A 56859-nucleotide genomic window follows, 5' to 3' on the forward strand; every position below is an offset into this window, starting at 1 on the left:
CGCCTCCCCTGGGACGATAAAGGTTGGGGCGAGTAAAATGAGCGGCAGCGACGCGCGCGCCCTCTCCCGCTCGCTGCTCGATCTATGCCGGATGCGCAAGCTGACGATCGCGACGGCCGAGTCCTGCACGGGGGGGCTGGTCGCCGGCGCGCTCACCGACATTCCCGGCTCATCCGACGTGATCGACCGCGGCTTCGTCACCTATTCCAATGAGGCCAAGCGCGCGATGCTTGGCGTCAAGCTTTCGACACTCACAACCTTCGGCGCCGTGAGCAAGGAAACCGCGACCGCGATGGCAGTCGGCGCGCTGGAAAAGGCCGGCGTCGATCTCGCGGTATCCATCACCGGCATCGCAGGCCCGGGCGGCGCCACGCCGGGCAAGCCGGTTGGCCTCGTCCATTTCGCGGTCGCCTCGCGCGACGGAAAGATCGTGCACCGCGAGTTCCGCTTCGGCGCCATCGGCCGCACCACGGTGCGTCAGCGCTCCGTGGTGGAAGCGCTGCGCATGTTGATGGAGCTGGCGCGCGGACCGCAGCCGCCGATCAAACCGCGCCAGACGATGAGCCGGCTGCGACCGCGGGTGGCGCGAACGCCCCGGCGCAGCGCCGTCAAGCGGCGCCGGCCGACGCGCACATAAGGCCGGCATCAGGCCTGTGCGGCTAGCGCCTTGGCGCGCGTTTCGCTCAGCGAAGCTGCCGGCGTCAATGCTTCCGGGCTGATCGTGAGCTCGATGATGGCTGGAAGTCCGCTTGCCACGGCTTCATCAAAGGCGCGCGCAAAATCTTCCGTCCGCTCGACGCGGGCGCCGAAGCCGCCGCAGGCGCGCGCCAGCGCGGCAAAATCCGGGTTGGCGAGATCGGTACCGGAAACGCGGCCCGGATATTCCCGCTCCTGATGCATGCGGATCGTGCCGTACATGCCGTTGTTGCAGACGATCACGATCAGCGGCAGCCGGTTCTCGACCGCGGTCATGAACTCCAGCCCGGTCATCTGGAAGCAGCCGTCGCCGGCAAAGCAGATGACCGTTCGTTCCGGATGCTGCAGCTTGGCGGCGACCGCCGCAGGGAGGCCGTAGCCCATCGAGCCCGAGGTCGGCGCGAGCTCGGTGCGATACTGCCGATAGCGCCAGAAGCGGTGCACCCAGACGGCATAATTGCCGGCGCCGTTACAGATGATGGTGTCATGGGGCAAGCGGTCGCTCAAACCGCGCACGACCTGCGAGAGCTGCACATCGCCGGGCGACTTGGTAGGCTCGGTAAAGGCAAGATAGTCGGCATGCGCAGTCTTGACGTAGTCGGCGCGCGATTGATGCTTCGGTGCCAGTCCCTTGATCGCCGCCGCAAAGGATGCGCTGCTCGCGACCATACCGAGCGTCGGCGAATAAACGCGGCCGATCTCTTCCGGATCGGGATAGACGTGGACCAGCGGCTGCTTCGGCTTCGGAATATCGAACATTGTGTAGCCGGCCGTGGTGGCCTCTCCGAGCCTTGCGCCAAGCGCGATCACCAGATCGCTGCTGCGGATCCGCCCAGCGATCTTGGCATCGAGGCCGATGCCGACATGGCCGCCATAGCAGGGATGCAGGTTGTCGAAATAATCCTGGCAGCGGAACGAAACGCCGACCGGCACCTCATGCGCTGAGGCAAACGCCTCGAGGTCGCGGCGGGCCTGCTCGCTCCATCCGCCGCCGCCGACGATCAGGAACGGCTTCTTCGCCGCGGACAGCAGCGCGTGGAATTTTTGCAAACCAGCGTCATCCGGTGCGATCGGAAGCGGGTGATAGGGCGGCGCATCCGGCACGTCGGCGGTGTCGGTGAGCATATCCTCGGGCAATGCCAGCACAACCGGGCCGGGACGGCCCGAAGTCGCGGTGAAGAAGGCGCGCGAGATGAACTCTGGAATCCGCCGCGCGTCGTCGATCTGGGCGACCCACTTCGCCATCGGGCCGAACATCTGGCGATAGTCGATTTCCTGAAACGCTTCGCGCTCCATCATGTCGCGCCCGACCTGCCCCAGCAGCAGGATCAGCGGCGTCGAATCCTGGAACGCGACATGGACGCCGGAAGACGCGTTGGTGGCCCCCGGGCCGCGGGTGGCAAACACGATGCCGGGCTTGCCCGTCAGCTTGCCATAGGCTTCCGCCATCATGGCGGCGCCGCCCTCTTGCCGGGCGTTGATGAACCGCACCCGCTGGCTCTGATACATGCCGTCAAGCGCCGCCAGGAAGCTTTCACCGGGGACGCCGAACACGGTGTCGGCGCCGTGCAAGGCCAGTTGCTCGATCAGAATATGTCCACCGGTTCGAATTTTTGCGTCCATCGGCTCGTTCCCTCCGCTTGCGGGACTACGGATTTGGGACCGGCTTAAAGAATGGCGTCGGCACCAGCAACCGGTATCTTGCGATATCAGATATCCCGCCGATCATTGTTCCGGCTGCTGGTCTTTCCGCCCTACCCGCGCCTCGATGCCGGTCACCGCCTCATACGCCTTGATGACGGCGGTGCAGGACTCGCCGTCATGCCCGAGCAGCGCCGCCTGCCGGTAGGTCTGGTGCACCGCGTCGGCCATGAACCCGGGCAGCCCCGCCTCCTCCAACCAGCGCGCGTAGTAGCGCACGTCCTTGCGCGCGTTCGCCAGCGACATCAGCGGGGTGAAGTCGCCCTCGAGCGTGGCCTGCCCGTAGAGATCGAGCATGCCGCTCTTGCCGCCGGCCGCCGAGATGATGCGGATCAATTGAGAAAGATCGAGTCCGTCTTTCGCAGCGAGCGCAAATCCCTCGCACCACGCCGCTACATTGGCGAAGGCGATGTAATTGTGAATGAGCTTGAGGCGGATGGCGTGGCCCAGCGGACCGATGTGGAAGATGTTTTCGGCATAGAGCTCGAAATAGGGCCTGAGGTCCTCAAGCAGATCACCCTCCCCACCGAACAGCACGTTGACCTTACCGGCGTCGGCATGTTTTGGCGTTCGCGTCATCGGCGCTTCCGCATAGCGCCCGCCGGCCGCGCGCACCATGCGGTCGAGCTTCGCCACCATTTGCGGGCTGCCCGTGGTGTGATCGACGATGACGAATCCCAGCGCAGGACCGGCCAGCAGCCCGTCGCCGCAGGTCATCAACGCCTCGACATCCTCGGCTTCATTGACGCAGATCATGACGATGCGGCAGGTGTCGCGGATTTCCTGAACACTTTTCGCAGCGGTCGCCCCAGACGACTTGGCGACTGCCACGGCAGCAGGGTTAAGGTCGTAGGCGGTGACAGCCACGCCCTTAGCGACGAGGTTCTTCACCAGCCCACGTCCCATTCCGCCAAGGCCGATAAAGCCAACGCGTTCAAATGTCGTCATCTCCGGCCTTCCGTTTGCTTTGACATGCCCGTGGGAATATCTGGCGCCAGCATCGCTCACGCCGCCTAGCTTTTCCGCTCGGCTACCACGCTCACAGGCTGTCTGACAACCTGATTAATTCATTGCATTCCCTGGCTTATTTCGATATGGCTGCTCACGGGCAGGGATCACGATAGCCGGATCCCGGCGGCACAATCTGGGCGGGACCATCCGGTGAAATTCAAATCCCTTGAGCGCGGCCCCTCATTGCCAGAGGAGATTGTCGCCAGCCTGACCAGCGCGCTGCACGCAGGCGAACTTCGGCCCGGCGATCGGCTGCCTTCCGAACAGGCGTTGGCGACCGAGTTCGGCGTTGCACGGACGGTCGTGAGAGAGGCTATCTCGCAGCTCAAATACGACGGCATCGTCCAGAGCCGCGTCGGCGTCGGCGCGTTCATCACGCCGCCGCAAGAACGGACGGCATTTCGCATCAGCCCGGCATGCTTCCAGAAGCGCAAGGAGCTCTTGAAGCTGCTGCGCCTGCGCAACGGCGTCGTTATCGAGGCCGCCGCGGACGCCGCGCAGGCTCGCTCCAAACGCGACGTCGCGCGCATGGAAGCCATTCTCGGACAGATGCGGCAGGCCATCGGCGATCGCGAGCACGGCGCCGAGCGGCATTTCGAGGCCGAACGTCAGCTCATCCACATCATCGCAAAGGTGGCGGACAACGAGCACGCGCTCAACTTCATCGTCATGATCGACGGACAGATTGCCGAAAAGCTGCGTTCCGTCGCCGTCAAGAACACCAAGGCCACCGAGCTCGCTGCGGCCGCGATCGAGGAGCAGGCGGATCTGGTCGAGGCAATCAAGCGCGGCGATCCCGTCGCGGCGCGAGACAAGGCTCGCAAGCATTATGACAACGCCGCCCAGCGCTTGGCCGATCGCGCCGATCTCGCGGACGTCTAGCTGGCTGCCCCGCCCTTCCCGTAGATCGCATCCGCCCGCTTCTCGAAGGCGGCGGCGAAGCGTTGGAACGCGGTATCGAACATCGTTCCCATCAGCATCGCCAGCATCCGGCTCTTGAACTCGTAGGACAGGAAAAATCCGACCTCGCAGTCGGTTTCGGATTTCGGCTCGAACGTCCAGCGGTTTTCCAAATTGCTGAACGGCCCCCTCAGATATTCGACCATGATCTTCAGGTTGGGGCGGTCCAGCGTCACCCGGCTGGTGAAGGATTCCCGCACCAGCTTGAACGACACCGTCATGTCGGCGACGACGACCTCGGTGCCGTCGGCCTTCGAAGTGCGCTGACGGATCCGCAGCGACTGGCACAGCGGCACGAATTCCGGATAGCGCTCGACATCGGCGACCAGCTCGAACATCTGCGATGCCGTGTGATGAACCCGCCGCTTGCTGGAAAAGCGCGGCATCAGTGCACACTCGCCCGGTTCTTCTGCGCGACTTGCTTCAGATAGGCGTCGGCCTGCCCCCGATCGGTGAAGCAGACGAGCGACTGGTCGGCGCGCAACCCCTTGAAATAGTCGAGCAGCTTCGGCCGCTGCACCTGGCGATAGGTCCAGACGTAGCGGAAGAACGCGAAGTCGATCTTTTCGGGACAGCCCTCGGCCATTTCGGGGCGGACCTTGCCATAGCTGACGGCGATCCGCTTCACGATGCCGAACATGCAGCTGCTGCGCGGCAGGTCGAACCAGACCACGGTGTCGCTGGATTCGCGGCGCAATTCGCCGGCGCCGCTGCTGGTGTAGTTGCCGTCCATGATCCAGCGCGGCTGCCGTACCGCCTCGTTCACGCGGGCCCTGAACTCCGCTCTATCGGATTCGACCCAGCCGGGTTTCCAGAACAGCGCGTCCAGCGACACGAAGGGAATGCCCGTGAGGTCGGACAACTGCCGGGCAAATGTCGACTTGCCGGACCCCGACGATCCCATGACGAGAACGCGTTGCATTGGCTCAAATCCGACGCCTAGCAGCCCCGCGCGATGCGGGCCGCCTGCAGCTTGGCAAAATCCTCGCCGGCATGATGCGACGAGCGGGTCAACGGGCTCGCCGACACCATCAGAAAACCCTTGGTGTAGGCGACCTTCTCGTAACCTGCGAATTCATCGGGCGTGACGTAGCGCATCACCGCATGGTGCTTGCGGGTTGGCTGCAGATACTGCCCGATGGTCAGGAAGTCGACGTCCGCCGAACGCAGGTCGTCCATCACCTGCAGCACCTCGTGGCGCTCCTCGCCAAGCCCGACCATGATGCCTGACTTGGTGAAGATGGTTGGATCGATCTCCTTGACCCGCTGCAGCAGCCGGATCGAGTGGAAGTAGCGCGCGCCCGGGCGCACCGTCAGATACCGGGCCGGCACGGTTTCCAGATTGTGGTTGAACACGTCGGGCTTGGCCGCCGCCACCACCTCTAGCGCACCTTCCTTGCGCAGGAAGTCGGGCGTCAGGATCTCGATGGTCGTGGTCGGGCAGCGGGCGCGGATGGCGCGGATGGTTTGCGCGAAATGCTCGGCGCCGCCGTCGGCGAGATCGTCGCGATCGACCGAGGTCACGACCACATGGGTCAGCCCGAGCTTGAAGGTCGCCTCCGCGACATATTCCGGCTCGTTGGCATCGAGCGCGCCGGGCATGCCGGTCTTGACGTTGCAGAACGCGCAGGCCCGCGTGCAGGTGTCCCCCATGATCATGAAGGTGGCGTGCTTCTTGTCCCAGCACTCGCCGATGTTCGGGCAGCCGGCCTCCTCGCACACCGTGACGAGGCCGTTCTCCTTGACGATCTTTCGCGTGTCCGCATAGCCGCGGGTGTTCGGCGCGCGGACCCTGATCCAGTCCGGCTTCGGCGGCGACAGCGCATCGGGCCGGTTCACCTTTTCGGGGTGGCGCGGGCGAACCTGGTTTAAGGAGACGGTATCGACGAGGACAACCATGTTAAGTCCGGAAATGGCGAGAATACCTAGCTAATCCGTGTCGCCCGGGGCTGCAACCCGATTGCGCACGGGCCTGCAATCCGTCTCGCGAAAGGCGGTGGAAACGTGCAACATAATGACGAATTTCATCCCTCCCGCGAACGATTCTCACCTGAAATGGTCCAAAGCCCCAAGCCTGCCGTGCCCGCCGCCCTCCGGCTCGGCAAGCCGCTGAAACGCTCGTTTTTCGGCCGCAGCGTGCATGAGGTCGCGCCCGATCTGATCGGAGCGACGCTATTGGTCGGCGGCGTCGGCGGCGTCATCACGGAAGTCGAGGCCTATCACCATACCGACCCGGCCGCGCATTCCTTCAATGGGCCGACGCCCCGCAACCGCGTGATGTTCGGCCCGCCCGGCTTTGCCTATGTCTACCGCTCCTATGGCATCCATTGGTGCGTCAACTTCGTCTGCGAGGAGGAAGGCTCGGCTAGCGCCGTCCTGATCCGCGCGCTGGAGCCGACTCATGGCCTTCCCGCCATGCGCCGCCGCCGCGGCCTTGAGGAGGCTCGCGCTTTATGCTCGGGCCCGGGCAAGCTCTGCGAGGCGCTCGGCATCACGATCAAACACAATGAGCTCCCGCTCGATCAGCCGCCGTTCGCACTGCATGCGCGCGTAGGCAAGGTGGAGACCGTTGCCGGGGTGCGGATCGGAATCACGAAGGCGGTCGATCTACCGTGGCGCTATGGCTTGAAGGGATCGAGATTCCTGAGCAAGCCGTTCTTGAGGACGTGATCTCGCTTTCGGGCCGTCATTAAGGTAGCGACGCGCACACCGCTGTCATCCTCCGCGCAGGCGGAGGATCCAGTACGCTGCGACTTATCGGGTCAATCACACTACGGCCTCTGGAATACTGCACACCCGCCCCAGTGCGCAATCGCGCACAATGCGGGTGACAACGAGTGAATATGTGCCAGCATTCTCGCGACGCATTTGCGGCCGAGGCTTTGGGACCGCATCGGACGTCGCGAGCAGCGCTACATGTCAACGCCGACCGATCCGCAGGGCTTGAAGGTTTGGAGCGAGCGCCCGCGCAAGCACCCTCATGTTTCTGGCGTAGGCAAGCAAGCCCATGATGATGACCAAAGCTACCACGACCAATCCGGCTACCAGGTTCTGCGCCATGGCTGCCGCTCCAAGTGAACCTCACGAACATGATGACCGCGCAAATCGGGGCGTCAACGCCGGGAACTGGGCCGGCGCCTCACGACAGCGGCCCGCCCGGCTGCTGTCAGATCGTCACGCGGCTGCCGTCGAAGCGCGTAAAGGAAAAGCCGTCGAAGGGTTCGCGCAGCGTCGTGCGCTCGTCCCGCAGCATGCCGATAGCCACCTCCTCGCCGATCGCCATTGAGGCGGACGCGTCGGAGCGCCAGTGGATGCCCGCCCAATTCCGGCCGAAGCCGAAATTCACCGCGAGCTTGTTCAACTCTCCACCGACCGTGAGCGGCGGTCCGTTATAGGGCACGAGCTTCGTCGGGTCAGCCGGATCGGGCTGTACCGGATTAGCGATGACACGGCTCTCGTCGAAAAACGCTTTCAATATGGTAGCCGTGACGGCACCGACACTCGTGGCTCCGCCAGGATAGGTGGAGTGGAAGGGCGCGGCCTCCGGATAGGTTTGTGACAAAAGATAGCTGCCATATTTGGCTTTACTCCGTTCAAGGGCTTCCGATTTCAGGAAGCTATCATGCAACGGGTAGTCGCTCACGCCGTTGGCAAGGCGATGGTGCGCCAGAGCGCCATAGGCTTCCGGTCGCAAAGCCCGGTGCACGAAATATTTCTGCCAGTAGGCCGCGCGGACGGAGTTACTGATACCCGTGGCGAGTAGTGCCTGCACATGGGGCAATCCGAAGGTGGCACCCGCAGGTCCCTGGGTTTTCGATTTCCGATACGGGTTCGATGCGTAGGACACGGGCTCCGCCGGAGGATACATGCCGGAGTACCGCTGGTCACTTCCACGAGCGGGGGTTGCGAGGATCAGCGCTGCCGCCCACCCAAGTGCAGGACCAGCGTGGATATACTCCGCGAGATCTCTTCCTGTCGTGATGTACCGCGGTGTCGCGTCGAACTGCAATTGACGTTTCGGCGCGGTGCCGTTCTGGATCGCCAGCCATTCCTCATATTCGGTCAGGAATTCGTTGGCGGGCAACACGGTGCGAATTTGAGCACTGATCCACTGTGCGGCATAGGGCACGTCCCGAAGCAGGAATTGCGAGATCATCGGTCCATCCAGAACGCCTGGCGGCGTGACCGAGCGGCCCTTCGGGTCAGTCGGGTCGAAATAGAGCGCATTGGCACGGAACAACGTACCGGCTGTGACTAGTCCACCAGACTTCGGGCCGCGGAAATCGGCAAGCTTGTTGATTTCCTCGGTTGCGGCAAGCACGTCGCGATTGGAGGTGTCGTCGCGCAATTCGGTAAGCGGAACGTCACGCAGCAGGGATTGCCAATATACCTCAACCGCCTCGCCACCGCGCTCCGCACTCTCAAGGGCTGGTGCCGGCGGAATTCCAATCTGGGTGGGATTTATGCCGCTAAGACTGACGGCTTGCGTGCCGACGGGATTAACCAGTTTGCGAGTGCCGCCGAGCGGGATTTTCTCGAAATCAGCGGGATTACCCGATTGGCAAGCGGCATAGAGCGCCTGCCATGCAGCTTGTTCCACTTCGCCGCGTTTGTCGTGCGGCAGGCCCCGCGTATCGGAACCGATCTTGCTGGTGTAGCGCGCCTCATCGCCGTTCGTCGGGTGCGGCGCGATGGGAATTTTCTCGTTGTCCCTTGCGCAGACCTCTCGCACTTCAATGGCGCGGCGCTTGAAAGCCGCGTCGAGTGGTCGTGGGTCCGCGTTCACAGGCTGCGCCGTGGCCGGGGCGATTCCGGGCATGTTCGGCGGCGATGCGAGCACGGCGGCGCCAACTGCGACGCCGGCGCCACCGAGCAGCAAGCGGCGAGTGACCGCGGTGGTCGGTGATGGCAAGTCGGCTTCAGTCGAAATGGTGGGATGGTTAGCCATGGAGCTCTCCTCCCTCGCAGGCACATGAATGCACGCGCGATCCGCACAGCCGATATTCGATGCCTCATCTGGGCGGATCAGATCCGCTAACTTCCGACGAAACCCGAATCTTGCACGCGCGCGCCTGGGAGTTCATCCCACAAGGTCGTGTCGCTGATCCGCGACGTGACGGTCGCCGCGGCCCGTGATCCCCGCATGCTCTTCCGTGCTGCCGATGAATTCGAAAGTGCCGCGGAGCCTCCTCAAGGACGTACTTAGCAAAGACCTTGGATCCGTCGGACTCGCGAGCAAAGACCTCCATGCGGGAGTTTCCAATGCGTCTAATAGACGCGCGAGACCGTATCTTACTGGTCAGATGGCGACACGATTAGCCAGTAGCCACATGCGCACGGCGGTATGCGGGGATGGACCGGGCCAGGATCTCGCTCGGATCGCCGTCAGATATCCTGGTTTGCCCGTTACAGCCGCACTCCAGCGCCCTTCGGTCGGCACCGTATTCATACGGATGGAACGCCCGGCCATTTCGCCATTTGAATTGATAAGATTATTGCCCGTTTTGCACTCGACACGAAACCTCCACGCCGGTGCGAAAGATGATGACTTCCGTCACCGCAATTGATTGCGAGAATTCTCAGGCCCGCAATTGCAAATGCAATGAATGCGGCAAGCAAATGCACCATGTGGCTGATTTGCCCAAGACCGCCCGATTCAGGGCTGCCTCGATCTTTCGCTGCGATCAATGCAAATGTATCGCGCGAAGTGATCTCGACGAAGGTTGATGGCCGCCGGCTCGCGCAGTTTACGCCATCACCGTCTTCGTCAGGTCGGCATCTCACATCGGCCGATGGCACACCGCCTCGACCTTGTTGCCGTCGGGATCGCGCAGGAAGGCGCCGTAATAGGCGGCGTGGTAGTGGCGCAGGCCCGGCGGGCCGTCGTCGGTGCCGCCTGCGGCGATGCCGGCACGCCAGAAGGCATCGACCTCCTCACGCGATTTTGCCTTGAAGCACCAGTGGCGGCTGGCCGCCTCGTCCGGCTCCGGGCCGCGGTAGATCGCGATATAGACGCGATCGGGATGCTGCGCGTCCGCCCGCTCGCCGTAGCCGAGCCAGCGGTCGCTACGGCCGACCTTGACGACACCGAGCGCGGCCATGATCGCATCGTAGAAGCGTTCAGCGGCAGCAAACTCGAAAACGGTGATGGAGACGTGGTCGAGCATCGATCAGGTCCTCGATGATGGCTCTCTCAGTCGTCATTGCGAGGAGTGAAGCGACGAAGCAATCCAGTTGGCCGTTATGCCGCGGCATGGATTGCTTCGCTTCGCTTGCAATGACGAGGATGGTTCGGCGCCCCGCTACTGCGACGCCAGCTTCAGCCGCTCCAGCGCTTCCTGGAGCTTGGCCTTGCGCGCGACCGCCGCCTCGCGCTTTTCCTTTTCTTCCTCGACGATCTCTTCGGGCGCGTTGGCGACGAACTTCTCGTTGCCGAGCTTGGCGTCGACACGCTTGATGTCGGCGTCGGCCTTGACGATTTCCTTGTCCAGCCGGGTTTTCTCCGCGGCGAGATCGATCACGCCCTTCAGCGGCAACGCCACGACTTCGCCCCGCACCAGTAGCTGCACTGCGCCTTCCGGCGGACGGTCGGCGAAGTCGATCGCGGCGAACCGCGCCAGCCGCTTGATGATGTCGCTCCAGCGGTGGGCGCGCTCTTTGGTCTCGGCCGAAGCGCCCGCCAGCACCACCGGGATCATCGTCGCCGGCGGAATGTTCATTTCCGATTTCACCGAGCGGATGGCGGTGACGAGATCAACCACCCAGCCGATCTCGGCCTCCGCGGCGGGATCGCTAAAATCACCGGCATCGACCGCGGCCATGACCGGCGCGATCAGGGGATCGCCGGGCGCGGCTGTCGCCATCGCCGCGATCTGCTCGACCGTGACCGCGCTCGCCTTGCGCGGCCATTCGGCCAAAACCAGGAGGCCGTCGCGCGCGGCCGTTACCGCCCAGAGCTCCTCGGTGATGAACGGCATGAACGGATGCAGCAATTTGAGGATCTCGTCGCGTGCCCAGGCGATCATGGCGCGCGTCTCGGTCTTCGCCGTCCCCTCCTCGCCCATCAGCACGGGTTTGGCGAGTTCAACATACCAGTCGCAATAGACGTTCCAGACGAAGCGGTAGATTGCATTGGCCGCATCGTTGAAGCGATAGCCCTCGATCGCCTCGGTCACCTCGCGTGTGGCGCGCGAGGTTTCGTGCGCAATCCAGCGGTTCAACGTTTCCTTGGCCGCCGCCGGATCGAAGCCGACCGGTTGCGTGCAGCCGTTCATCTCGGCGAAACGGCAGGCATTCCAGAGCTTGGTCGCAAAATTGCGATTGGTCTCGACGAGCTGCGGCGACAGCTTGATGTCGTGGCTGTGGGCCGCGCCGCGCGCCAGGGCAAAGCGCAGCGCATCCGCGCCGTATTCGTCGATCACGCCGAGCGGATCGATGACGTTGCCTTTCGACTTCGACATCTTGGCGCCCTTCTCGTCGCGAACCAGGCGGTGGATGTAGACCGTCGAGAACGGTGCCTCCTTCATAAAGTGCAGGCCCATCATCATCATGCGGGCGACCCAGAAGAAGATGATGTCCCAGCCGGTGACGAGCACGTTGGTCGGATAATAGCGCTTCACTTCGGCCGTATCCTCCGGCCAGCCGAGCGTCGAGAACGGCCAGAGCGCGGACGAGAACCAGGTGTCGAGCACGTCCTCGTCGCGGGTGATGAAGCCTTCGCGCTTAGACGGATCGCGGGCCATCTCGGCCCCCTGCTCCGGCGTGATCACTTCCTGCTCGACATAATAGCCGAGCGCGTTGCCGACGGCCTCCTCCTCGGTTTCGGCGACGAACACCTTGCCGTCGGGACCGTACCAGGCCGGGATCTGGTGACCCCACCAGAGCTGGCGCGAGATGCACCAGGGCTGGATGTTCTCCATCCACTCGAAATAGGTCTTTTCCCAGTTCTTCGGCACGAAGCCCGTCGTGCCCGAACGCACCGCCGTGATCGCCGGCTGCGCCATGGTTTTCGCATCGACGTACCACTGGTCGGTCAGGTAAGGCTCGATCACCGTGCCTGAGCGGTCGCCGTGCGGCACCATGTGCGTGTTCGGCTCGATCTTCTCCAGGAAGCCGAAATCCTCCAGCCGCGCCACGATCGTCTTGCGCGCGGCGAAGCGGTCGACATTGTGCAGCTCCTCCGCCAGCATCAACGCGCCTTCGGGCAATCCGCGCAGATAGTCCTCATTGTCGACGAGCGCCATGGAGCCTTCGCGATCGAACACGTTGATCTGCGGCAGGTTGTGGCGCTTGCCGACCTCGAAGTCGTTGAAGTCATGCGCCGGCGTGATCTTCACCGCGCCCGAGCCCTTTTCCGGGTCGGCGTAGTCGTCGCCGATAACAGGGATGCGGCGGCCGACCAGCGGCAGGATGACGTGCTGGCCGATCAGGTGCCCGATCCGCTCGTTCTCCGGATGGATCGCAACGGCTGTATCGCCGAGCATCGTCTCGGGCCGCGTGGTCGCCACGACGACGAACGTCGAGGGATCGTCGGGGCTGAAGGTCTTGCCTTCGATTGGATAGCGCAGATACCACAGGCTGCCCTTGACCTCGACCTGCTGCACTTCGAGATCGGAGATCGCCGTGAGCAGCTTGGTGTCCCAGTTCACCAGCCGCTTGTCCTTGTAGATCAGTCCCTCGCGGTGCAGCTCGACGAACACCTTCACGACCGCGCGCGACAGCCCCTCGTCCATCGTGAAGCGCTCGCGCGACCAGTCGCAGGAGGCGCCGAGGCGCTTGAGTTGATTGACGATGGCGCCGCCGCTCTCCGCCTTCCACTGCCAGACGCGCTCGAGGAATTTGGCGCGGCCGAGGTCGCGCCGGCCCGGCTCCTGCCGCTCCATCAACTGCCGCTCGACCACCATCTGGGTGGCGATGCCGGCATGGTCGGTACCGGGCTGCCACAGCACGTCGCGGCCGCGCATGCGCTCGAAGCGGCACAGCACGTCCTGCAACGTATTGTTCAGCGCGTGGCCCATATGCAGCGAGCCCGTCACGTTCGGCGGCGGGATCACGATGGTGAAGGGCGCGGCGTCTTTGCGCTCAGGACGGCCGGCCTTGAACGCGCCGCTCTCCTCCCAGATCAGGGACATGCGGCTTTCGATATCGGCGGGCTGGTAGTTTTTCTCGATCATGACGGTGCAGTTGGAGTGCTGGGCGTTCTCGAGCAACCCGTCGCCGGCCCACCCAAAGAATACGCATTCAAAACAACGTGGTAGCGCCCGGTTCTAGCGAGATCGGCGCCGGACGGCCCCTAGAAAGCCGCCGCAGCGCCTCAAGTCAACCTGACAAGTCAACTCCGAAGACGGCAGGACGCCGTGATAACGGCCAGTTGAGCCGCTGAAGCCAGCGTTGGAGCCGTCGCTGGGACGCGGGAACTAGCGCCCGCGCGAGACGCGCTCGATTTCGGCCTTGACGATGCGCTCGACCAGTCCCGGCAAATTGTCGTCCAGCCAGGATTTGAGCATCGGCCGCAGCATTTCCTTGACCAAATCCTCAAGCGTCCGCGCATTGTTGCTGAGGACGGTATTGGCCAGCGAATTGAAGGCTGATTCCACGGCGGATACGGTTGTACGCGACAAGATCGGTTGCTGGGGCGGGCTGTCGTAGGAAGACTCGTGGGCCGGTTGCCGGTTTCTGGATTCGCTGAATTCGATATCGTCGGCGGGCTCGATCCTGCTGAACGACGCGGCCGGTGGTGGCGGCGGCGCCGGATCGGGCAGCGCCATCTCGTCGGTAAGTTCGAACACGTCGGGCTCGGGCGGCGGCGCCGGCCGGACCTCGGGCTCCGGCGTCGCCGCATCGAGACTCGCCAGCATGGCGTCGATGTCGTCCTGGCTATTGCTGACGGCCGGAGCCGGCGCGGGTGGCGGCGGTGCAGGAGCAGGTTTGGGCGCAGACGCCGGCTTCGGCGGGGGCGCGATGGCGGACGGCGGAATGTCCTTCATCACGGGCTTTGGCGACGGCGCCGCAGCTTCCGGCTTGGCAGCCGCAGGCTTCGCCTCGTCGTCGGCGATGATGCGACGGATCGACGCCAAAATCTCCTCCATCGAGGGTTCTTGGACCTTCGCAGGTTGCGTCATCTCCGACTCCACATCGAAACCATTTTACACCAAAGCCACGAAGGAATTGCCGGTTCCGAATATGCAGGCCGGGATTTTCACCGCACAAGCCTGACTTGTCCCCAGATCAGGTCTGCCCGCTGCACCACGCGGGAGCCCCTATTCCCCTCAAGACGACCCACACACCCCCGAATACGAGGACGCGGCGCGAATCGCCCAGCTCGCCCCGGAAACGGTACGTCATCGCTCTAAATGATTGCAAGCAAAGCGCCCGGCGCTTCAGGCGCCGGGCGACGATATTGGTCTCGTGTTGCGCCTGAGGCGCCGACGTCAGCGGCCGTCGGGCGTGCGAACGCCGGCCCAGCTGTCACGCACCTGATGATAGTGCACGCTCGGGTCGTAGACCGTGGTCGGCAGGTTGAGCACCTGCGGCGATAGCCGGCCGACCTTGTCGAGCACGGAATAGGACGCCACCACGCGATCGTGCTGCGCGGTGACCAGCGCGACGCGTGCGTTGACCAGCGCCTGCTGCGCGTTCAGCACGTCAAGCGTGGTGCGTTGCCCTGCCTTGGCTTCCTCGCGCACGCCGTTCAGCGCGATTTCGGACGCCTGCACTTGCGACTGGGCGGACGCGACCTGCGCCTTGCCGGCGACCAGCTGGCCCCATGCCGTGACGACGTTGGCGCGGGTCTGGTCGCGGGTCTGGTCGAGCACGAGACGCTGCTGAGCCGCCGTTTCCTTGGACTGGCGGATCAGCGAGTATTCGCTGCCGCCCTGGTAGATCGGCACGTTGAGCTGCGTGGTCACGGACGCGCCGAACGAGCGGTACTGGATGAGGCTCTGCTCGTAGGACTGCTGCACCGCCGCCTGCAGCGTGACGGTAGGCAGCAGCGCGCCCTCCGCCACCTTGACCTGCAGGTAGCTGACGTCAATGCCGAACATCGCAGCGGTGACGTTCGGATTCTGTATCAGGCCAAGTTCGACGGCCGCCGGCAGCGTCGCGGGCAGGAAGCGGTCGACCGGCGAGCCCGGTGCCAGATTTTCCGGCTCGTTACCGATGATGCGGCGGAAGTTCGAGCGCGTCGTCGTCAGATTGGCTTCAGCCGTCAGGAGCTGCGTCTTGCCTGCGGCGAGTTGCGCCTCCGACTGCGCAACGTCCGTGCGGGTGACTTCGCCGACATTGAAGCGGTCGCGCGTCTGCTTGAGCGTCTGCTCGAGCACGCGCACGTTGCTCTTCTGCACCTCGACGATCGCCGAATCGCGCAAATAGTCCATGTAGGTGGTGGCGGCGCTGAGCAGCACGGTCGATTCGATTGCCCGCAGAGCCTCGCGCGCGCCGGAAACCTGACCTTCCGCCGCTCTGGTCCGGTTCGCGGTCTGCTGGCCGTTGAACAGCGTCTGCGTGACGGTCGCGCCGACGCTGCGCGGCGGATTGGCACCGTGAATGTTGGTTTTTACGAGATTGGTGGGCGTGCCGCCCTGCGTGCTCAGCGTGTCCGTATACTGGTAGCCCGCGCTCGCCGTCACCGCGACCTTCGGGCGATAGCCCGACAGGGCCTGCGGCACAGCTTCGTCGGTCACGCGCACCTGCGCGCGCTGCGCATTGAGCTGCGGATTGCCTTGATAGGCGCGCACCAGCGCCGCCTCGATCGTATCGGCCAAGGCGGGCATTGCGCCCATAAAAGACAATAGAAGGGCCGAGGCCGCCGCCCCGGTAAATGCCTTCACCCCACGCATCCCAAGCAATCCAATCGTTATTTTGATCGCCCGGCCCATGCACCATGCTCGCACATGATCGTTAACCGAACGTCGCTTCACTCGAAGTGAGTCCCAGCTCACCTTAGTCCGCACGTAGGCCGGACGGAACTACCCCACAAGGTATATTCCGTCGAAACTCTTCACGTGGGGCAAACGGGCCACACTTCTGATTTGGAAAGGGATTTAGCCGGCCGCGGAGGGCAAATATTGGGCGTGGAAGGGGCTGAAACGCTAGAAAACGAAGGCCGGAACAAGTTCCATGCCGGGCAGCAGCGGGGCAGCGGCGTCGAACAGCGCACGATGACCGAAATCGCCGTGCGAAGCAGTCACGATGGTTGCCCGCGCCGGCCGCGATGTCGCAAAAACACCGACCAATCGGCCACCATCGCGCAATTGTCCATAGAGTTGCTCCGGCACGATCCCGGTGGCGCCGTTCAGTACGATGACGTCATAGGGTGCTTTGGCCGAATCGCCGTCGGCCGGCGCCGCGGTTCGGACCACAACGTTTCCACAGCCGTTCTGGGCCAGAAGCGCCTGCGCCTTCGCCGCCAGCGCTGAATCGCTCTCGGTCGCCGTGACCTCGGCCGCGAGCTGCGCGACGATGGCGGCGGCGTAGCCGGTGGCGCAGCCGACCACCAGGACGCGGTCGCTCGCCTTGATCTCGGCGGCCTGCAGCATCTTCGCGAGCACCGCTGGCTTGATCAGGTAGCGCTTGGCCGCGCCGCCCTCGCTGACGTCGAGATCGAGGTCCAGATAGGCCAGCGCCTGCCGGTTTTCGGGAACGAAGGCCTCGCGCGGCACTGCCAGCATGGCATCGAGAATGCGGATATCGGTCACGTCGCTCGGACGCACCTGACCATCGACCATCTTCTGGCGCGCGGTCGCAAAACCGGACATAGGCTAAGACCCCGAAAGCATGCGGCGTGGCCGCCGAAACAGCTGAAAGTTAAGGCCATCTTTGGTACAAGCGGGCGCAAAACGCAACATGCGTACCCTGCCCGCGCGGATGGCCGCCGCCCGCACTGACGAAGCGCCGCCTGCTCGACGCGCCGCCTACTCGATCGTGACGGCGAGGCGCGCCATCAGACGCGCCACCTCATTCAGATGTTGGGCATCGTGCGCCTCAACGGCTTTCGCGAGCCGCAGCAGGCATTCGTCGTCGCTCATGGCGTCAATCGCGCGATCGCTCATGGGAGGAACATCGCCCGGAACGATCGAGGGCACCGTGTGGATCAGGTCGGTCATATTGGCTGGCATCGAATCAGCTCCCCTTGAAGCCCGGCATGACCAAGCTTTTTGGCCGATTGAGTCGAATTGGCGGCTCGGCCCAGGATCGCGGCCGATGCCCCTGTGGATGACGAAATCGGGCGCATCCGGTTCCCGTCGATCCCGTCGGCGCCAAGGCAGAATGATGACAAATCGTTGTGACGCAGGGACTTTCCGGTGCGGCTCCCGGCAGAAACAGAAACGGCGATTTGGTCCTTTGCAAGCCTGAAAGGCTTTGTTATACGCTCCCCGCATCGCGAACCTCCTGGTTCGCCTATTCCTCGGTAGCTCAGCGGTAGAGCATTCGACTGTTAATCGAATGGTCGCTGGTTCGAATCCAGCCCGGGGAGCCAGCGCTTTTTGTTGCGCCGGCGCCGCCGCCCATGCCTCGAAAAGGCGGTCTTCTTTCCCTTTAAATCGCGAACGTATTTAAAGAGCGCCGCGCAGATATCCGGGCGCGTATATAAAGCCTCGCACGTGCATCTGCGCGATCCGGAAGGCTGCTGATCACACCGAAATGATTGCAAGGCGACCTTGCGTCAGTTTTCCCAGCGGAAGGCGGGCGTTCGATGCATGTGCACGCTTCAGTGCAGATACATCTGGTGCAGATATATCGGCTGATGCCGATTGCAGGCCTAAAGCCCGCCCCTCCTTGCAGGCGAGCGCCATTCACCATACAACCAGCAGCGATATTTAATCTGGATAATCAATTATACCGTACTTGACTACCAATATAATATCTGAAAGGGTTCCATTAAATAAAACACGAAGAAATGGGGTGTCCCGCGATGGGTAATATATTTAAATTTTTAGCCGCGGGCGTGCTCGCCGCTTCGGTTCATTCACCGGCAACCGCGGCCGTCGTCAACTTTACTGGCAACGGTGAGTTTTCGAACATCTCGAATTGCGGCGGCGGCAGCCCCGGGTGCTCCATCACCAACAACGGCAACGTGCTCAACATGTCGGGCGCGTCGAATCAACAAAACAAGCCGAGCACGCTGACCATCACTGACATCACCGGCAGCAACATCACGACGAACAAGAACGACTACGTGATCGGCATGATCACCTGGGTGAACCGGGCGACCTACAACACCGACACGAACTTCAACGTCAAATATACTTTCACGTTGAACTTCACCTCGCCGACCAATTCGTCTGATTTTCAGCCGTTCTATCTGAACATCCAGCAAACGACCAACCCGGCGCCTGACAACGTGTTCAACATCAGCCAGTCAACGCTCAACGGTCTCGGCCCGTTCACGCTCAATGGCGTCACCGTTTCCGACATCCATTTCGTCGAATATGGCGATGGATGGTACGACGGGAGCAAATGGACGAACCCCGAAGGCGGAACGTCCAAACTTAAGATCGTGGCGGACTTCACCTTCGCGGCGGCGCCTCCGGTGCCGGAGCCGTCGACCTGGGCGATGATGATCCTGGGCTTTGCCGGCGTCGGCTTCATGGCTTACCGCCGCAAGCGCGGCGGCAGTGCGCTGACCACAGCCTGATCACATCAGTAGAAACAATGCAAAAGCCGCCCCGCACCGGGCGGTTTTTTTCATGAGCGCCATCGTGGCCTAACGCACGGCGATCGCAGCGATGAACAGCACGCAGGCGGCGGCGGACGCGATCGTCCGCACGTGATTCCCCGCCGTCCAGTTCCGCCGGGTAGCGCGCCCACACGCAGGATGCGAAGGAAGCCGCACGCACGCTAAACCTGTTCAAGCGGATGCTACCGATGAATCTGGAGGCACTGGGGATGAGAGAGGCTTACCGCTCGAACACTGCAGCGCAGGCCGGGCTCAGGCTGCCTTTCTGCCGACGCAGGCAAGCGGTAATCGCCCGGACATTTGGGATCTCGCCAGCGCAGAGTCGGTAGACATCGGGCGTGCAGGCTTTGCGCTGTTCAGGGGTGCCTTGCTGGGCATGCACTGAGCCGCCAGCAATCAGAGCAAACAGAAATCCCGGCGCCAGAGCCCGACGGAAGCGATAGAGAAGCATCGCACGTCGCACCAATCTTGCCTTCATCGCCGCTCTCCGAGCATCGTGCCGCCTTGACAAGGCGGCCTTCAATAAGCCGGATACGCGAGCTAAATTTTGCATAATGTGATTTGTCTCACACGGTGTCATGCGACCGCCGGAGTACCGTTCGCGCGGGGACTTCAACACTTTAGTAACCAGGTTTGCCGCGGTCGCCGACTCGTTAAAATTCGAACGATCCGCCTAATCTGGAAACAAAATTGATTTGCCACCATCGCCTCCCGAACCGCGGAGAGCGCGATGAGCGAAGTTGAATACGATTTGCTGCTGGAAGCCGTTCAGACGGCCATTGCGCCAGCTTCGGAGGATGATTTCGTGGTCCAGACCCAGCGCTCTTATCCGTCGCCGCGCGCAGCCAATGACAATAAGGCCCCGTGGCCGCTGGTCCCGTTTCCCGAGGGCTGGTACGCCGTCTGCTGACCCCCCGCCGCGGCCTGCCGTGGTCTCATATAATCGGTCTAAGTCATTGATTATATGGATGGAGGCCACGACCAGAATTGAACTGGTGTACACGGTTTTGCAGACCGTTGCGTAACCACTCCGCCACGTGGCCCCATCGGGCGCACTCATATACGGCCTGCTCCGGATAGGCAACCAACCGCCGCAAATCCGGTCGTGTCCCGGTCAGCAACCTCGCAGGCTGAGGATCGCTGCTTCAACCGGCCGCCGCATCGCCGTTCCGGTTATTCCGCAGCCCAAGCTTCGCCGTCCTGGCGCGGATGCCGCCGACGGTCCGCTTCATTTCCAGCGCGATCGCCCGCGGCGCCTTGCCGCTATCGATCAGGACGCGCAGCAGCGCGTCGTCTTCCGCGGTCCACTCGGCGCCGCTGAGCTGAAAGCGTTCCTCGCGGCCGGTTTTCTTGCGCAGCGGCGCAAACCTCGCCCAGCCCAGCGTCTCCCGGAAAATAATGACAAAGGCGATCCAGAGCACGATCGCCCGCCCCTCGGACAGAGCGGCAGAATTCAGATGCGCCACACTGAACGTCGCCGGCAACGACGCATTCAGGGCGGGCCAGATGTCTGCAGCTATCGCGTTGACCACGTAGACGTACAGTGACACGAAAGGACCCGCGGCCAGGACGCCGATCGCAGCAATCAGCCAAAGCGGCAGTTCTCGACGGGTTCCCTTGCTCAGCAAATGCGTTGCAAAGCCGGTCATCCACCAGGGCACGGTGGCGAGCGCAAGAACATACACAGCCGCGCCGATTCCCATGATCCCCGTATACGGCCCGAGAACGGCCGAAAGCATCGCCAGTATGACCGGAATGCCACCGAAGAACGCGAGATCGATCCAGGCCTGCTTTGACAGGCGCAACTGTGCAACCAATTCCATTTCGTTGCTCCGTTGGCATCTACCGGCATCAGTCATAGTGCGAGAGATGGAACGGAGCAACGTGTGGTCGCAACATCCGCGATCGTGTCGGCTCAGCGCCGCTCTACGGCCTGAAGCCGGGGCCGCCCGACGGCGGGATCGAGCGAGCGGCGCAAATGGTCTTCCAGCTCATCGAGCAGGAAGAAGCTGACATCATCGACCGAGCCGTGCCCCTTTGCGAACGGCTGCTCGAGCAACCGGATCAGGTACAGCACATAGACAAACATGTAGGTGATGAAGCCAAACAGCAGCGCCGCCGCCGGATCGCCCTCCGTCTTCAATAGGAGCAGCAGGAGGATGATCGAGAATACCAGCGTTTGCACGAGCACGTGCACCGAGGGGACGAATTCGACGCGCTGGATGGTGTAGATGCGAAGCAGCCCCCGTCGGATCGCATCCTGATTGGTGCGCAGACGCACGACGAAATTCGCGGCCATGCCCATGCCCTCCAACCCACCGAGGATCGGCGTCAGCTTGCCGAGTTCGTCGAGCACGGGCGAAATATTCTTGTGGCGATAGGCACGGCCCAGGCCTTCACGCAGCTTCGCAACGACGGCAACGAGGATCAGCCGCGGTTCCCTGAGATTGAAGCGCTCGTTGGTGCGCGCGAAACATTCGAGATCGCCGTCGATGGCCTCGATCGCAGTGCGCAGGGCCGTCGGAATTTGCTCGGCTTCCTTGTAGTCCTTGAGAATGCTCGACAGCAGGAAGCCGATGATGAAGATGGCGCCGCCGATGCCTGACGTCACCAGGCCGTTGAGGTCGAGGAACTCCAATCCGAAATAGTGAACGATGGCCTTGGCGCCGCCGAGCAGCAATACGATGATGCCGACCGTGAAGAACAGGCGGAATTTCTTCCGGAGGCTGAGTTCAGCGCCACCAAAAGGAAGGTGCGAGGTAAGCGAAGACGACAAAACGCCAATATCCTTTCGTTGAGTGAACGCAGGGCATGAACGTGTGGGGGAATCGCCGCGCCCCGCCCGCGGTTCCAGATGCACTGCCGCAGATAATCACCAAGCCTGCAAATGGCTCCCCGTTCCGCGTGGCGGCGCGGGCGACATATCGCCACAACGGTGCTTTGCGCGAATGCCTGGCGCGCGGCTGATCGCCGCGGCGAGCGACACGCGGCTACTGCCAGTTCCGGTTACATCCGGAGCATCAGACGGCCAGATTGTTGCCTGCGGCGATTTTCTTTTTCAGGGTCTCACAGACGCTGCGGACTTCGGATGTCATTAGCGAACAATCCTCGATCTGCAGGAAATAGCGCTTGCCTTCCTCACGATAGTTCGCCGCCAATTCCTTGATTTCGCCGACCATGGCGTGAACGCCCGCCACCATCGCCTCGCATTTTTTGGCAGCGTCGGCCAATTCGGCGCCGAGCGCTTCGATTTCCTTCACAGCCGCATCGTATTCGCGGACCACGGCTTCGGCCGAGAGTTTTCCGACTTGATTGACGCCATCCTTGTGCTCGACGTAATCGGGCATCGGGCTTTTCGGCAACGGCCGATCATCGTTTTGAGGGAGCTGGTGGGCGGCGGCGGCTCGCCGGGCGTTGTAGATAAGGCTGCCGATTTCCCCTTCGATATCGTCGGCATCAAGCAACGGAGATTGGGTGAGAATTTCTGCACTTAAACTCATCGACTTTGCTCCAAATAGTTACGCGGAGAACAAAGAACTTAACACCGTCAAGGGGGATGTCATCCTTGTCCACAACGCGCTATGTCGCGGTGCGGACATTGGAACCGATCTGTTGCCGCCTTTGCGGTGACGGGTAACGGTGCAACACCGTGCAATTTTCGGTGTACACGCTTGTCCGGCGCAGCCCCCGTTTGAAGACCGGAATTAGCCGCGCTTGCGCCGGCGCCAATCGCGCTTTTTCGGCTTCGGCGCGAGCGCCGGCGTTTCCGCCTGCACCTCTCGATATCGCGCTAGCATGCGCTCGAAGCTGGCGTTGAGCGCCTCTGCGATCTTGGGGCGCTTTTCAAGGCCGGCGAGCAGCAGGCCGGCGGCCTCGATGGTGGAGAGGCCGTCGCGGCGCGGCTCGCGGCGCAACTGGCCGTAGCGCGATGGACGCTTCGGACCGAGGATTACGCGCTGGCACTTCAGCATCCACGCATTGCGCCACCACAGCGCCTTGGCCTGGCTCCAGGTACCGTCGAGCAGCACGATGCCTTCGATGTCCTCGAGGATGGCGCGCTGATGCGGCTCGATCTCCCCCTTGCGGTCGATCGCGACGATCTCCGCATCGGTATCGAGATCGCTCACCTTGGCCGAACCGAGATAAAGCACCGCCCAGCGCGAGGGATCGTCGACCTTGCGTCCCAGCGCCTTGGACAGGCTCGGCCATGACAAGCCGATTTTGACGACGGCATTCTTGAAATGCATTGCCGTCAGCCGTGCGGTGCCGAGGACCTTATCCTGCTCTTGTGGGTGCACCAGGATCAACAGCGAGATCCTGCTTTCGACCGGGGTGACGCTGTCGCAGATGCAGAGCGGCAGCGGCTTGCCGCAATGCGGGCAGTCCGCGACGGCCTCCATGTCGGCTGCGGCCGGCGGATGGGGTGGTTCTGACATTTGCCCGCTATACGCTTAGTCGCCGGCAATTCCAACTATTCGGCGGGCGCTGCCACCGCGATCGGCCGGGATCGCCGCCGCAGCCGGTCGATCAGGAGATAAATCACCGGCGTCGTGTAGAGGGTCAGGATCTGCGACACGAACAGGCCGCCGATGATGGTGATGCCGAGCGGCCGGCGCAGCTCGGTGCCGGGGCCGGTGGCGATGACCAGCGGAATGCCGGCAAACAGCGCCGCCATCGTCGTCATCAGGATCGGGCGGAAACGGGCACGGCAGGCCTCGGAGATCGCATCCGCCGACGACAGGCCGCGGTTGCGCTCGGCGTCGAGCGCGAAATCGACCATCATGATGCCGTTCTTCTTGACGATGCCGATCAGAAGGATGATGCCGACGAAGGCGATCACGGTCAGCGGCGTATTGGTCACCTGCAGCGCCAGCAGCGCCCCTAACCCGGCCGACGGCAAGGTCGAGATGATCGTGATCGGATGGGCCAGGCTCTCATAGAGCACGCCGAGCACGATATACATCGCGACCAGCGCGCCGAGGATCAACAGCGGCTGTCGTCCGCTGGTCCTGTTGAAGTCGCCAGCATTGCCGTCAAAGCTGCCGCGGATGCCCTCCGGCATGTGCAGCTCCTCGACCGCGCGCTGGATATTCGAGGTCGCGACCTCCAGCGGCACATCGGGCAGAAGGTTGAACGAGACCGTCGTCGAGGGGAAGGATTGCGAGTGATAGACTGCAAGCGGCGACAGCCCGCGCTGGTAGCGCACCACGGCGGATAGCGGTATCTGCGCGTCATTGGCGCCGGCCACGTAAATGCGCTCGAGGTTGGAAGGATCGCTCTGGAACTTCGGATCGATCTCCAGCACGATCATGTACTGGTTGCGCTGGGTATAGATGATCGAGATCTGCCGCTGCGCGAACGCGTTGTTGAGCGCGTTGTCGATATCCTGGACACGCACGCCGAGGCTCGATGCGGTCTTGCGGTCGATCACCAGCGACAATTGCAGCCCGCCGGGATCGCGGTCGCTGGAGATATCGGTGATACCTTCGACCGTCTCCATGCGCTTGGCGACCAGCGGCGCCCATTTCTGCAGGAGATCGAGATTGGCGCTTGATAGCGTGTATTGATAGTCGGAATCGCTCTGCCGTCCGCCGGTTCGGATATCCTGTGCCGCGAACATGAAGAGGCGGATGCCGGCCACCCGGTAGAGATTGCGGCGCAACCGGTCGATCACCTGCGCGGTCGACATCCCTCCCCGCTCCTCGGGCGGCTTCAGGCTGATGAACATGGTGCCGCGGTTGGAACCGCCACCACCCGGCCCGGCGGTGCCGCCGAGCGATGACCCGACGCCGGCGACCGCCGGATCGGCCATGACGATATCGGCCAGTTGTTGCTGCAATCCGAGCATGGCCTGGAACGAGGTGTCGGCCGAGGCGCGCGTCGCGCCGATCACAAAGCCAGAGTCGTCGGTCGGGAAATAGCCCTTCGGCGTCTTGATATAGAGCACCACGGTCAACGCGATGGTGGCAAAGAACACGATCAGGGTCAGGAGCGGAAAACCCAGCACCGCGCGCAACGTCCAGGTGTAGAAAGCGACGATGCGCGACAGCGTGCCCTCGACCAGCCGGTCGAACCAAGTCGCACGGTCCGACGTCGCCTCCTTGATGTAGTGCGCGCAGATCATCGGCGTGATCGTCAGCGACACCACGGTGGAAACCACGATCGCGAAGGTCAGTGTCAGAGAGAATTCGCGGAGTAGCCGGCCGACGATGCCGTCCATGAAGATCAGCGGGGTAAAGGCCGCAACCAGCGACAGGCTGATCGAAAGCACGGTGAAGCCGATCTGCTTGGCGCCCTCCAGCGCCGCCGGATAGGGCGCCATGCCGTGCTCGAGGTTGCGGTACATGTTTTCGATCATGACGATGGCATCGTCGACCACGAAGCCGACCGAGATCGCGAGCGCCATCAGCGACAGATTGTCGATCGAGAAGCCGGCAAGCCACATCCCGGCGCAGGTGCCGGCCAGCGCCAGCGGCACCGAGACGCCGGCCGCAACCGTCGGCGTCACCCGCCGCAGGAAGGCGAAGACGACCACCATCACCAGGAAGGCGGTCGCCAGCAGCGTATACTGCATATCGAGCACGCTGGCGCGGATCGTGCCGGTGCGGTCGACCAGGGTCGAGATTTCCACCCCGCCGGGCAGCCACTGCTTCAGTTCGGGAAGCAGCGCCCTCACCCGGTCGACGGTGTCGATCACGTTGGCGTCGCCCTGCTTGGTGATCTGGATCAGGACCGCCGGCTGCTTGTTGAACCAGGCAATCGAGCGGCTGTTGCGGACGGAATCCTCGATGTCGGCGACGTCGGCGAGGCGGACGAAGTTGCCGGAGGCGCTCTTGACGATGATGTCGCGGAATTCGGCCGCGGTGCGCATCTGCTTGTTGGTCGAGATCGTCTCGCTCTGGCGGCCGCCGTTGAAAATGCCTACGGGCCCGAGCGGATTGGCATTGATGATCGCTAGCCGCACGTCGTCGGTGGCGATCCCCGCATTGGACAGCGCGACCGGATTGAGCGCGATCCGCACCGCCGGCTGGTCGGCGCCGGTGACGTTGACTTCGCCGACCCCGGGCACCTGCGAAATGCGCTGCGCGATCACGGTATCGGCGACGTCGTACATCGCGCTGGTCGTCAGCGTCTTCGAGGTCAATGCCAGCACGAAGACCGGCGCGGCGGCCGGATTGGCCTTGCGGAAGCGCGGCAGCGACGGCAGGTCGCTCGGCAGATCGGCCAGCGACGCATTGATTGCCGCCTGCACGTCGCGCGCGGCGCGGTCGATGTCGCGGCCGATCGAGAACTGCAATTGAATGCTGGTAGAGCCGAGCGAGCTGGTTGAGGTGATCTTGTCGAGCCCCGCGATCTGGCCGAGCCGCCGCTCCAGCGGGGCTGCGACGGTCGACGCCATCACCGAAGGGTCCGCGCCCGGCCGCGTTGCCGATACCCGGATCATCGGGAAATCGACATTGGGCACCGATGAGACCGGCAGGAACACATAGGCGACGATGCCGACCAGGAAGAGCCCGATCGCCAGCAGGGTGGTGCCAACTGGCCTCCGAATGAAGGGCTCCGAGATCGATGCCATCTATTGCATCCCCTCGGTGGCCCCGGCGACCGTCGGTCCGGGAGGTCCCGGGTCCGGCACGGCCTTCTCGATCTTTCGGTTGATCCGGTCGAGCGCCAAGTAGATCACCGGCGTCGTATAGAGCGTCAAGAGCTGGCTCAGCAGCAGGCCGCCGATGATGGAGATGCCGAGCGGGAAACGCAGCTCGGCGCCGGTGCCGCTCTCGACCGCCAGCGGCAGCGCGCCGAACAGCGCGGCCAGCGTCGTCATCATGATCGGGCGAAAGCGCAGCAGGCACGCCTGCACGATCGCTTCCGACGGCGACATGCCCTGATGCCGCTCCGCCTCCAGCGCGAAGTCGATCATCATGATCGCGTTCTTCTTGACGATGCCCATCAAGAGGATGATGCCTATCAGGCCGATCACCGACAGGTCCTGCCCGAACAGCATCAGCGCGAGGATGGCGCCGACGCCCGCTGAAGGCAGCGTCGAGAGGATGGTGATCGGGTGGATGTAGCTCTCGTAGAGCACGCCGAGCACGATGTAGATGGTGACGATCGCCGCCAGGATGAGCCATGGCTGGCCGGCCAGCGATTTGGCGAACTCGGCCGCATCGCCGGCATAGACGCCGACGATGCTGCCGGGCATGCCGATCCGGGTCTCGATCTTCTTGACCGCCTCGACGGCATCGCCGAGCGCCTCGCCGGGCGCGAGGTTGAAGCTGAGCGACACCGCCGGGAACTGTGCCAGATGCGAGATCGCCAGCGGCGCAGTGGTGCGGGTCAATGTCGCCACCGCCGACAGCGGCACCTGGGCGTTCGGCGCTCCGGCCGTGGCGCTTGCTCCACCCGGCAGATAGAGCTTTGACAGGATCGAGGGATCGCGCTGGTACATCGGCATCGCCTCCAGCACCACGCGGTACTGGTTCGCCTGGCCGTAGATGGTCGAGATCTGCCGCTGTGCGAAGGCGTCGTTGAGGGTGTCGTTGACCGCCTGCAGATTGACGCCGAGCTGGCCGGCACGCTGGCGATCGATGTTGAGCGCCGCGCGCAGGCCGCCCTCCTGCGCTTCCGAGGAGACGTCGCGGAACAGCGGGTCCCGGCGCATTTCGGCGACCAGCTTCTGCGCCCACAGCGAGACCTGCGCCGCATCGGTGCCGGTCAGCGTATACTGGTATTGCGAGCGGCTCGACTGGGTCGAGATCTGCACGTCCTGCACCGGCTGGAAATAGATGGTCATGCCGGGAATTTTCGCGATGCGCTGCTTCAGCCGATCGACCACGACGGAAATGTCGTCGCGCCGTTCGCCGCGCGGCCGCAGCGTCATCACCAGACGTCCGACATTGGTGGTCGGATTGACCGAGCCGGCCCCAATCACGGAGACCACGCCGACCACATCAGGATCGGCCTGGATCGCCGCCGCCGCGGTCGCCTGCCGGCTTTGCATCTCGGCAAAGGAGACGTCGGCACCGGCCTCGGTCACCGCCGTGATCGAGGCGGTGTCCTGCAGCGGCAAGAAGCCTTTTGGCGCGATTACGTACATAACGAGCGTCGCGGCAATGGTTGCGAACGTCACCACCAGCGTCGCCCGCTGGCGCTGCAGCACCCAGAGCAGCGTGCGATGGTAGAGGTCGACCATGCGATCGATGAAGCGGCTGACCGCGGCAAGCCCCGGCACCGTCATCTCCTCGCCGACATGCTTGAGCAGCCGCGAGCACATCATCGGCGTCAGTGTCAGCGACACGATCGCCGAGGTCACGACCGCGATCGTCAGCGTCAGCGCAAACTCACGGAACATGCGCCCGACGAGGCCCGACATGAACAATAGGGGGATGAAGACCGCGATCAGCGACACCGTCAGCGAGATCACGGTGAAGCCGATTTCGCTGGCGCCCTTCAGCGACGCCTCCATCACGGACTCGCCGTTCTCCATGTGGCGGACGATGTTCTCGATCATCACGATGGCGTCGTCGACCACGAATCCTGTGCCGATCGTCAGCGCCATCAGCGATAAATTATCGAGGCTGAAGCCGCAGAAATACATGATGCCGAAGCTCGTGATCAGCGACAGCGGCAGCGCCACCCCCGCAATCATGGTCGCACGCAGCGACCGCAGGAACAGCAGTACCACCAGCGTCACCAGCACCACGGACAGGATCAGCGTGAACTGCACGTCGCGCACCGAAGCGCGGATCGTGACCGTGCGGTCGGAGACCACGGTCAGGTTGACGCCGGCCGGGATCGTGCGCTGCACTTTGGGGATTTCCGCGCGGATCTGCCGGACGACCTCGATGACGTTGGCGCCAGGCTGCCGCTGGATGTCGATGATCACGGCCGGCGTGCCCTGATACCAGCCGCCGGTCCGGTCGTTCTCCAACCCGTCGACGATGATGGCGACGTCGCCGATGGTGACGGGCGAGCCGTTGCGGTAGGCGATGATGATCGGCTTGTAGGCCTCGGCCGCCGCGATCTGGTCGTTGGCAGCGATGGTGTAGGCCTGCTGGGCGCCGTCGAGCGATCCCTTCGGCCCTGAGACGTTGGCGCCCGCAATGGCGCTGCGCAGATCCTCCATCGAGATGCCATAGGCCGCAAGCCGCGCCAGGTCGGCCTGCACCCGCACCGCCGGCTTCAGGCCGCCAAGGATCGCGACCCGGCCAACGCCGGAAATCTGGCTGAGCCGCTGGCCCAGGATAGTGTCGGCGATATCGCTCATCGCGCGCAGCGAGATCGTTTCTGAGGTCAGCGCCAGCGTCATGACCGGCGCGTCGGCCGGATTGACCTTGGCGTAGGTGGGCGGGTACGGCAGGTTTTTCGGCAAAATGCCGGCGGCGGCGTTGATCGCGGCCTGCACGTCTTGCGTCGCGCCGTCGATGTCGCGGTTGAGATCGAACTGCAGCGAGATCTGGCTGACGCCGAACGATGAGGTCGACTGCATCGAGGACAGCGACGGAATCTGCCCGAGCTGGCGCTCCAGCGGCGCCGTGATCAGGGACGCCACCACGTCGGGGCTGGCGCCGGGCAACTGCGTCGTCACCTGCACGGTCGGGAAGTCGACCTGCGGCAGCGCCGAGACCGGCAGCGCCCAATAGCCGAGCGCGCCGCCGATCATCAGCGCGATCCCAAGCAGCGAGGTCGCGATCGGCCGGCGGATGAACGGTTCGGAGACGCTCATGCTTGCGTCCTCACTTGCGAATTCATTTACAGGCGTGCGGCGCGTCGATCATGGCTGCGACTTCGCAGCGCCGCCCGACGGCTCGGCTGGTGCCGGGCCGGTCTGTCCCTTCTGGTCGCCCTCGCCGCGCTCGCGTTTGCCGCGGCGTTCGCCGTCCTTGCCCTGGCCCTCTCCGCCCTGACCATCCTTGCCTTGAACGGCCTGGCCGTCCTTGCCTTGACCGCCCTTCGCATCGGGCGAACGGCTGCGCTTGCGCGGCGCAAGATCGGCGGTCGGCGCGCGGTCGTCAGTGCCGATCAACACCTTCGCGCCGTCGGACAGATTGGCGAAGCCCGTCGTTACGACGCGGTCGGAGGTCGAAAGGCCGCTGGCGATCACGGCATCGTTCTCGTTCTGCTGCGTCACCGCGACCGGTTTGGCGGTCGCGACATTATCGGGACCGATCACATAGCTGAAGGTGCCGACAGGGCCGCGCTGCACGGCGGAGGACGGCACGACAATCGCCTTCTCCAGCGTCTCGACCTTCAGCCGCACATTGACGAATTGCCCCGGCCAAAGCTGGAATTTGGCGTTGGGAAATTCGGCCTTCAGCTTCAGCGTGCCAGTGGTCGGATCGACCTGGTTGTCGATGCCCTTGAGCGTGCCCGTGTCGATTACGGTCACGCCGTCATTGCCGAACACGTCGACCGCAAGCGAGCCCTTGGCGGCGGCGGCGTTGACGCGCACGATCTGCTGCTGCGGCAGGCTGAACTGCACCGCGATCGGCTGCAACTGCGTCAGGATGACGAGGCCGGTCGCATCGGCCGCGCGGATGATGTTGCCCTGGTCGACCTGGCGCAGGCCGGCGCGTCCCGTCAGCGGCGCGATGATCTTGGTGTAGCCGAGCATCGCCTTGGCGTTATCGATCGCGGCCTGGTCGGCCTGGATCAGCGCTTCCTGCTGGGCGACCACCGCGCGCTGCGTATCGGCCTGCTGCTTGGAGCCGGCGTTCGAGGTGGCAAGCTGCTGATAGCGCGCCAGGTCGAGCTTCTGGTTGGCCAGCAGGGCTTCATCCTGCGCCTTCTTGGCCACCGCCTGATCGTACTGCGCCTGGTAGATCACAGGATCGATCTCGGCCAGCACGTCGCCCTGCTTGACGTCCTGCCCCTCGACGAAATTCACCTTGATCAGCTTGCCGTCGACCTGCGAGCGCACGGTCACTGTGTTGAGCGCGCGGACCGAGCCGACTGCATCGAGATAGACCGGGACGTCCTGAATGCGCGGCATCGCCGCCAGCACCGGCACCGGCAGATCGGGGCGCGCGCCGGGACCGCCGCGGCCGGTCTGCTTCTGCTGGAATGCGTTCCAGCCGAGATAGCCGAGCCCGCCCAGGATCAGCAGCATGATCGTCAGCGACACCATCCGTCGGCCAATGCCGCGCGCGACGCGCTTGCCCGCCGTCTTCGCGTCGTCCTTTGCTTCCGGCTTAAAGAGCATCGACCGGCCTTTCCATCCTAGGCTCCCAGCCGCCCCCCAGCGCCTGATAGAGACTGACGATCGCGAGCAGCCGGGCCAGTTGGGCCTGCGACAGCGCATCCTCAGCCTGGAACAATGTCAGCTGCGTATTTAGCACAACTACGATGTCGGCGGTTCCGGCCCGGAGCTGCTGCTCGGACAATTCGAATGCCCGCCGTGACGCCGCCACCACCTCGCGCTGCAGCCGCAGCTTCTCCGTGGTCTGGCGGATCGAGAACAAGGCGTTGTCGACGTCGGCAAAGGCCTGCACCACTGTCTTGCGGTAGGTCTGAAGCAGCTCATCCTGCCGCGCCTTGGTCAGTTCGAAATTGCCGAGGATCCTGCCGCCGTCGAAGATTGGCTGGGTCAGGCTGCCGACCATGCTGAAGAAGGCGGCGTGCGGCTGAAACAGCGATGTCAGTGCCGAGCTCTGATAGCCACCCTGCCCGGTCAATTGAATGCTCGGAAAGAACTGTGCGCGGGCGCTGCCGACATTGGCGGTCGCGGAGGCGAGCTGGGCTTCCTGGCGGCGGATATCAGGGCGCTGCGTCAGCAGCTCCGACGGCAGGCCGGGCGTCACGCGCGGCGCAGCGATCTGGTTGAGCGAGCCGCCTTTGATCCGCACCGATTCCGGCGGCCGCGACACCAGCGTCGCCAGCGCATTGATGTTCTGGTCGAGCGTCTGCCGCAGCGGCGGCACCAGCGCGCGCTGGTTGGCGAGCACGCTTTCCTGCTGCGCGACGTCGAGGTCGTTGCCGGTGCCGGCCCTGAAGCGGTCCTTGATGGCGCCCAGGATGCGCTCGGCGCTCGCGATATTTCGCTGCGCGGTGCGAATCCGGTCCTGCGCGGCCAGCACCTGGAAATAGGCGTTGGCGACCGTCGTCAGCGTGGTCAAGGCTACGACGTCGCGGTCGAAGCGGCTGGCATTCGCGGTCTCCTCCGCGGCCTGCGCGGCGTCGCGGTTCTTGCCCCAGAAGTCCAGCTCATAGCTGGCGCTGAACGACGCCGAGTAGTTGACGACCTCGCGTCCGCCATTGGTGAGTCCGCTGGAGCTCGATCCTGAAGTTCGCGAATAGGTCTCCGACCCGTTGGCGTTGAGGGCCGGCAATAATGCCGCACCCGTGATCCGCGCTTGCGCATCGGCCTGCTTGAAACGGGCGGTTGCCGCCGCGATGTCCAGATTGACGGTCTGCGCTTCCTCCATCAGGCCGGTCAGCTCCCGCGACCGGAAGCCGCGCCACCAGTCGAGCGTCGGCGGAGCATCCGCGGCCTTCGAGAGCCTCGCCGCCTTGTAGCCTTCGGGAATGTCGAGCGCGGGATCGGGCAGGTCCTTGGTCAGGATGCAGCCCGCCGAACCGGCGACGCAGCCGAGCACCGCGAAGAAGCGCGCCAGCCGCCTGCCGACCATCAACAGCCCAGGCCAGACCTCGATCGCAGCAGTTGCAAGGGATTGAGTCACACCCGTTCTCCACCGGGCAAATCCCGGCGCGGCGCATAACGAGCGCGTCTCCTGTTGGCCTGCACTACGATCACGGGGTGATGCTTCCGATGAATCCTGCCCGATATTAGCCTTGCGAACAGGGCGCGGACAGCCCCGCGCGGGCCTTCGCCGGCGACCTGTCCGGACAGGCAAAACGGCCGGCAAAGCGCCCGCTTCCCCCTTGTTTTATAGGGTTCGCGCGCCGTCCGGACGCCGCTGCGCAAGCGAATCTTACGAAGATTTCATGGGGTTTTCCGGCGATTTTCCTGGGGGTTTCCTGAAGTTTTTCCCCCGTTCTGACGCCCGGAATCCGCCTGCCGCACAAGCCGAATCGGCACCTGTTGCTGATTTGAAACTCCGGGAACAGCCCCCCGTATCTCGCCACGTGCAACGGAGGGGCCAAAAATGCGGGTCGCGGTGGTCGGGACGGGAATCAGTGGCAATGCCGCGGCCTGGACCTTGTCGAAACATTATCCGGTCACCGTCTACGACCGCGAGCTCAGACCAGGTGGCCACAGCCATACCGTCAGCATCGACTATGACGGCGTCAGGCTTGCCGTCGATATCGGCTTCATCGTCTACAACGAGCTGAATTATCCCGACCTCACCGCGCTGTTCGCCCATCTCGGCGTCGAGACCGTCGAGAGCTGCATGAGTTTTGCGGTGACGGCGGACACCGGTGGCTTCGAATGGAAAGGCGGCGGCAGCAACTGGTTCGAGACCGCGTGCGGCCTGTTCGCGCAGCCGAGCAACCTGTTGTCGCCCTCCTATCTCTGGATGCTGCGCGACATTATCACCTTCAACCAGCAAAGCATGAGGACTATGCCGCGGGCCGGCTGGCCGGGCTTTCGCTCGGCGAATATTTCCGCACGCGCCACTTCGCGCCGCGGCTGCTCACCGATTATCTGGCGCCGATGGGCGCCGCGATCTGGTCGGCGCCGTCAAGCGAGATGATGGACTTTCCGGCGGAAAACTTCGTCGCTTTCTTCGCCAATCATCGCCTGCTGCACTATGAGCGCCCCGCCTGGCGCACCGTGAAGGGCGGCAGCCAGCGCTATGTCGAAAAACTCACGGCATCGTTCCGCGACCGTATCAAGCTCGGCTGCGTCGTCACGGCCATCGAGCGTACGGCGCGCGACGTCATCGTGCATGACAGCCACGGCAAGATCGCTACGTTCGACCACATCGTGATTGCCTCGCACAGCGATCAGGCGCTGGCCATGCTGACGGATGCCGACGAGCATGAGCGCGCGATCCTCGGCGCGATCGGTTATTCGCCGAACACGATCTATCTGCACCGCGACGCCAGCCTGATGCCGAAACGCCGGCGCGCCTGGGCCTCCTGGAATTTTCTGCGCTGGCCGCGCCAAAGAAGCGTCGATCGGAGCGCCAGCAACGACGTCTCCGTGACCTACTGGATGAACGAGCTGCAGGGCATCGATCCGGACAAGCCGCTATTCGTGAGCCTCAATCCGCCGGTGGAGCCCGATCCCGCACTGACCTTCGGCAAGTATATCTGCGAGCATCCGCAATATAATGCCGCGGCCTTCGCCGCCCAGAAGCGGCTGCCTGAAATTCAGGGCCGGCGGCGTACCTGGTTCTGCGGCGCGTGGACCGGCTACGGATTCCACGAGGACGGATTGCGATCAGGCCTGGCGGTCGCCGAGGCACTCGGTGCGGTGGCGCCCTGGCGCGAGGTGCCGTCCGAATTGGCGGAGGCCGCGGCGTAGCCATGCGCCCGCCGCCTCTTCTCTCAGGACCACCCGATGCGCCATCCGAGGCCGCTTCGCTCTACATCGGCGATGTCATGCATGCGCGGCTGAAGCCGGTCGGTCATCGCTTCAGCTATCGCGTCATGAGCCTCCTGATCGATCTGGACCGGCTGGCGGAAGCGGACCGGCAGTCGCCGCTGTTCGCCGTCAACCGCACCGCGCTCTACAGCTTTCATGAGGCCGACCATGGCCCGCGCGACGGATCGTCCTTGCTCGCTTACGCCCAGCGGCGCGCCGCCGATCGCGGCATCGACCTCACGGGCGGGCGAGTGCTGCTGCTCTGCTATCCCCGCCTGCTCGGCTACGCCTTCAATCCGCTCTCGGCCTATTTCTGCTACCGCGCCGATGGCGAGCTGGCATTGCTGATCTATGAAGTCCGCAACACCTTTGGCGAAATCCACTCCTATGTATTGCCGGTAACGCCAGGCGAGATCAGCGCTGCCGGTGTGCGCCAGCAGCAGGACAAGCTGTTCTACGTCTCCCCCTTCGTCGAGATGGCGGTGCGCTACCATTTCCGGATACGGCCACCGGGCGAGCGCGTGCTGCTGCGAATTCTGGAAACCGACCACAGCGGCCCCCTGCTCGCCGCAACCTTCAATGGCAATCGCCGCCCGCTTGACACCAAGGAGTTGTTGCACGCGTTTGTTGCGCTGCCGTTGGTTACCATGAAGGTCATGGCAGCGATCCACTTGGAAGCGCTGCGGCTATGGCTCAAGGGGGTCCGGCTGGTGCCGCGTCAGCGCGCCACGCTCGATACCACCTTGAGAACTGCTGATGGCAACGATTATACTTCGCCGGCGTTGTCCGCCCATGCCAAAGACTGAAGCAGGGCCGATCGGCCATGCGAAGTCCGGTTAATCCGACGTTCGATGGATCGCACATGTCCGAGTTGATTTCGGTCACATCGGAAACCGTAGACGCGACGTTTCCGGAATTGCCTCGCCTGGTCCGGCTGGCGCTGGGCTTCGGTTCAAGGCTGCAACATGGCACGCTCGACGTGACGCTGGCCGATGGCCGCACCGTACGGCTCGGCGGCAATGGGCCAGGTCCTGCCGCAGCGATGAAGATCTACGACTACGGCTTTGCCTCGCGCCTCTTGCGCGGCGGCGACATCGGGATTGCGGAAGCCTATCTGCGCGGTGAATGGGATACGCCTGATCTGACGCAATTCCTCTATCTGTTCTGCGTCAATCAGGACTGGATGCAGACGATGCTCACCGCGAAGCCGCTGACGCGCACGCTGCAATTCGTCAGGCATTGGCTGAACCGCAATACGCGGCGGCAGGCCCGTCGCAACATCTATGCGCATTACGACATCGGCAACGCCTTCTACTCGGCGTGGCTCGATCCCAGCATGACCTATTCCTCGGCCTTGTTCGAGGATGGCATGGCGGATCTCACCGCAGCCCAGCACAACAAATATCGGCGCCTCGCCGAAGCGATCGATCTGCGGCCGGGTCAGAAGCTGCTGGAAATCGGCTGCGGTTGGGGCGGCTTTGCCGAATACGCCGCCAAGACGTTTGGCGCCAAGGTCGTTGGACTGACCATCAGCAAGGAGCAGCGCGATTTTGCGCAGGCGCGCATCTTCAATGCCGGGCTCAGCGACAAGGTCGAGATCAAACTGCAGGACTATCGCGACGAGCGCGACCGCTACGACCGGATCGCGTCGATCGAGATGATCGAGGCGGTCGGCGAGCAGTTCTGGCCGAAATACTTTTCACAGTTGCGCGACCGCCTGCTGCCGGGGGGACTGGCCGGCATCCAGGCCATTACCATCCAGGACAGCCTGTTCCAGACCTATCGCCGCGAGGTCGATTTCATCCAGCGCTATGTATTTCCCGGCGGCATGCTGCCTTCGCCTGAGATCCTGAAAGCACTTGGCGAGCGCTTCGGCGTTCCCGTCATCCGCGAACGCATCTTTGGGCAAGATTATGCCAAGACGCTTGCGATCTGGCGAAGCAATTTCCGCGCAGCCTGGCCGAGGCTGATGCCATCAGGATTCGACGATCGCTTCCGGCGGCTGTGGGAATATTATCTGGCCTATTGTGAGGCAGGATTCCTGTCGGGAAATATCGATGTCCGCCAGGTGGTGTTTGCGAAACCGACCTGACTGCCCTGCCCGAACGCTTACTTGTGCGGCTGCCAGCGGTCCTTTAGGGTCGCCTAGGGATTAGGCAGAACAAACCGGCGATTTCAAAGACATGGCCTTCAACAAAGACGTCATCGAAGCGATCGGCAACACGCCCCTCATCAAGCTGAAGCGCGCATCGGAACTGACCGGCTGCACCATTCTCGGCAAGGCCGAATTCATGAATCCGGGCCAGTCGGTGAAGGATCGCGCCGGCAAATGGATGATCCTGGAAGCGGAGAAGCGCGGCGATCTCAAGCCCGGTGGGCTGGTGGTGGAATCGACCGCCGGCAACACCGGCATCGGTCTCGCCGTCGTCGCCAGCGCGCGCGGCTACCGGACCTTGATCCTGATTCCAGAAACCCAGAGCCAGGAAAAGAAGGACATGCTGCGGCTCTGCGGCGCCGAGCTCGTCGAAGTGCCGGCACTGCCCTATGCCAATCCGAACAACTACCAGCATGTCGGGCGACGGCTAGCGGCGCAGCTTCGCAAGACCGAGCCGAACGGCGTGCTGTTTGCCGACCAGTGGAACAACCTCGACAACGCGAAGGCGCATTACGAGTCCACCGGGCCGGAGATCTGGGAGCAGACCGGCGGCAAGATCGACGGCTTCATCTGCTCGGTCGGCACCGGCGGAACGCTCGCCGGCACCAGCCGCTATCTAAAGGAAAAGCACCCGGGCATCGTCAATGCCTGCGCCGATCCGCATGGGTTTGCGATGTACGAGCTGTTCAAGCACGGCAAGGCCAAGTCGACGCCGGGCGACTCCATCACCGAGGGTATCGGGCTCGGCCGCGTCACGCCCGTCGTCGAGACCGCAAAGGTCGACGACGCTTTCCTCATTTCGGACGAGGAAGCCGTAAACGTGATCTACGAGCTGGTCGAGCACGAGGGGCTGTGCCTCGGCGGTTCGACCGGCGTCAACGTCGCGGGGGCAATACGGCTCGCGAAGCAGCTCGGGCCTGGCAAGACCATCGTCACGATCCTCGCCGATTCCGGCGGCCGCTATCAGTCAAAACTGTTCAATCCGGAATTCATGCGCTCGAAGAACCTGCCGGTGCCGACCTGGCTGGAGAAGCGTACGCAGATCGACGTGCCGTTCGAGAAGGTTTAAGTGGCGAATAGCGAGTAGCGAATGGATTTCCCTATTCGCTATTCGCCACTCCCTATTCGCCCGAAGCTAGTGCCTTAAAATCTGGCTCAGGAACAGCTTGGTCCGCGCGTGCTGCGGGTTGGCGAAGAATTCCTGCGGCGTGTTCGACTCGATCACCTGGCCGGCATCCATGAACACGACGCGGTTGGCGACCTCGCGGGCAAATCCCATTTCGTGGGTGACCACCAGCATGGTCATGCCTTCCTTGGCGAGGTCGACCATGGTGTCGAGCACCTCCTTGACCATTTCGGGATCGAGCGCCGAGGTCGGCTCGTCGAACAGCATCACCTTCGGATTCATCGTCAGCGCGCGGGCGATCGCGACGCGCTGCTGCTGACCGCCTGACATCTGGCCCGGATATTTGTTGGCCTGATGCGGGATCTTGACCCGCTCCAGGAATTTCATCGCGGCCGCCTCGGCATCCTTTTTCGGGATGTTGCGCACCCAGATCGGCGCCAGCGTGCAGTTCTCCAGCACGGTCAGATGCGGGAACAGGTTGAAGCTCTGGAACACCATGCCGACCTCGCGCCGGACCTCGTCGACCCGTTTCAGGTTCGGGCCGAGCTCGATGCCCTCGACCACGATCTGGCCTTCCTGGAATTCCTCCAGCGCGTTGATGCAGCGGATCAGCGTCGACTTGCCCGAGCCCGAGGGGCCGCAGATCACGATGCGCTCGCCCTTCGCGACGTCGAGGTTGATGTCGCGCAGCACGTGAAAGTCGCCGTACCACTTGTTGAGCGCGTTGATGCCGACGATTGAATTTGCGGTCATGGCCATGTACTCAGTTGCGGCGATGGGCGTTCAGCCTGTTCTCGACGAACAGGGAGTAGCGCGACATGCCAAAGCAGAAGACGAAGTAGATGATTCCGGTAAAGGCGAAGCCGGTGAACAGCGTCGTCGGCGTCGACCAGACCGGATCGCTGAAGGAGGCCCGGAGCTGGCCGAGCAAATCGAACAGCGCGACGATCGAGACCAGCGAAGTATCCTTGAACAGCGCGATGAAGCTGTTGACGAGACCCGGAATGACGTGGCGCAGCGCCTGCGGCATCACGATCAGCGCCGTGGTCTTGGCCCAGGACAGGCCGAGCGCGCTCGCCGCCTCCGCCTGTCCGCGCGGGATCGCTGCGAGGCCGCCGCGGATCACCTCGGCCTGATAGGCGCCGGCAAACAGCGCGATGCCGATCAGGGCGCGCATCAGCCCGTCGATGGTGAAGCCGGTCGGAACGAACAGCGGCAGCATGTAGGTCGCGAAGAACAGCACGGTAATCAAGGGAACGCCGCGCCAGAACTCGATGAAGGCGATCGAGAAAATCCGGATCAGCGGGATGGTCGAGCGGCGGCCCAGCGCCAGCGCGATGCCGACCGGCATCGAGGCGACGATGCCGACGACCGACGCCACCAGCGTCACCAGCAGGCCGCCCCATAAGCGCGTATCCACTTCCGGAAGCCCGCCGCTGTCGAGTCCCATGATCGCAATGACGACGGCGATCCCGACGAAGATCGCAAGATTGGTGGCAAGCGCGCGCATGCTGCCAGTCAGCCAGAACAACAGCGCCGACACGATCGCGGCAGTCGCCCCGAGATCGGCCCAGACCGGACGGCCATAGCTCTGGATTTGCTCGCGGAGCCAGCTCAGCGGCCAAAGTATCCAGCTCACCACCGTACTGATCAGCACCAGGAGCTTGCCGATCACCCATAGCAGCGGACCGATGACGGCCGTCGCCTCGCCGGAGGCCACCAGCTTCCTGCCGCCCTCACCGATGCTGTCGTTGAAGCCCGAGAGCAGCCCGGCCGTCCAGCTCACACCGAAGCCGCCGAGGCCGCCGCCGCGCAACAGAAAGAACGCAACGACCGGCAATGCCACGAAGAACAATAAGGCGTTCAGGCCCTTAGCCGGCAGCCGCGGAATCAGCAGCGGAACCAAGAGGATCGTCGCGAGAGCGAAAGTGAGATTGACGCGCCAGCGTTCCGGCTCCGGATAGAAGCCGTAGATGAACTGCGAGAACTTGGCCTGAATGAAGGGCCAGCAGGCGCCGACCACGTCTGTCGGATTTTTCGGCAGGCACGCGGTGCGGTCCTTGCCGATCCAGACCGCGTCGATAAACGCGAACTTCACGGCCGGAACGACGATCACCCACAGCAGCAACAAGCTGACGATAGTGATCAGGATGTTGGTCGGCGAATTGAACAGGCGCGTGCGCAGAAAACCGATCGAGCCGGTGGTTTTCACCGGCGCCGGCCGTTCCGGCACCAGCTCCTGGCGGACAAAATTGGATGCGGTCGTATCGCTCATCCGCCCATGCTCCGGCTGATGCGCCATCCATAGAAGCTCATGATCGCGCTGGTGATCAGCGAGATCAGGAGATAGACGCCCATGGTGATGCCGATGATCTCAATCGCCTGCCCAGTTTGGCTCAGCGTCGTGCCGGCGAACACCGAGACCAGGTCGGGATAGCCGATCGCCACCGCCAGCGAGGAGTTCTTGGTCAGGTTGAGATACTGGTTGGTCAGCGGCGGGAGGATCACCCGCATCGCTTGCGGGATCACGATCAGCCGCAGCACCGAACCGCGCTGCAGACCGAGCGAGGAACCCGCCTCCATCTGGCCCTTGTGCACGGAGAGAATGCCGGCGCGAACGATTTCGGCGATGAAGGCCGCCGTGTAGGTCGACAGCGCCACCGTCAGCGCGACGAACTCCGGAATGAGGCGCGAGCCGCCGGCGAAGTTGAAGCCGCGGAGCACCGGCACCTCGAAGGTAACAGGCTTGCCGAAGATCAGTACGCTGAGCAGCGGCAAGCCTATGATCATGCCAAGCGCATAGGGCCAGACCTTGATCACCCTGCCGCTTTGGAAGAGCTGGCGACGCGCATATCGCCACAGCACGATCGTGGCGACAATCGCCACCAGCAGAGCGACGACGAACGGCTCGAAGCCGGGCTCGCCGATCGGCCGGGGAACGACGAGGCCGCGGTTGCTCAAGAAGACGGCGTCGAAGATCGAAACGCTCTGCCGCGGGTTGGGCAGCGCGGCGAGCACGGCCAGGTACCAGAACAGGATCTGGAACAACACCGGCAGGTTGCGGATCAGTTCGACATAGCCGCCCGAGATTCGCGCCAGCAGCCAGTTTGGCGACAGCCGGCCGAGCGCAACGAGGAATCCGATGATGGTGGCAAAGAAGATGCCGATCACCGACACTAGCAGCGTGTTGAGCAGGCCGACCACAAAGACGCGCGTATAGGGGTCGGAGCCCGAATAGGAAATCAGGCTCTGGCTGACGTCAAAGCCCGCATTGTTGGCAAGGAAGCCAAAGCCCGCGGTGATCCGCTGCGCCTGCAAATTGGCGCGGGCATTGGCGACGATCTCGTAGGAGATCCAGGCGAGCGCGCCGACGAACAGCAGCTGGAGCACGAAGCCGCTCCAGCCGGCACGCCCGCCGAGGGCCTTCTGCAGCCTCGGAAGCAGCTGCGACGGTGGTTTTCGGGGTTCGATGGCCATCGCCGCAGCCCCTCTCTTTGGCGCTTAGCGGATCGGCGGGGCGTACTGGATGCCGCCCTTGCTCCAGAGGTTGTTGAGGCCGCGGGCAATGCCGAGTTTGGAGCCGGAGCCGACGTTGCGCTCGAACGACTCGCCGTAATTGCCGACCGCCTTCACGATCCGTATCATCCAGTCCTTGGTCAGGCCAAGCTGTTCGCCCAGATTGCCGTCGGTGCCGACCGCGCGCTTGACCTCCGGCTTGTCGGACTTGGCCATCTCGTCGATGTTCTTCTGGGTCATGCCGAGCTCCTCGGCGCCAACCATCGCGTAGAGCGTCCACTTGACGACGTCGAACCACTGGTCGTCGCCGTGGCGGACCATCGGTCCGAGCGGTTCTTTCGAAATCACTTCGGGCAGCACGACGTGGTCGGCCGGGTTGGCGAGCTTCAGGCGTTCGGCATAGAGCTGAGAGACGTCCGAGGTGAAGACATCGCAACGGCCGGATTCATAGGCCTTGACGGTCTCGTCGGCGGTCGCGAACGCGATCACCTCGTACTTCATGTTGTTGCCCTTGAAGTAGTCGGCGAGGTTCTGCTCGGTCGTGGTGCCGGTCTGCACGCAGACCGAGGCGCTGTTCAGCTCCAGCGCCGAATTCACCTTCAGCGCCTTCTTCACTAGAAAGCCCTGGCCGTCATAATAGGTGACGCCGGTGAAGTTGGCGCCGAGTGAGGTATCGCGCGACAGCGTCCAGGTGGTGTTGCGGGACAGCACATCGATTTCGCCTGATTGCAGCGCGGTGAAGCGGTCCTTGGCCGACAGCGGCACGAACTTGATCTTGTTCGCGTCGTTGAAGATGGCGGCGGCGATCGCCCGACAGATGTCGACGTCGAGCCCGGTCCAGTTGCCCTTGTCATCCGGCGACGAGAAGCCCGGCAGGCCCTGGCTGACGCCGCAGGATAGCTGGCCGCGGTCCTTGACCGTCTTGAGGGTTTGCGCCGAGGCGGCCTGGGCCGAGAGAGCGGCGGCAGCGGCTAGGGTAACAACCAGAGATACGCGTTTCATGGGCTAGGCCTTTCAAGGGGTCGGGTCGTCCGGAGATCGTTTCTTAGGCAACGCTTGACGTTGCTGGGCCAACCCGCTGATCCCTCGCTGAAAAGCGTCGTCCCGACCGTGCATTTTGCGTGCCATTACGGTCAGGTGCTGGATCGGATATCGCGGCAGGCCCCTCAACTTGCAGCGATTGTTTAGTTGGCGCGCATCTCAGAACGACTAGCGTGCCGGGTCAAGGGGTTGACTGCCGACTTCTGTGTCTTGTTATTAACACACCGGCCCCAATCAGCCGCCTGTCGGTGTTTTCGCCATCAAGTTGCGGCTGCGGCATAACGTCTTGGATAATGCAAACGCATGAGCTTTTCGAACGACGGCGCATCGAACCCGCAAAAACCCGAAACCCGGCTGGTGACGGCCGGCCGTGACACCAAGGGGCAAAGGGGTTTTGTCAATCCGGCGGTCTACCACGGCTCGACCGTCCTCTACCCGACGGCCGAAGACCTGCATGCCCACCGCGCCGAATTCACCTACGGACGCCACGGCTCGCCGACCACGCGGGCGCTGCAGGACGTCCTGATGTCGCTGGAGGGCCCGCAATGCGCCGGCGTCGGCCTTGCGCCGTCCGGCCTCGCCGCCATCACCACTACCCTGCTCTCGGTACTGAAGGCCGGCGATCATCTGCTGGTAGCAGACAACGTCTACCGGCCCTCGCGCAATTTCTGCAACGGCATGCTGGAGCGCTACGGCGTCGAGGTGACCTATTTCGATCCGCTGATCGGCGCCGGAATCGAAAAGCTGTTCAAGCCCAACACAAGGGCGGTGCTGGTCGAGGCGCCCGGCTCGCAGTCGTTTGAGATGGCCGACATCCCTGCCATCGCCGAAGTCGCGCATGCAAAGGACGCGCTCGTCATCGACGACAACACCTGGGCAACGCCGCTGTTTCATCGCTCGCTCGACCAGGGCGTCGACATCAGCATGCAGGCCGCCACCAAATATATCGGCGGCCATTCCGACATCATGTTCGGCACGATCTCGGCGAACGCAAAAGCGTGGCCGCTGATTGCCGAAGGCATCCGCCTGCTCGGAGTGTGTGCCGGCCCCGACGACGTCTTCCTGGCGCTGCGCGGCACCCGCACGTTACAGGTGCGGCTCGCGCAGCATCACCGCTCGGGCCTCGAAATGGCGCGCTGGCTCGCCGCCCGCCCGGAAGTCCTTGATGTGCTGCATCCCGGGCTCGAGAGCCATCCCGGCCATGCGATCTGGAAGCGCGACTTCACCGGTGCCTCCGGCCTGTTCAGCATCGTGCTGAAGCCGGTGCCGCAAAAGGCGGTCGATGCCCTGCTCGACACGGTCAAGCTGTTTGGCATGGGTTTTTCGTGGGGCGGCTTCGAAAGCCTCGTCGTCCCGTTCGACTGCGACCCCTACCGCACCGCGACCAAATGGTCGCCGGGCGGGCCGACGCTGCGGCTCCATATCGGCCTGGAGAATGTCGAGGACCTCAAGGCCGACCTGGAGCGCGGCTTTGCGGCCTTGAAGGCGGCCGTATGAAGCCCGATCAGGTCCGGGCCTGATGCTTCGTTGACCGTCCAAAACAAAATATCGAAAACAACCCCATGCACAGTAGCCGGCAAACGGCCGGCATAGCGGGCGGTCTGATCTCATCGTACCCGAGGTGGGTACCTCAGGCCGCCCGATGTCCCAGCCTCGCGGTATCAGCCATCTCGGCCGCGAGCAGCAAGGCCGCGCGGCTGGCGCCGACCGAGGCGACGCCCTGGCCTGCGATGTCATAGGCGGTGCCGTGGGCCGGCGTGCAGATCGGAAACGGAAAGCCGCCCAGCATCGTCACGCCGCGATCAAAACCCATCAGCTTCATCGCGATCTGGCCCTGGTCGTGATACATCGTCAGCACCGCATCGAAGGCACCATTCCTGGCGCGCAGGAACACGGTGTCGGCCGGAAATGGCCCCTCCGCCGCAATGCCTTCGGCACGGCCGGCCTTGACGGCGGGCTCGATTACGTCGATCTCCTCGCGGCCGAAATTGCCGCCGTCGCCGGCATGCGGGTTCAGCCCAGCCACGGCGATCCGCGGCTCGGCAAAGCCCGCCCGCCGCATGCAGGCATCGGTCAGCTTCAGCGCGCGATGAATGCGCTCGACCGAGAGCCGCGAGGCCACGTCCTTGAGCGGGATGTGCGAGGTGACACGGGCATTCCACAGCCCCTCGAGCACGTTGAATTCGCTGGCCGGCGTTTTCAGGCCGGCGATCTCGGCGGAGAACGCAATCTCGTCGTCGTACTCGGCGCGCGCGAGCCGCATCGCCTTCTTGTTGAACGGCGTGAAGCAGACGGCATCGGCCAGCCCGTCACGCGCCAGCGTCAGCGCGCGCCGATAATTCTCTAGCGCGAACGCTCCGCCGGACTGGCTGGCGACACCCTGTGCGATTGTCGTGGGATCGAGATGGCCGAGGTCCATAAAGGCGGCATCACTGCCGATCGTTCGAGGGTCCGTCGATGGCGATACATTCGGTAGCTCGCTCTCGATGCCGGCCACCTGTGCGCCTTCATCGAACACGCGGCGGTCCCCGATCACGATCAGCCGTGCGCGCGAGCGGATTTCTTCGAGACAGGCGAGCTTCGCGGTCAATTCCGGACTGATGCCGGCGGGGTCGCCCATCGCCAGCGCGATCACCGGCTTGCCGGTTCTATCCAGGTTCATATGATCCTCACTTCTTCATGAGCGGCTTCGTGCGGTTTGCGCGAGAGACGCACGATCTGCAGGACGAGCGGAAGCAACAGCAGCGCCATTCCCGCCAGCACGAGGGTCGTGACCAGGGTGTTCGCAAAGAAGATCCCGAGCGATCCCTTGGACATCAGCATGGCCTGCCGGAACGCGTCCTCGGCCTTGTCGCCGATCACGATCGCCAGTACGAGAGGCGCCAGCGGATAGTGTAGCTTCTTGAAGAGATAGCCGACGAGGCCGAAGCCGAGCATCAGGACGATGTCGAGATAGGAGTTCGAGACCGAATAGGCGCCGACGACGCAGATGATGACGATCAGCGGTGCGATGACGGCGAATGGAATCCGCATCAAGGCGGCGAACACGGGAACGGTGAGCAGCACGAGCGCGACCGCGACGATGTTGCCGACATACATCGAGGCGATCAGTCCCCAGACGAAATCCTTCTGGTCGACAAACAGCATCGGCCCGGGATTCAGGCCCCAGATCATCAGCCCGCCCATCATCACCGCGGCCGTGGCGGAGCCGGGAATGCCGAGCGAAAGCATCGGGAGCAGCGCACTGGTGCCGGCGGCATGGTCGGCGGTCTCGGGCGCGACGATGCCCTCGGCCTCGCCGGTGCCGAACCGCGCGCCATTGCGCGAGAAGCGTTTTGCGATGCCATAGCTCATGAAGGAAGCCGCGGTCGGACCGCCCGGCGTAATGCCCATCCAGCAGCCGATGGCGGCGCTGCGCAACAACGCGACGCCATGGCTCGGCAGGCGGCGGAGCGCGCGGAACACTTCCTTCCAATCCACCCGCGACGAGACCGCGCGGGCGGAAAACTCCTCCTCGACCGCGATCAGGAGCTCACCGATGCCGAACAGCCCCATCACGGCCACGACGAAGCTGACGCCCTTCACGAGTTCGTCGATCCCCATGGTGAGCCGCACGCTGCCGGAGACCGTATCGATGCCGATCGCCGCAATCGCAAACCCGATCGCGAGCGCCACCACCGTCTTGATCGGCGCCGCGCCGCCCATGCCGACGAAACTGGCGAAGGCGAGGAAATAGACCGCAAAGTACTCCGGCGGCCCGAAGGCGAGTGCCACCTGGGCTACCCACGAGGCCAGAAACGTAATCAGGACTACGCCGATCAGCGCGCCGAACGCCGCCGAGCCGAAGGCGGTGGCGAGCGCCGTCGTCGGCCGGCCGTCGCGCGCCATCGGATAGCCGTCGAAGGTGGTGGCGACCGACGAGGGTTCACCGGGGATGTTAAACAGGATCGAGGTTACCGAACCGCCGAACAACGCGCCCCAATACATGCTCGAGAGCAGGATGATCGCCGATACCGGCTGCATGCCGAAAGTGAGTGGCAGCAGCAGCGACACCCCGTTGGGCGCCCCGAGGCCCGGCAGAACTCCGACGAGGATGCCGAGCAGGACGCCGACCACCATCAGCGTCAGATGCGGAATCGTGATCGCGATGGTGAAGCCGTGCAGCAGCGATTGAAGGTTTTCCATCGCCCGTCCCTTCAGAAACCGAATGCGGCGGCGAGCGCGCCGTGCGGCAGCGACACCTGGAACATGCGCTCGAACACGACGTAGAGCGCAAGCGGGGTCGCCGCGGCGATGACCAGCGCGCGCAACACCGTCTGCCGCCGGGGCAGCGCCAGCACCGCGAACACGTAACCCGCCGACGCGAGATACATCCCCAGCAAGGGAATGACGGCGACGAAAATCGCGGCTGGAACGAACAGCCCCGCGAGGCGGCGCAGTTCAGACGGCGTGACGGCTGTCCTGACAATGGCAAGCGTGCCGCGTCCGAGCGCGCCCTGGGCGACATTGTAGAGGCTGCCGAGCACGATGATGACGCCGGTCAGGAACGGAAAGGTGCCGGCGTCGACCCCGGCGCTCGACCAGCCGATGCCGTTGTCGAGGCTGGATATGACGACCACGGCGCCGAAGATTCCGGTCAGCGCCGCAGCGGCGATTTCGAGCGCGCGTCGGGATATCATCGCGAGGCCCCTATTTCACCAACCAGCCCTGTTCGCCCGCGACCTGCTTGATGTGTTCGAGATCTTGCTTGATGAAATCAGCGAACGCTGCGCCGGTCAGGAAAGTGTCAACCTGCGAGGTCTTCTCGATGTATTCCTTCCATTCGGGCGTGGCCTGCACCTTCTTCATGAGATCGACGTAGAATGCCGCCTGGTCGGGGGTGACCTTGCCGGGCAGCCACACCGTGCGGGGCTGCTCGTATTGCGAGATCGCAAGCCCCTGCTCGACGCAGGTCGGCACATCGCTCCACCCCTCAGTCGCCGTGATCTTCGGCCCCTGCGGCAACCGCTTCGGGCTGAAGGCGCAGAGCGGCCGCTGGGTGCTGCCGCGCCATTGCCCGAGGCTCTCGGAGGGATTGTTGACATGGGCGTCGATATGGCCGCCGGCCAGCTGCACGGCAGCCTCCGCGCCGCTCTTGAAGGGGATGTAGGTGAACTTGACCTTCCCCGCCTTCTCGATCATCCGCGTCAGCACCTCGTCGGTATCCTTGGACTGCGCGCCGCCCATCTTGAACTCGGAGCTCGCCGCCGCCTTGAGGAAGTCGCCGGCGGTCTTATAGGGCGCGTCCTGCTTCACCCACAGCAGAAACTCGTCCTGCGCCATCGCGGCGATCGGGGTGAGGTCGGTGTAGTTGAAGGCGACCTTGGAGACGAGCGGCTGCTGCCACGCGTTCGAGGTGCCGAAGATCACCTTGTAGGGATCGCCGGCGGAGGCCTTGCCGTAGACATAGCCTTCCGCGCCGCTGCCGCCGCCCTTGTTGACGACCACCACTGGCTGGTCGGTCAGCTTGTACTTGGTGATGATGCTCTGGACGGCGCGCGCGAGGTTGTCGGTGCCGCCGCCCGGCCCGGCGGTTGCGACGAACTCGATCGGTTTCTGCGGCTGCCAAGCAGCCTGGGCCGGAATCGCGCCCGCGAGCATGAACGCTGCCGCGGGCAGCAGAAGTTTCGACGTGATCCTCATGGTTTCCTCCGGGGTGTCATTATTGTTGTATTGTTGCCGTTCGTATTATCGTTTTCTCATCAGGCGACCTGCTCCTTGCGGCCGGCGGCGGCAACGATCGCGCCCTCCCGCTCGAAGGCGTCGATCTGCGCCTGATCGAAACCATGCTCGCGCAGCACCTCACGCGTGTGCTCGCCATAGATGGGCGCGCCCGAACGCACCTTGCCGGGCGTCGCCGAGAATTTGACGGGCAGACCGATCGTCTTGACCGGTCCGAGCGTCGAATGCTCGACCTCGACCACCATATCACGCGCCAGCGTCTGCGGATCGTTCAGCGCTTCCAGCATGTCGTGCACGGGGCCGCAGGGCACGCCCTTCTCGTCCAGCGCCGCCAGCCAATGCGCCCGCGTGTGCTTGCGGAAGCGCGCGCTCAACTCGGCTTCGAGCTCCTTCAGATTGGCCATGCGGTCGGAGCCGTTGACGAAGCGCGGGTCGGACGCCAGCTCCGGCGCGCCGAGCGCTTCGAGCATCAACAGCCAATGCTTCTTGTTGGCGCCGCCGACCACGAGCCAGCCATCGGATGCCTCGAACGCCTGATACGGCGCGTTGAGCGGATGGGCCGAGCCCATCGCGCGCGGCGCCACGTTGCTGGCGAGCGCAATCGTCGACTGCCAATAGGTCTGGACCAGCGCAGCTTCAAAGAGCGAGGTCTCCACCCACTGCCCCTCGCCGGTCTTCAGCCGGTGCGAGTAGGCGGCAAGAATGCCCATGCTGGCGAGGAGACCGGCCGTGATATCCGAGAGCGGCGGGCCGCATTTGACCGGCGGACCGTCGGGCCGCTCGCCGGTAAAACTCATGATCCCGCTCATCGCCTGCGCGACCAGATCGAAGCCGCGGCGATGCTTGTACGGACCGGTGCGGCCGAAACCGGACAGCGAGCAATAGATCAGCGCGGGAAAATCCCTGTGCAACTCCTCATAACCAAAGCCGAGCCGCTCCATCGCGCCCGGCGCAAAATTCTCGACCAGCACGTCGGCGTCCGCAATCAGGCGACGCAGCACCTCCTTGCCGCCGGCGGTCTTGAGGTCGAGCACGATGCCGCGCTTGTTGCGGTTCATCATGAGGAAGGAAGCTGCCTCGTCACCGATTGTCGGCGGCACCGAGTGGCGCGTGTCGTCGCCGTTCGGCCATTTCTCGATCTTGATGACGTCAGCGCCCATGTCGGCGAGCATCAGGGTGCAGGTCGGCCCCGCCATCACATGGGTGAGATCGATGACCTTGAGGCCGGCGAGCGGCCCCGAACGCGGTGTCGTGTGGTCTTGAAGGGACATGCGGACTCCTATTGGCCGCGCCATTGCGGCGCGCGCTTGGTGAGAAACGCGTCGAGCCCTTCACGGAAGTCCTGGCTGGTGTAGCACATCAGGATGAGGTCCTCGCCCTCCTCGCGCGATAGCCGTTTCTGTAAGCGCGCAACCGCCTGCTTGGTCGCACTCAGCGTCAGCGGCGCGTGGCCGGCAACGAGCCGCGCGACCTCGTCGGCGCGCTTGTCGAGCGCTGTGAGATCATCGACGACTTCGTTGAGCAGCCCAACCGAGGCCGCCTCCCCGGCGTCGATCAGCCGTGCCGTGAAGATCAGGTCCTTGACCCGTGCCGGGCCGATCAAGGTGGTGATGCGGCTGACATTCGACATCGACAGGCAATTGCCGAGCGTGCGCGCGATCGGAAATCCCATTCGCGTGCTCTTCGTGCCGATGCGCAGATCGCAGCAGGCTGCAACGCCCGCGCCGCCGCCGGTGCAAGCGCCATTGATCGCGGCGATGGTCGGCACCCGGCAGGTTTCGAGAATGCCGAGCACGCGATCGATCCGGTTCTCGTAGTCGAGCCCGTCTTGCGGCGTCTTGAAGGCCCGGAACTGGTTGATGTCGGTGCCTGCAGCAAACGCCTTGTCGCCGGCTCCGCGCAGCAGCAGCACCTTAATGGCGTGGTCGCGGTTGGCGCGCTCGCAGATCTCGGCCAGCCGCTCGTACATCTCGAACGTGAAGGCGTTGCGCGCCTGCGGGCGGTTGAAGGTGATGCGGCCGATGCCGTCATCGAGGGCAAACAGGAGGTCATCCTCCCGTACCGCTGTCTCCTGGTCCATCCCTAAACGACCCTTTCTTAATCGATTTTTACCAATTCTGAATGCAAAAATACATTTTATCAAGCTGGAACTGCCAAGATTTCGGTGATATAGCCATTTTTGCATTCAAACTGGATTTTCCGGCGATGCTGCATGAGGAAGTCGTAGGCCGCGTCCGCGCCATGCTGCTTGACGGCGAGATTCCGCCGGGTGCGCGGATCCCCGAGCGCGACCTCTGCGACAGGCTGCAGATCTCGCGCACCCCGCTGCGCGAAGCCCTCAAGGTGCTCGCCGCCGAGGGCCTGGTTCAACTGCTGCCGAACCGCGGCTCACGCGCGGCGAGGCTGACCGACAAGGACATGCGCGACCTGTTCGAGGTATGCCAGGGACTGGAAGCCCTGGCCGGCGAACTCGCCTGCGAGCGCATCACGGATTCCGAAATCGCCGAGGTCGCCGCCGCCCATGCCGCGATGGTGCGGCACTACGGCGAGCGCGACCTTCTGCAGTACTACCGCTGCAACCGCACCATCCATGAGGCGATCATTGCCGCCGCCGGCAACCCGGTGCTGTCAGGCCTCTATGAATCCGTCACTGCCCGCATTCGCCGCGCGCGCTACGTCACGCCGATGACGCCGCAGCGCTGGGCGCTCGCGGTGCAGGAGCACGAAGCCATCCTCAATGCACTGCAACGCCGCGACGGCGTCGGGCTGTCGCATATTCTTCGCGCGCATCTGCGCCATAAGCGCGACGAGGTCCTGGAGGCCGGCTTCGCAGAGAGTGAGCCGCAAGAGCAGGCGCGCGCGTCCTAGCAGCGGCGGGCCGACGCCCGGCATGGCTTCCAAAGCGCATCTTCAATTCTATTAACGACTTCAACCGCTAGCGCGCGCCATTGGCGGCTACCGGTGTTTTGCGGACAAGCCTCGCCTGATTGCTAACCACCCGTTCACCATGACGGTGAATCCCGCTTTCCGATCAACCAAAAACTTCACGCCTCAAGTTCCCTTATACCTTTGATGCCTAGTCATTCCTGTCGGGGGTGGCTGTGTTCGGTTGGGCATCCCTGCGTAAGCGTAAGAGTAGATCGTAAGCGTATGAACATCGCACGTATCGTCGTACTGATCATCGCGTTGGGTGCAGGCGGCGTTGCCGCTTACCTCGCCCGCGGTACCGAAGAAAACACCAAGCCGGCTGCCGAACCGGTCGCACAATTGCCGACGGTTGAAATTCTGGTCGCGAAGTCCGACGTCGGGCTCGGCCAGCTGCTCAAACCCGAAGACCTGCAATGGCAGACCTGGCCGGCCTCGGCCGCCGGCGCCAATCTGATCAACCGCGCCGGCAGGGCCGACGGCATCAAGGAAATCGCCGGCTCGATCGCGCGCTCGCCCTTCTTCGCGGGCGAGCCGATCCGCGAGCAGAAGCTGGTCAAAGCTACCGGCTCCGGCTTCATGGCCGCCATCCTGCCGACCGGGTCGCGTGCGCTCTCGACCGAGATCTCGCCTGAAAGCGGTGCCGGCGGCTTCATCCTGCCCAACGACCGCGTCGACGTCATTCTCTCCAAGCGCGAGAAGAATCCCGACGGCAAGGGGTCGGATGTCATCCAGTCCGAAATCATCCTCTCCAACATCCGCGTGCTCGCGATCGATCAGGCGCCGAAGGAAAAAGAGGGCAGCAACTCCCTCGTCGGCCGCACCGCGACGCTCGAATTGAAGCCCGAGCAGGCCGAAACGCTGGCACGCGCGCGCCAGAGCGGCACGCTGTCGCTCGCGCTGCGCAGCATCACCGATGCCAACGCGCCCGAAGGGCGCCCCGAGGAGCAAGTTCAAAGACGAAGCGAGAGCGTCAACGTAGTTCGCTACGGGGTCGCCAATCCAACGACGGCACAGAAGTGACCGAAAGGACGACTGAAATGAAGTTTGGGGAAAATAAGTCGGCCACGCAGAGTGCGGTGGGGCGCACCCTGTTGTTGTCGGCCGTTGCCGCGCTGGCGCTCGGCCCGCTGCTGCCTGTGGCCGCAGCCGAGACCGAGAAGGATCCGGTGACGACCTCCGCCCTCGGCCCGGTGAAGATGCGTTTCCTGTCGCTCGGCATCGGCAAGTCGATGGTGGTCGACCTGCCGCGTGACGTGAAGGATGTGCTGGTCGCCGATCCGAAGATCGCCAATGCCGTCATCCGCTCGCCGCAGCGCGCCTATATCATCGGCGGCGCCGTCGGCCAGACCAACGTGGTGTTTTTCGACGGCGACGGCCAGCAGATCGCTTCCTACGACATCGCCGTCAAACGCGACCTCAACGGGGTGCGGACCGCACTGCGGCAGTCGATGCCGGGAATCCAGATCGAGGGCGTCGGCGACAGCGTGCTGCTGACCGGCTCGGTATCGAGCCCTGTCGAAGCCCAGCAGGCCGGCGAGATCGCCGCGCGGCTGGTCGGCGGCGCCGACAAGGTCGTCAACTCGATCGTCGTTCGCGGCCGCGACCAGGTGATGCTGAAAGTTACTGTCGCGGAAGTCCGGCGCGATGTCATCAAGCAGCTGGGCATCGACCTGAGCGCCAGCCTGAATGTCGGCAACACCTCGGTGGTCTTCAACAACAACAATCCCTTCACCGCCAACAACGCTCCCCTGGTCCCCGGCAACGCCCTTATCGGACAGTTCGGCTCGGCGCCGTCAGTCAAGGCAACGCTTCGCGCGATGGAAACCGCAGGCGTCGTGAAGACCCTGGCCGAACCCAATCTCACGGCGATATCAGGCGAATCCGCAACGTTCATCTCCGGCGGTGAATTTCCCATTCCGACCGGTGTGACCTGCCAAACGACAACCGGCGGCGCCATCGGACAATGCGTCCAGACCGTCAGCTTCAAGAAATTCGGTATCTCGCTCAACTTCACGCCGGTGGTCCTGTCCGAGGGGCGGATCAGCCTACGGGTGATGACGGAAGTTTCTGAGGTCTCGACTGAAAACTCGCTGACCGGCGGTCAAGGTGGAACGACCATTCCCTCGATCAAGACGCGCCGCGCCGAGACGACGCTGGAAATCCCCTCCGGCGGCTCGATGGCGATGGCCGGCCTGATTCAGGAGCAGACCAAGCAAGCCGTCAACGGCCTGCCCGGCCTCGACCAGGTCCCGATCTTTGGCCAGCTGTTCCGCAGCCAGGACTTCGTCAACAACCAGACCGAACTGATGGTCCTGGTGACGCCCTATGTCGTGCGCGCGGCCGCGCAGAAGGAATTGTCGCGACCGGATGACGGCTTCGCGCCGGCGTCCGATTCCCAGTCCGCGCTGCTCGGCCGTATCAACCGCATCTACGGCGTCGCCGCCCGTGTCGATCCGGTCGCCGGCGTCCAGGGCAATTTCGGCTTCATCATTGACTGAAACGCAGCACTGTTCACCGCGTGGGGACGAGGACAGAATGATGACATCAAGAACACCGCTCCAACGGGTCAAGGCCGCGGGACTATTTGGCGCCCTGCTCGGCCTTGCGACGACGCTCGGCGCCTGCAACTGGCAATCCACGGAAGTCGTGACCACCGCGAGCGTACCGAATGATTACCGCCATCGTCATCCGATCGCGGTAACCGAAGCCGACCAGTCGATCACCGTGTTCGTCGGCCGTGGCCGCGGCGGCCTCTCCGGGCCGCAGCGCGCCGATGTTGCGGGTCTGGCCTACAACTGGATGCGTGAAGGCACCGGTGCCATCGTCGCCGAAGTCCCGATCGAAACGGCGAATGCGCGCGCGGCCGCAGCATCGTACCAGGAAATCCGGTCGGTGCTGATGGCCGGCGGCGTTCCCTCGCGCGCCATCACGCTGCGCCACTACCATCCCGACGACAGCAGGACCCTGCCGACGATCCGGCTGAGCTATCCGAAGATTGCCGCCGTCGCCGGCCCGTGTGGGCTGTGGCCGCAGGATCTCGGCCCGAACATCGACAACGCCGCCTACAATGAAAACCGCCCTTATCACAATTTCGGTTGCGCCACCCAGCGCAACCTCGCGGCGATGATCGACAACCCCGCGGATCTCGAGCAGCCGCGTTCCGAGACGCCGGCCTATACGCCGCGCCGAAGTACCGCCTTTGAGAAATACCGCAAGGGAACCTCCACCGCGACCAATTACCCCGAAGCCGACAAGGCCAAACTTAGCGATACAGGCAAATGATCAGCCGCGTTTTTCAAAACTCCGACGATCAACTGGACGACACGCCGGCGCAGCCCGAGGAATACATCTCGCCGGCGCCGCGCGTCTCGGTGCAGGCTTTTTGCGCCAGCGTCGCGGTCGCCGCCGCGGTGCGCGCGGCGAGCGAAGACCGCCGTCTGGGCAAGGCTCACCTCACTGCCCACATGGGCGGCATCACCGCCGCCATCGAGACCTATCACAAGGCCCCGACGCCCAACGTCATCCTGATCGAGAGCGACCCCGACAGCGATATTCTCGAAGGTCTCGATGAGCTCGCAACCGTCTGCGACGCGGGCACCCGTGTCGTCGTGATCGGTAACGCGAAGGACTTCACCCCCTATCGCGAGCTGGTGCGGCGCGGCGTCAGCGACTACATCACCGCACCGGTCGCGCCGATCGACGTGGTGCGCGCGATCTGCGGTCTCTACGCCGCCTCGGAAGAAGTGGCCGTGGGCCGCATCGTCGCCGTGGTCGGCGCCAAGGGCGGCGTCGGCGCCTCGACCGTCGCGCACAACGTGGCCTGGGCGATCGCGCGCGATCTGGCGCTCGATTCCGTCGTAATCGACCTCGACCTCGCCTTCGGCACCGCCGGGCTCGATTACAACCAGGACCCGGTTCAGGGCATCGCCAACGCCGTGTTCCAGCAGGAACGCCCCGACTCGGCCTTCATGGAGCGTCTGCTGGCGAAATGCTCCGACCGCCTCAATCTGCTGGCGGCTCCGGCAACGCTGGACCAGGTCTATGATTTCGGCGCCGATGCGTTCGATGCGATCTTCGACACGATGCGGATGACGACCCCGTGCATCGTGCTCGACGTTCCCCATCAATGGTCGGCATGGACCAAGCGCACGCTGGTCGGCGCCGACGACATTCTGATCGTCGCCGAGCCCGATCTGGCCAACATGCGCAACGCCAAGAACATGCTGAACGTGCTGAAGGCGGCGCGGCCCAACGACCGTCCGCCGCTCTACTGCCTCAACCAGGTCGGCATGCACAAGCGTCCCGAAATCTCGGTACGGGAATTCGCCAAGGCGATCGAGAGCCCGCCGATCGCGGCGATTCCGTTCGATTCGAAGATGTTCGGCACCGCCGCCAATAACGGCCAGATGATCGCGCAGATCTCGGCCAGGCATCGCACCACCCAGATGTTCCTGCAGATCGCGCAGCGGATGACGGGACACGCGGTGACCAAGCGGTCGCGGACCCCCTCGTTCCTGGCGCCGATCATCAAGAAGCTGCAGGGCACCACGGCCCGTCGGGCGTGAACAAGGCCGTCAGCCCGCCGGCGGCCGGCTGACGCCCTAACTAATCGGAACGCCCGGCCGCGGCGATCGGCATCTTGCCGGCTTCGGCGCGGGCGTTTTCGTTGTCCTTGCGCGCCAGCATCCGCTTCAATTGTGTGACATTCGCCGCGGCCTCGGCGGGCGGAAGGTCGGCCTTGGCGATCTTCTCCGCCTCGGCAAAGTTGCCCCGCAGGCCAACCACCAGCGCGAGGTTGGCGCGCACGCGCGCGTCGCTGCCCGCAAGGCTGTGGGCGCGGCGCAGCGTCTCCTCCGCCTTGGCCAGCTCCTTCGAAAGTGCGTAGGACAGCCCGAGGTTGGACAGCACCGCGGGCTGGTCGGGCGCGATCTTGAGCGCACTGGCATAATATTGCCGCGCCTCCTCGTACCGGCCGAGCTGATCCAGCGTCGCGCCCTGCGCCGAGAGCAGCCGCCAGTCGGGATCGTCGGGGCTGTGGGCGCGGCCGAGCACGTCGAAGGCCTGCTGGAAATTGCCGTTGTCCGCCAGTGCGCGGCCGTAGGCGGCGAGCAGGAGCCGATTGCCTGGATGGGCGATGGTGGCCTGTTCGAGCACCGCAACCGCCTGCGAGCGCTGGCCGGTCGCGCGCAGCGCCTTGCCGTATCGCAGCGCCGCGTCCGCATCCTTCGGATTGGCGCGATACTGCTCCTGATAAGCTTCGATGTCGCGGCGCGGATCGCCGGTGCGGCTGACCTCGGCCTTCTCGTCGATCGAACCGGTGATATCGGACAGTCCCGAGCTCGTGCAGCTACCAAGCCCCAGCCCCAGCATCAGGACAGACGTGCACGCAAGTAGCCGCGCGGTGCGGGACGGATAGGACAACTTCTGGAACATGTAGCTGGACTCACGGCGGCAACTGTCCAGCAGTGTTCTCAGCTTAACCCTAAGTTCAGGTTAAACTTGTTCCCTTTTGCGGTAATGGATGACCTTCGTCGGCGGCTTCCCGGCCGCTGGGCGCTTGCGCCCTCGGCCAGTGGGCCATCGGCGCCTCGCAAAGCGCTCTAGTCGAGGAATTGCGCGCCGAGCTCACAGCCGATTCGCCAGGCCAACCGGCACTGGCGGGGCCTGCCCTCGGTGAAGATCACCGTGAATTCGGACGGGATTTCCGGATATTCGGCGATGATCTTTACGCCGCCGTCCGACATGTCCGTGATCATGCAGTCGCGTGGCAATCCGCCGGTCGCGAACTGTATTTTCGCAAAATTTCTACACGCACGTCGTACGCTTGCGCGGCGGTT

At 63.8% G+C, this 56859-nt stretch carries 50 protein-coding genes, 2 tRNA genes and 1 pseudogene (2 of these 53 cut by a window edge); 18 read left to right on the forward strand and 35 right to left on the reverse strand.

Annotated features, from left to right (window positions below; translation table 11 throughout):
* A protein-coding gene (locus QA643_RS20555) for a bifunctional 2-C-methyl-D-erythritol 4-phosphate cytidylyltransferase/2-C-methyl-D-erythritol 2,4-cyclodiphosphate synthase (RefSeq protein WP_283027734.1) crosses the window boundary here: on the forward strand, nt 1–36 show its final stretch. It extends 1161 nt beyond the left edge of the window; 36 of the gene's 1197 nt are visible here — the last part of the coding sequence; the start codon falls outside the window, past its left edge; its stop codon occupies nt 34–36.
* Between the two features lies 1 nt (nt 37).
* The gene (locus QA643_RS20560; RefSeq protein WP_283027735.1) at nt 38–637 is read left to right on the forward strand and encodes a CinA family protein; all 600 of its coding nucleotides are present in this window, start codon (nt 38–40) and stop codon (nt 635–637) included.
* Nucleotides 638–645: 8 nt separating this feature from the next.
* On the opposite strand, the gene QA643_RS20565 is transcribed toward QA643_RS20560, so the two are convergent.
* Nucleotides 646–2319, reverse strand: coding sequence for a thiamine pyrophosphate-binding protein (locus tag QA643_RS20565; protein WP_283027736.1), 1674 nt, complete (start codon nt 2317–2319; stop codon nt 646–648).
* Nucleotides 2320–2421: 102 nt separating this feature from the next.
* The gene (locus QA643_RS20570; RefSeq protein WP_283027737.1) at nt 2422–3345 is read right to left on the reverse strand and encodes an NAD(P)-dependent oxidoreductase; all 924 of its coding nucleotides are present in this window, start codon (nt 3343–3345) and stop codon (nt 2422–2424) included.
* Nucleotides 3346–3558: 213 nt separating this feature from the next.
* Here QA643_RS20570 and QA643_RS20575 point away from each other — a divergent pair, with 213 nt between their 5' ends.
* Nucleotides 3559–4290, forward strand: a complete 732-nt coding sequence (locus QA643_RS20575) for a GntR family transcriptional regulator (RefSeq protein WP_283027738.1) — start codon at nt 3559–3561, stop codon at nt 4288–4290.
* On the opposite strand, the gene QA643_RS20580 is transcribed toward QA643_RS20575, so the two are convergent.
* From QA643_RS20580 to lipA, 3 genes are read right to left on the reverse strand one after another with little or no spacing between them, the layout of a single operon-like run.
* Entirely contained in the window at nt 4287–4754 is a 468-nt protein-coding gene (locus QA643_RS20580; RefSeq protein ID WP_283027739.1) for a type II toxin-antitoxin system RatA family toxin, read from the reverse strand. The two genes, QA643_RS20575 and QA643_RS20580, sit on opposite strands and share 4 nt — an antisense overlap.
* Nucleotides 4754–5290 carry a DNA topology modulation protein gene (locus QA643_RS20585; RefSeq protein ID WP_283027740.1) on the reverse strand — a complete coding sequence of 179 codons (537 nt, stop codon included), beginning with the start codon at nt 5288–5290 and terminating at the stop codon, nt 4754–4756. Before QA643_RS20585 ends, QA643_RS20580 begins: the two co-directional genes overlap by 1 nt.
* Before the next feature lie 17 nt (nt 5291–5307).
* Nucleotides 5308–6267 carry a lipoyl synthase gene (lipA, locus tag QA643_RS20590; protein ID WP_283027741.1) on the reverse strand — a complete coding sequence of 320 codons (960 nt, stop codon included), beginning with the start codon at nt 6265–6267 and terminating at the stop codon, nt 5308–5310.
* 156 nt (nt 6268–6423) lie between these two features.
* On the opposite strand from lipA, the gene QA643_RS20595 reads away from it, so the two are divergent.
* Nucleotides 6424–7038: a DNA-3-methyladenine glycosylase gene (locus tag QA643_RS20595; protein ID WP_283027742.1), complete on the forward strand. Its 615-nt coding sequence runs from the start codon at nt 6424–6426 to the stop codon at nt 7036–7038.
* Between the two features lie 249 nt (nt 7039–7287).
* On the opposite strand, the gene QA643_RS20600 is transcribed toward QA643_RS20595, so the two are convergent.
* The 8 genes from QA643_RS20600 to QA643_RS20635 form a co-directional block, all read right to left on the reverse strand.
* Nucleotides 7288–7428 (reverse strand): hypothetical protein, encoded by a 141-nt coding sequence (locus QA643_RS20600; RefSeq protein ID WP_283027743.1) that lies wholly within the window; start codon nt 7426–7428, stop codon nt 7288–7290.
* Nucleotides 7429–7534: 106 nt separating this feature from the next.
* Nucleotides 7535–9316, reverse strand: a complete 1782-nt coding sequence (locus tag QA643_RS20605) for a vanadium-dependent haloperoxidase (protein ID WP_283027744.1) — start codon at nt 9314–9316, stop codon at nt 7535–7537.
* 832 nt (nt 9317–10148) lie between these two features.
* A complete protein-coding gene (locus tag QA643_RS20610; protein ID WP_283027745.1) occupies nt 10149–10535 on the reverse strand; it encodes a VOC family protein in 387 nt (128 codons plus the stop codon).
* Nucleotides 10536–10670: 135 nt separating this feature from the next.
* A complete protein-coding gene (locus tag QA643_RS20615) occupies nt 10671–13541 on the reverse strand; it encodes a valine--tRNA ligase (RefSeq protein ID WP_283034867.1) in 2871 nt (956 codons plus the stop codon).
* Between the two features lie 243 nt (nt 13542–13784).
* On the reverse strand, nt 13785–14489 hold the full coding sequence (locus QA643_RS20620; RefSeq protein WP_283027746.1) for a DUF2497 domain-containing protein: 705 nt from the start codon (nt 14487–14489) through the stop codon (nt 13785–13787).
* Nucleotides 14490–14798: 309 nt separating this feature from the next.
* Nucleotides 14799–16205, reverse strand: a complete 1407-nt coding sequence (locus QA643_RS20625; protein WP_283027747.1) for a TolC family outer membrane protein — start codon at nt 16203–16205, stop codon at nt 14799–14801.
* A gap of 252 nt (nt 16206–16457) precedes the next feature.
* Nucleotides 16458–17123 (reverse strand): methyltransferase domain-containing protein, encoded by a 666-nt coding sequence (locus QA643_RS20630; RefSeq protein WP_283027748.1) that lies wholly within the window; start codon nt 17121–17123, stop codon nt 16458–16460.
* A 156-nt stretch (nt 17124–17279) separates the two neighbouring features.
* The gene (locus QA643_RS20635; RefSeq protein ID WP_283035092.1) at nt 17280–17471 is read right to left on the reverse strand and encodes a hypothetical protein; all 192 of its coding nucleotides are present in this window, start codon (nt 17469–17471) and stop codon (nt 17280–17282) included.
* Nucleotides 17472–17770: 299 nt separating this feature from the next.
* On the opposite strand from QA643_RS20635, the gene QA643_RS20640 reads away from it, so the two are divergent.
* A tRNA-Asn gene (locus QA643_RS20640) sits at nt 17771–17845 on the forward strand.
* A gap of 435 nt (nt 17846–18280) precedes the next feature.
* A complete protein-coding gene (locus QA643_RS20645; protein ID WP_283027749.1) occupies nt 18281–19003 on the forward strand; it encodes a choice-of-anchor K domain-containing protein in 723 nt (240 codons plus the stop codon).
* Nucleotides 19004–19265: 262 nt separating this feature from the next.
* Here QA643_RS20645 and QA643_RS20650 read toward each other — a convergent pair whose 3' ends face one another.
* Nucleotides 19266–19523, reverse strand: a complete 258-nt coding sequence (locus tag QA643_RS20650) for a hypothetical protein (RefSeq protein ID WP_283027750.1) — start codon at nt 19521–19523, stop codon at nt 19266–19268.
* A 252-nt stretch (nt 19524–19775) separates the two neighbouring features.
* On the opposite strand from QA643_RS20650, the gene QA643_RS20655 reads away from it, so the two are divergent.
* The gene (locus tag QA643_RS20655) at nt 19776–19955 is read left to right on the forward strand and encodes a hypothetical protein (RefSeq protein ID WP_283027751.1); all 180 of its coding nucleotides are present in this window, start codon (nt 19776–19778) and stop codon (nt 19953–19955) included.
* Between the two features lie 59 nt (nt 19956–20014).
* On the opposite strand, the gene QA643_RS20660 is transcribed toward QA643_RS20655, so the two are convergent.
* From QA643_RS20660 to QA643_RS20700, 9 genes are all read right to left on the reverse strand, one after another.
* A tRNA-Cys gene (locus tag QA643_RS20660) sits at nt 20015–20088 on the reverse strand.
* Nucleotides 20089–20190: 102 nt separating this feature from the next.
* Entirely contained in the window at nt 20191–20928 is a 738-nt protein-coding gene (locus QA643_RS20665; RefSeq protein WP_283027752.1) for a hypothetical protein, read from the reverse strand.
* A 32-nt stretch (nt 20929–20960) separates the two neighbouring features.
* Nucleotides 20961–21821, reverse strand: coding sequence for a hypothetical protein (locus tag QA643_RS20670; RefSeq protein ID WP_283027753.1), 861 nt, complete (start codon nt 21819–21821; stop codon nt 20961–20963).
* Between the two features lie 244 nt (nt 21822–22065).
* A complete protein-coding gene (locus QA643_RS20675) occupies nt 22066–22545 on the reverse strand; it encodes a hypothetical protein (protein ID WP_283027754.1) in 480 nt (159 codons plus the stop codon).
* A gap of 204 nt (nt 22546–22749) precedes the next feature.
* A complete protein-coding gene (locus QA643_RS20680; protein WP_283027755.1) occupies nt 22750–23481 on the reverse strand; it encodes a tRNA-uridine aminocarboxypropyltransferase in 732 nt (243 codons plus the stop codon).
* A gap of 35 nt (nt 23482–23516) precedes the next feature.
* Complete coding sequence (locus QA643_RS20685) at nt 23517–26621, reverse strand: efflux RND transporter permease subunit (RefSeq protein WP_283027756.1); 3105 nt, start codon at nt 26619–26621, stop codon at nt 23517–23519.
* Complete coding sequence (locus tag QA643_RS20690; protein ID WP_283027757.1) at nt 26622–29771, reverse strand: efflux RND transporter permease subunit; 3150 nt, start codon at nt 29769–29771, stop codon at nt 26622–26624.
* A gap of 48 nt (nt 29772–29819) precedes the next feature.
* Nucleotides 29820–31247 carry an efflux RND transporter periplasmic adaptor subunit gene (locus QA643_RS20695; protein ID WP_283027758.1) on the reverse strand — a complete coding sequence of 476 codons (1428 nt, stop codon included), beginning with the start codon at nt 31245–31247 and terminating at the stop codon, nt 29820–29822.
* On the reverse strand, nt 31237–32673 hold the full coding sequence (locus tag QA643_RS20700) for an efflux transporter outer membrane subunit (protein ID WP_283034868.1): 1437 nt from the start codon (nt 32671–32673) through the stop codon (nt 31237–31239). The genes QA643_RS20695 and QA643_RS20700 overlap by 11 nt, the downstream gene beginning before the upstream one ends.
* Nucleotides 32674–33150: 477 nt before the next feature.
* On the opposite strand from QA643_RS20700, the pseudogene QA643_RS20705 reads away from it, so the two are divergent.
* From QA643_RS20705 to QA643_RS20725, 5 genes and pseudogenes are all read left to right on the forward strand, one after another.
* Nucleotides 33151–33360: pseudogene (locus QA643_RS20705) on the forward strand (NAD(P)-binding protein); the annotation flags it as partial.
* A gap of 74 nt (nt 33361–33434) precedes the next feature.
* Nucleotides 33435–34475: an FAD-dependent oxidoreductase gene (locus QA643_RS20710; protein WP_283027759.1), complete on the forward strand. Its 1041-nt coding sequence runs from the start codon at nt 33435–33437 to the stop codon at nt 34473–34475.
* A gap of 2 nt (nt 34476–34477) precedes the next feature.
* A complete protein-coding gene (locus QA643_RS20715; RefSeq protein WP_283027760.1) occupies nt 34478–35341 on the forward strand; it encodes a DUF1365 domain-containing protein in 864 nt (287 codons plus the stop codon).
* A 56-nt stretch (nt 35342–35397) separates the two neighbouring features.
* Nucleotides 35398–36627 (forward strand): cyclopropane-fatty-acyl-phospholipid synthase family protein, encoded by a 1230-nt coding sequence (locus QA643_RS20720; RefSeq protein WP_283027761.1) that lies wholly within the window; start codon nt 35398–35400, stop codon nt 36625–36627.
* Between the two features lie 91 nt (nt 36628–36718).
* On the forward strand, nt 36719–37759 hold the full coding sequence (locus tag QA643_RS20725) for a cysteine synthase A (RefSeq protein ID WP_283027762.1): 1041 nt from the start codon (nt 36719–36721) through the stop codon (nt 37757–37759).
* A gap of 66 nt (nt 37760–37825) precedes the next feature.
* Here the strand turns inward: QA643_RS20725 and QA643_RS20730 are convergent, their stop codons facing one another.
* The 4 genes from QA643_RS20730 to QA643_RS20745 are packed head-to-tail and all read right to left on the reverse strand — an operon-like array spanning nt 37826 to nt 42334.
* Nucleotides 37826–38569: an amino acid ABC transporter ATP-binding protein gene (locus QA643_RS20730; RefSeq protein WP_283027763.1), complete on the reverse strand. Its 744-nt coding sequence runs from the start codon at nt 38567–38569 to the stop codon at nt 37826–37828.
* A gap of 10 nt (nt 38570–38579) precedes the next feature.
* Nucleotides 38580–40091 carry an amino acid ABC transporter permease gene (locus tag QA643_RS20735; RefSeq protein WP_283027764.1) on the reverse strand — a complete coding sequence of 504 codons (1512 nt, stop codon included), beginning with the start codon at nt 40089–40091 and terminating at the stop codon, nt 38580–38582.
* Nucleotides 40088–41293: an amino acid ABC transporter permease gene (locus QA643_RS20740; protein ID WP_283027765.1), complete on the reverse strand. Its 1206-nt coding sequence runs from the start codon at nt 41291–41293 to the stop codon at nt 40088–40090. The genes QA643_RS20735 and QA643_RS20740 overlap by 4 nt, the downstream gene beginning before the upstream one ends.
* A 24-nt stretch (nt 41294–41317) precedes the next feature.
* On the reverse strand, nt 41318–42334 hold the full coding sequence (locus QA643_RS20745) for an amino acid ABC transporter substrate-binding protein (protein ID WP_283027766.1): 1017 nt from the start codon (nt 42332–42334) through the stop codon (nt 41318–41320).
* A gap of 342 nt (nt 42335–42676) precedes the next feature.
* Here QA643_RS20745 and metC point away from each other — a divergent pair, with 342 nt between their 5' ends.
* Nucleotides 42677–43870 carry a cystathionine beta-lyase gene (metC, locus tag QA643_RS20750; protein ID WP_283027767.1) on the forward strand — a complete coding sequence of 398 codons (1194 nt, stop codon included), beginning with the start codon at nt 42677–42679 and terminating at the stop codon, nt 43868–43870.
* A gap of 133 nt (nt 43871–44003) precedes the next feature.
* On the opposite strand, the gene QA643_RS20755 is transcribed toward metC, so the two are convergent.
* Genes QA643_RS20755 through QA643_RS20780 form a run of 6 tightly spaced genes read right to left on the reverse strand, consistent with a single transcriptional unit; the run spans nt 44004 to nt 50174 of the window.
* The gene (locus QA643_RS20755) at nt 44004–45035 is read right to left on the reverse strand and encodes a 4-hydroxythreonine-4-phosphate dehydrogenase PdxA (protein WP_283027768.1); all 1032 of its coding nucleotides are present in this window, start codon (nt 45033–45035) and stop codon (nt 44004–44006) included.
* Nucleotides 45032–46558, reverse strand: coding sequence for a tripartite tricarboxylate transporter permease (locus tag QA643_RS20760; RefSeq protein WP_283027769.1), 1527 nt, complete (start codon nt 46556–46558; stop codon nt 45032–45034). Before QA643_RS20760 ends, QA643_RS20755 begins: the two co-directional genes overlap by 4 nt.
* 11 nt (nt 46559–46569) lie before the next feature.
* Nucleotides 46570–47052, reverse strand: coding sequence for a tripartite tricarboxylate transporter TctB family protein (locus QA643_RS20765; protein WP_283027770.1), 483 nt, complete (start codon nt 47050–47052; stop codon nt 46570–46572).
* A gap of 10 nt (nt 47053–47062) precedes the next feature.
* On the reverse strand, nt 47063–48055 hold the full coding sequence (locus QA643_RS20770; RefSeq protein WP_283027771.1) for a tripartite tricarboxylate transporter substrate-binding protein: 993 nt from the start codon (nt 48053–48055) through the stop codon (nt 47063–47065).
* Nucleotides 48056–48114: 59 nt separating this feature from the next.
* Nucleotides 48115–49365, reverse strand: a complete 1251-nt coding sequence (locus QA643_RS20775; RefSeq protein ID WP_283027772.1) for a CoA transferase — start codon at nt 49363–49365, stop codon at nt 48115–48117.
* 8 nt (nt 49366–49373) lie between these two features.
* The gene (locus QA643_RS20780; protein ID WP_283027773.1) at nt 49374–50174 is read right to left on the reverse strand and encodes an enoyl-CoA hydratase/isomerase family protein; all 801 of its coding nucleotides are present in this window, start codon (nt 50172–50174) and stop codon (nt 49374–49376) included.
* A gap of 125 nt (nt 50175–50299) precedes the next feature.
* Between QA643_RS20780 and QA643_RS20785 the strand changes: the two genes are divergently transcribed.
* The 5 genes from QA643_RS20785 (at nt 50300) to QA643_RS20805 (ending at nt 55587) form a co-directional block, all read left to right on the forward strand.
* The gene (locus QA643_RS20785; RefSeq protein ID WP_283027774.1) at nt 50300–50962 is read left to right on the forward strand and encodes a GntR family transcriptional regulator; all 663 of its coding nucleotides are present in this window, start codon (nt 50300–50302) and stop codon (nt 50960–50962) included.
* Nucleotides 50963–51244: 282 nt separating this feature from the next.
* On the forward strand, nt 51245–52042 hold the full coding sequence (gene cpaB, locus QA643_RS20790) for a Flp pilus assembly protein CpaB (RefSeq protein WP_283027775.1): 798 nt from the start codon (nt 51245–51247) through the stop codon (nt 52040–52042).
* Nucleotides 52043–52059: 17 nt separating this feature from the next.
* A complete protein-coding gene (locus tag QA643_RS20795) occupies nt 52060–53520 on the forward strand; it encodes a type II and III secretion system protein family protein (protein WP_283027776.1) in 1461 nt (486 codons plus the stop codon).
* 40 nt (nt 53521–53560) lie between these two features.
* Entirely contained in the window at nt 53561–54304 is a 744-nt protein-coding gene (locus tag QA643_RS20800) for a CpaD family pilus assembly protein (protein WP_283034869.1), read from the forward strand.
* The gene (locus tag QA643_RS20805; RefSeq protein ID WP_283027777.1) at nt 54301–55587 is read left to right on the forward strand and encodes an AAA family ATPase; all 1287 of its coding nucleotides are present in this window, start codon (nt 54301–54303) and stop codon (nt 55585–55587) included. The genes QA643_RS20800 and QA643_RS20805 overlap by 4 nt, the downstream gene beginning before the upstream one ends.
* A 40-nt stretch (nt 55588–55627) precedes the next feature.
* Here QA643_RS20805 and QA643_RS20810 read toward each other — a convergent pair whose 3' ends face one another.
* Both QA643_RS20810 and QA643_RS38680 read right to left on the reverse strand, forming a co-directional pair.
* Nucleotides 55628–56455 carry a tetratricopeptide repeat protein gene (locus tag QA643_RS20810; RefSeq protein WP_283027778.1) on the reverse strand — a complete coding sequence of 276 codons (828 nt, stop codon included), beginning with the start codon at nt 56453–56455 and terminating at the stop codon, nt 55628–55630.
* 167 nt (nt 56456–56622) lie between these two features.
* A protein-coding gene (locus QA643_RS38680) for a PilZ domain-containing protein (protein WP_349253210.1) crosses the window boundary here: on the reverse strand, nt 56623–56859 show its 3' portion. It continues 12 nt past the right edge of the window; 237 of the gene's 249 nt are visible here — the last part of the coding sequence; its start codon lies beyond the right edge, outside the window; the stop codon is at nt 56623–56625.

It is taken from the genome of Bradyrhizobium sp. CB3481 (genome assembly GCF_029714305.1).
In the GTDB taxonomy this organism is placed as follows: domain Bacteria; phylum Pseudomonadota; class Alphaproteobacteria; order Rhizobiales; family Xanthobacteraceae; genus Bradyrhizobium.

What these genes read in the sequence shown, in the direction of transcription:
- lipA (WP_283027741.1), bottom strand. Translation starts at nt 6,267, where the DNA reads ATGGTTGTCCTCGTCGATACCGTCTCCTTAAACCAGGTTCGCCCGCGC.
- QA643_RS20560 (WP_283027735.1), top strand. Translation starts at nt 38, where the DNA reads ATGAGCGGCAGCGACGCGCGCGCCCTCTCCCGCTCGCTGCTCGATCTA.
- QA643_RS20610 (WP_283027745.1), bottom strand. Translation starts at nt 10,535, where the DNA reads ATGCTCGACCACGTCTCCATCACCGTTTTCGAGTTTGCTGCCGCTGAA.
- QA643_RS20630 (WP_283027748.1), bottom strand. Translation starts at nt 17,123, where the DNA reads ATGTCCGGTTTTGCGACCGCGCGCCAGAAGATGGTCGATGGTCAGGTG.
- QA643_RS20740 (WP_283027765.1), bottom strand. Translation starts at nt 41,293, where the DNA reads ATGGCCATCGAACCCCGAAAACCACCGTCGCAGCTGCTTCCGAGGCTG.
- QA643_RS20720 (WP_283027761.1), top strand. Translation starts at nt 35,398, where the DNA reads ATGTCCGAGTTGATTTCGGTCACATCGGAAACCGTAGACGCGACGTTT.
- QA643_RS20680 (WP_283027755.1), bottom strand. Translation starts at nt 23,481, where the DNA reads ATGTCAGAACCACCCCATCCGCCGGCCGCAGCCGACATGGAGGCCGTC.
- QA643_RS20585 (WP_283027740.1), bottom strand. Translation starts at nt 5,290, where the DNA reads ATGCAACGCGTTCTCGTCATGGGATCGTCGGGGTCCGGCAAGTCGACA.
- QA643_RS20730 (WP_283027763.1), bottom strand. Translation starts at nt 38,569, where the DNA reads ATGACCGCAAATTCAATCGTCGGCATCAACGCGCTCAACAAGTGGTAC.
- metC (WP_283027767.1), top strand. Translation starts at nt 42,677, where the DNA reads ATGAGCTTTTCGAACGACGGCGCATCGAACCCGCAAAAACCCGAAACC.
- QA643_RS20795 (WP_283027776.1), top strand. Translation starts at nt 52,060, where the DNA reads ATGAAGTTTGGGGAAAATAAGTCGGCCACGCAGAGTGCGGTGGGGCGC.
- QA643_RS20650 (WP_283027750.1), bottom strand. Translation starts at nt 19,523, where the DNA reads ATGAAGGCAAGATTGGTGCGACGTGCGATGCTTCTCTATCGCTTCCGT.
- QA643_RS20765 (WP_283027770.1), bottom strand. Translation starts at nt 47,052, where the DNA reads ATGATATCCCGACGCGCGCTCGAAATCGCCGCTGCGGCGCTGACCGGA.
- QA643_RS20655 (WP_283027751.1), top strand. Translation starts at nt 19,776, where the DNA reads ATGAGCGAAGTTGAATACGATTTGCTGCTGGAAGCCGTTCAGACGGCC.
- QA643_RS20620 (WP_283027746.1), bottom strand. Translation starts at nt 14,489, where the DNA reads ATGACGCAACCTGCGAAGGTCCAAGAACCCTCGATGGAGGAGATTTTG.
- QA643_RS20605 (WP_283027744.1), bottom strand. Translation starts at nt 9,316, where the DNA reads ATGGCTAACCATCCCACCATTTCGACTGAAGCCGACTTGCCATCACCG.
- QA643_RS20570 (WP_283027737.1), bottom strand. Translation starts at nt 3,345, where the DNA reads ATGACGACATTTGAACGCGTTGGCTTTATCGGCCTTGGCGGAATGGGA.
- QA643_RS20635 (WP_283035092.1), bottom strand. Translation starts at nt 17,471, where the DNA reads ATGACCGACCTGATCCACACGGTGCCCTCGATCGTTCCGGGCGATGTT.
- QA643_RS20805 (WP_283027777.1), top strand. Translation starts at nt 54,301, where the DNA reads ATGATCAGCCGCGTTTTTCAAAACTCCGACGATCAACTGGACGACACG.
- QA643_RS20810 (WP_283027778.1), bottom strand. Translation starts at nt 56,455, where the DNA reads ATGTTCCAGAAGTTGTCCTATCCGTCCCGCACCGCGCGGCTACTTGCG.
- QA643_RS20600 (WP_283027743.1), bottom strand. Translation starts at nt 7,428, where the DNA reads ATGGCGCAGAACCTGGTAGCCGGATTGGTCGTGGTAGCTTTGGTCATC.
- QA643_RS20710 (WP_283027759.1), top strand. Translation starts at nt 33,435, where the DNA reads ATGGAAAGGCGGCGGCAGCAACTGGTTCGAGACCGCGTGCGGCCTGTT.
- QA643_RS20645 (WP_283027749.1), top strand. Translation starts at nt 18,281, where the DNA reads ATGGGTAATATATTTAAATTTTTAGCCGCGGGCGTGCTCGCCGCTTCG.
- QA643_RS20695 (WP_283027758.1), bottom strand. Translation starts at nt 31,247, where the DNA reads ATGCTCTTTAAGCCGGAAGCAAAGGACGACGCGAAGACGGCGGGCAAG.
- QA643_RS20780 (WP_283027773.1), bottom strand. Translation starts at nt 50,174, where the DNA reads ATGGACCAGGAGACAGCGGTACGGGAGGATGACCTCCTGTTTGCCCTC.
- QA643_RS20700 (WP_283034868.1), bottom strand. Translation starts at nt 32,673, where the DNA reads ATGGTCGGCAGGCGGCTGGCGCGCTTCTTCGCGGTGCTCGGCTGCGTC.
- QA643_RS20685 (WP_283027756.1), bottom strand. Translation starts at nt 26,621, where the DNA reads ATGGCATCGATCTCGGAGCCCTTCATTCGGAGGCCAGTTGGCACCACC.
- QA643_RS20565 (WP_283027736.1), bottom strand. Translation starts at nt 2,319, where the DNA reads ATGGACGCAAAAATTCGAACCGGTGGACATATTCTGATCGAGCAACTG.
- QA643_RS20800 (WP_283034869.1), top strand. Translation starts at nt 53,561, where the DNA reads ATGACATCAAGAACACCGCTCCAACGGGTCAAGGCCGCGGGACTATTT.
- QA643_RS20785 (WP_283027774.1), top strand. Translation starts at nt 50,300, where the DNA reads ATGCTGCATGAGGAAGTCGTAGGCCGCGTCCGCGCCATGCTGCTTGAC.
- QA643_RS20580 (WP_283027739.1), bottom strand. Translation starts at nt 4,754, where the DNA reads ATGCCGCGCTTTTCCAGCAAGCGGCGGGTTCATCACACGGCATCGCAG.
- QA643_RS20770 (WP_283027771.1), bottom strand. Translation starts at nt 48,055, where the DNA reads ATGAGGATCACGTCGAAACTTCTGCTGCCCGCGGCAGCGTTCATGCTC.
- QA643_RS20745 (WP_283027766.1), bottom strand. Translation starts at nt 42,334, where the DNA reads ATGAAACGCGTATCTCTGGTTGTTACCCTAGCCGCTGCCGCCGCTCTC.
- QA643_RS20725 (WP_283027762.1), top strand. Translation starts at nt 36,719, where the DNA reads ATGGCCTTCAACAAAGACGTCATCGAAGCGATCGGCAACACGCCCCTC.
- QA643_RS20690 (WP_283027757.1), bottom strand. Translation starts at nt 29,771, where the DNA reads ATGAGCGTCTCCGAACCGTTCATCCGCCGGCCGATCGCGACCTCGCTG.
- QA643_RS20775 (WP_283027772.1), bottom strand. Translation starts at nt 49,365, where the DNA reads ATGTCCCTTCAAGACCACACGACACCGCGTTCGGGGCCGCTCGCCGGC.
- QA643_RS20735 (WP_283027764.1), bottom strand. Translation starts at nt 40,091, where the DNA reads ATGAGCGATACGACCGCATCCAATTTTGTCCGCCAGGAGCTGGTGCCG.
- QA643_RS20715 (WP_283027760.1), top strand. Translation starts at nt 34,478, where the DNA reads ATGCGCCCGCCGCCTCTTCTCTCAGGACCACCCGATGCGCCATCCGAG.
- QA643_RS20760 (WP_283027769.1), bottom strand. Translation starts at nt 46,558, where the DNA reads ATGGAAAACCTTCAATCGCTGCTGCACGGCTTCACCATCGCGATCACG.
- QA643_RS20595 (WP_283027742.1), top strand. Translation starts at nt 6,424, where the DNA reads ATGGTCCAAAGCCCCAAGCCTGCCGTGCCCGCCGCCCTCCGGCTCGGC.
- QA643_RS20625 (WP_283027747.1), bottom strand. Translation starts at nt 16,205, where the DNA reads ATGCGTGGGGTGAAGGCATTTACCGGGGCGGCGGCCTCGGCCCTTCTA.
- QA643_RS20615 (WP_283034867.1), bottom strand. Translation starts at nt 13,541, where the DNA reads ATGATCGAGAAAAACTACCAGCCCGCCGATATCGAAAGCCGCATGTCC.
- cpaB (WP_283027775.1), top strand. Translation starts at nt 51,245, where the DNA reads ATGAACATCGCACGTATCGTCGTACTGATCATCGCGTTGGGTGCAGGC.
- QA643_RS20675 (WP_283027754.1), bottom strand. Translation starts at nt 22,545, where the DNA reads ATGAGTTTAAGTGCAGAAATTCTCACCCAATCTCCGTTGCTTGATGCC.
- QA643_RS20755 (WP_283027768.1), bottom strand. Translation starts at nt 45,035, where the DNA reads ATGAACCTGGATAGAACCGGCAAGCCGGTGATCGCGCTGGCGATGGGC.